At 70.3% G+C, this 57671-nt stretch carries 45 protein-coding genes (1 of these 45 running past the window's edge); 25 read left to right on the forward strand and 20 right to left on the reverse strand.

Annotated features, from left to right (window positions below):
- On the forward strand, positions 1-481 hold a 481-nt coding region (locus tag BM085_RS29390), incomplete at its 5' end, for an IS701 family transposase (protein WP_425443282.1).
- 175 nt (positions 482-656) lie between these two features.
- Here BM085_RS29390 and BM085_RS29395 read toward each other — a convergent pair.
- Positions 657-1079: a MarR family winged helix-turn-helix transcriptional regulator gene (locus BM085_RS29395; protein WP_177245340.1), complete on the reverse strand. Its 423-nt coding sequence runs from the start codon at positions 1077-1079 to the stop codon at positions 657-659.
- Between the two features lie 478 nt (positions 1080-1557).
- On the opposite strand from BM085_RS29395, the gene BM085_RS29400 reads away from it, so the two are divergent.
- Positions 1558-2013 carry a MarR family winged helix-turn-helix transcriptional regulator gene (locus BM085_RS29400; protein ID WP_093890127.1) on the forward strand — a complete coding sequence of 152 codons (456 nt, stop codon included), beginning with the start codon at positions 1558-1560 and terminating at the stop codon, positions 2011-2013.
- A gap of 135 nt (positions 2014-2148) precedes the next feature.
- The gene (locus tag BM085_RS29405) at positions 2149-3135 is read left to right on the forward strand and encodes a helix-turn-helix domain-containing protein (protein ID WP_093890128.1); all 987 of its coding nucleotides are present in this window, start codon (positions 2149-2151) and stop codon (positions 3133-3135) included.
- A 76-nt stretch (positions 3136-3211) separates the two neighbouring features.
- On the opposite strand, the gene BM085_RS29410 is transcribed toward BM085_RS29405, so the two are convergent.
- Complete coding sequence (locus BM085_RS29410; protein WP_093890129.1) at positions 3212-3499, reverse strand: hypothetical protein; 288 nt, start codon at positions 3497-3499, stop codon at positions 3212-3214.
- A gap of 503 nt (positions 3500-4002) precedes the next feature.
- Here BM085_RS29410 and BM085_RS29415 point away from each other — a divergent pair.
- The 4 genes from BM085_RS29415 to BM085_RS29435 all read left to right on the forward strand — a co-directional run bounded on the left by BM085_RS29415 (position 4003) and on the right by BM085_RS29435 (position 9863).
- The gene (locus BM085_RS29415) at positions 4003-5046 is read left to right on the forward strand and encodes an NAD-dependent epimerase/dehydratase family protein (protein ID WP_093890130.1); all 1044 of its coding nucleotides are present in this window, start codon (positions 4003-4005) and stop codon (positions 5044-5046) included.
- A 73-nt stretch (positions 5047-5119) separates the two neighbouring features.
- On the forward strand, positions 5120-6799 hold the full coding sequence (locus BM085_RS29420) for an acyl-CoA carboxylase subunit beta (RefSeq protein WP_093890131.1): 1680 nt from the start codon (positions 5120-5122) through the stop codon (positions 6797-6799).
- 1424 nt (positions 6800-8223) lie between these two features.
- Positions 8224-8985 (forward strand): 4'-phosphopantetheinyl transferase family protein, encoded by a 762-nt coding sequence (locus BM085_RS29430; RefSeq protein ID WP_093890132.1) that lies wholly within the window; start codon positions 8224-8226, stop codon positions 8983-8985.
- A gap of 152 nt (positions 8986-9137) precedes the next feature.
- Positions 9138-9863 carry an alpha/beta fold hydrolase gene (locus BM085_RS29435; RefSeq protein ID WP_143121122.1) on the forward strand — a complete coding sequence of 242 codons (726 nt, stop codon included), beginning with the start codon at positions 9138-9140 and terminating at the stop codon, positions 9861-9863.
- A 54-nt stretch (positions 9864-9917) separates the two neighbouring features.
- Here the strand turns inward: BM085_RS29435 and BM085_RS29440 are convergent, their stop codons facing one another.
- Both BM085_RS29440 and BM085_RS29445 read right to left on the reverse strand, forming a co-directional pair.
- Entirely contained in the window at positions 9918-10955 is a 1038-nt protein-coding gene (locus BM085_RS29440) for an SGNH/GDSL hydrolase family protein (RefSeq protein WP_093890134.1), read from the reverse strand.
- Between the two features lie 260 nt (positions 10956-11215).
- Positions 11216-11677, reverse strand: coding sequence for a hypothetical protein (locus BM085_RS29445; protein ID WP_245789765.1), 462 nt, complete (start codon positions 11675-11677; stop codon positions 11216-11218).
- 454 nt (positions 11678-12131) lie between these two features.
- Between BM085_RS29445 and recQ the strand changes: the two genes are divergently transcribed.
- The gene (gene recQ / locus BM085_RS29450; protein WP_093890136.1) at positions 12132-14018 is read left to right on the forward strand and encodes a DNA helicase RecQ; all 1887 of its coding nucleotides are present in this window, start codon (positions 12132-12134) and stop codon (positions 14016-14018) included.
- Positions 14019-14129: 111 nt separating this feature from the next.
- Here recQ and BM085_RS29455 read toward each other — a convergent pair whose 3' ends face one another.
- The gene (locus BM085_RS29455) at positions 14130-15767 is read right to left on the reverse strand and encodes a glycoside hydrolase family 13 protein (protein WP_093890137.1); all 1638 of its coding nucleotides are present in this window, start codon (positions 15765-15767) and stop codon (positions 14130-14132) included.
- A gap of 501 nt (positions 15768-16268) precedes the next feature.
- Between BM085_RS29455 and BM085_RS29460 the strand changes: the two genes are divergently transcribed.
- Together BM085_RS29460 and BM085_RS29465 are read left to right on the forward strand one after the other, a co-directional pair.
- Positions 16269-17519 (forward strand): hypothetical protein, encoded by a 1251-nt coding sequence (locus tag BM085_RS29460; RefSeq protein WP_093890138.1) that lies wholly within the window; start codon positions 16269-16271, stop codon positions 17517-17519.
- Between the two features lie 209 nt (positions 17520-17728).
- Complete coding sequence (locus tag BM085_RS29465) at positions 17729-18556, forward strand: hypothetical protein (RefSeq protein WP_093890139.1); 828 nt, start codon at positions 17729-17731, stop codon at positions 18554-18556.
- On the opposite strand, the gene BM085_RS29470 is transcribed toward BM085_RS29465, so the two are convergent.
- The 3 genes from BM085_RS29470 to fxsA all read right to left on the reverse strand — a co-directional run bounded on the left by BM085_RS29470 (position 18483) and on the right by fxsA (position 21584).
- A complete protein-coding gene (locus BM085_RS29470) occupies positions 18483-20462 on the reverse strand; it encodes an nSTAND1 domain-containing NTPase (RefSeq protein WP_093890140.1) in 1980 nt (659 codons plus the stop codon). The genes BM085_RS29465 and BM085_RS29470 overlap by 74 nt on opposite strands.
- A complete protein-coding gene (locus BM085_RS29475) occupies positions 20459-21166 on the reverse strand; it encodes an SIR2 family NAD-dependent protein deacylase (RefSeq protein ID WP_093890141.1) in 708 nt (235 codons plus the stop codon). The genes BM085_RS29470 and BM085_RS29475 overlap by 4 nt, the downstream gene beginning before the upstream one ends.
- A gap of 253 nt (positions 21167-21419) precedes the next feature.
- Positions 21420-21584 carry an FxSxx-COOH cyclophane-containing RiPP peptide gene (gene fxsA, locus BM085_RS47515; protein ID WP_177245341.1) on the reverse strand — a complete coding sequence of 55 codons (165 nt, stop codon included), beginning with the start codon at positions 21582-21584 and terminating at the stop codon, positions 21420-21422.
- Positions 21585-21910: 326 nt separating this feature from the next.
- Between fxsA and fxsT the strand changes: the two genes are divergently transcribed.
- Both fxsT and BM085_RS29490 read left to right on the forward strand, forming a co-directional pair.
- On the forward strand, positions 21911-24394 hold the full coding sequence (fxsT, locus tag BM085_RS29485) for an FxSxx-COOH system tetratricopeptide repeat protein (RefSeq protein ID WP_245789766.1): 2484 nt from the start codon (positions 21911-21913) through the stop codon (positions 24392-24394).
- 175 nt (positions 24395-24569) lie between these two features.
- The gene (locus BM085_RS29490) at positions 24570-25172 is read left to right on the forward strand and encodes a TetR/AcrR family transcriptional regulator (protein ID WP_093890144.1); all 603 of its coding nucleotides are present in this window, start codon (positions 24570-24572) and stop codon (positions 25170-25172) included.
- Between the two features lie 132 nt (positions 25173-25304).
- Here the strand turns inward: BM085_RS29490 and BM085_RS29495 are convergent, their stop codons facing one another.
- The 6 genes from BM085_RS29495 to BM085_RS29520 all read right to left on the reverse strand — a co-directional run bounded on the left by BM085_RS29495 (position 25305) and on the right by BM085_RS29520 (position 32609).
- Positions 25305-26621, reverse strand: a complete 1317-nt coding sequence (locus tag BM085_RS29495) for an HEXXH motif domain-containing protein (RefSeq protein WP_093890145.1) — start codon at positions 26619-26621, stop codon at positions 25305-25307.
- Positions 26618-27817, reverse strand: a complete 1200-nt coding sequence (locus tag BM085_RS29500; protein ID WP_093890146.1) for an FxsB family cyclophane-forming radical SAM/SPASM peptide maturase — start codon at positions 27815-27817, stop codon at positions 26618-26620. The genes BM085_RS29495 and BM085_RS29500 overlap by 4 nt, the downstream gene beginning before the upstream one ends.
- Before the next feature lie 274 nt (positions 27818-28091).
- On the reverse strand, positions 28092-30266 hold the full coding sequence (locus BM085_RS29505; RefSeq protein WP_093890147.1) for an MMPL family transporter: 2175 nt from the start codon (positions 30264-30266) through the stop codon (positions 28092-28094).
- Between the two features lie 216 nt (positions 30267-30482).
- Positions 30483-31061, reverse strand: a complete 579-nt coding sequence (locus BM085_RS29510) for a TetR/AcrR family transcriptional regulator (RefSeq protein ID WP_093890148.1) — start codon at positions 31059-31061, stop codon at positions 30483-30485.
- Between the two features lie 169 nt (positions 31062-31230).
- Positions 31231-32094 carry an NAD(+)/NADH kinase gene (locus tag BM085_RS29515; protein ID WP_245789767.1) on the reverse strand — a complete coding sequence of 288 codons (864 nt, stop codon included), beginning with the start codon at positions 32092-32094 and terminating at the stop codon, positions 31231-31233.
- A gap of 116 nt (positions 32095-32210) precedes the next feature.
- Positions 32211-32609, reverse strand: a complete 399-nt coding sequence (locus BM085_RS29520) for a hypothetical protein (RefSeq protein WP_093890149.1) — start codon at positions 32607-32609, stop codon at positions 32211-32213.
- 336 nt (positions 32610-32945) lie between these two features.
- Between BM085_RS29520 and BM085_RS29525 the strand changes: the two genes are divergently transcribed.
- The 5 genes from BM085_RS29525 (at position 32946) to BM085_RS29545 (ending at position 39155) form a co-directional block, all read left to right on the forward strand.
- Positions 32946-33218, forward strand: coding sequence for a GlsB/YeaQ/YmgE family stress response membrane protein (locus BM085_RS29525; RefSeq protein ID WP_031166517.1), 273 nt, complete (start codon positions 32946-32948; stop codon positions 33216-33218).
- Between the two features lie 416 nt (positions 33219-33634).
- A complete protein-coding gene (locus BM085_RS29530) occupies positions 33635-34990 on the forward strand; it encodes a hemolysin family protein (protein ID WP_093890150.1) in 1356 nt (451 codons plus the stop codon).
- Positions 34987-36000, forward strand: a complete 1014-nt coding sequence (locus BM085_RS29535; RefSeq protein ID WP_093890151.1) for a hemolysin family protein — start codon at positions 34987-34989, stop codon at positions 35998-36000. The genes BM085_RS29530 and BM085_RS29535 overlap by 4 nt, the downstream gene beginning before the upstream one ends.
- A gap of 373 nt (positions 36001-36373) precedes the next feature.
- Positions 36374-37759, forward strand: coding sequence for a family 2B encapsulin nanocompartment shell protein (locus BM085_RS29540; RefSeq protein WP_093890152.1), 1386 nt, complete (start codon positions 36374-36376; stop codon positions 37757-37759).
- 355 nt (positions 37760-38114) lie between these two features.
- Positions 38115-39155 carry a family 2 encapsulin nanocompartment cargo protein polyprenyl transferase gene (locus BM085_RS29545; protein ID WP_093890153.1) on the forward strand — a complete coding sequence of 347 codons (1041 nt, stop codon included), beginning with the start codon at positions 38115-38117 and terminating at the stop codon, positions 39153-39155.
- A gap of 229 nt (positions 39156-39384) precedes the next feature.
- On the opposite strand, the gene BM085_RS29550 is transcribed toward BM085_RS29545, so the two are convergent.
- From BM085_RS29550 to BM085_RS29560, 3 genes are all read right to left on the reverse strand, one after another.
- The gene (locus BM085_RS29550; RefSeq protein WP_245789768.1) at positions 39385-40536 is read right to left on the reverse strand and encodes an acyl-CoA dehydrogenase family protein; all 1152 of its coding nucleotides are present in this window, start codon (positions 40534-40536) and stop codon (positions 39385-39387) included.
- Between the two features lie 116 nt (positions 40537-40652).
- A complete protein-coding gene (locus BM085_RS29555; RefSeq protein ID WP_093890155.1) occupies positions 40653-41459 on the reverse strand; it encodes an SAM-dependent methyltransferase in 807 nt (268 codons plus the stop codon).
- Between the two features lie 164 nt (positions 41460-41623).
- A complete protein-coding gene (locus BM085_RS29560; protein WP_093890156.1) occupies positions 41624-42355 on the reverse strand; it encodes a PH domain-containing protein in 732 nt (243 codons plus the stop codon).
- 318 nt (positions 42356-42673) lie between these two features.
- Between BM085_RS29560 and BM085_RS29565 the strand changes: the two genes are divergently transcribed.
- From BM085_RS29565 to hrpA, 7 genes are all read left to right on the forward strand, one after another.
- Positions 42674-44311, forward strand: coding sequence for an ABC-F family ATP-binding cassette domain-containing protein (locus BM085_RS29565; protein ID WP_093890157.1), 1638 nt, complete (start codon positions 42674-42676; stop codon positions 44309-44311).
- 184 nt (positions 44312-44495) lie between these two features.
- Positions 44496-45476 carry a LacI family DNA-binding transcriptional regulator gene (locus BM085_RS29570; protein WP_093890209.1) on the forward strand — a complete coding sequence of 327 codons (981 nt, stop codon included), beginning with the start codon at positions 44496-44498 and terminating at the stop codon, positions 45474-45476.
- A 331-nt stretch (positions 45477-45807) separates the two neighbouring features.
- Entirely contained in the window at positions 45808-46542 is a 735-nt protein-coding gene (gene ppgK, locus BM085_RS29580) for a polyphosphate--glucose phosphotransferase (protein ID WP_093890158.1), read from the forward strand.
- Positions 46543-46710: 168 nt separating this feature from the next.
- Entirely contained in the window at positions 46711-47415 is a 705-nt protein-coding gene (locus BM085_RS44725; protein WP_093890159.1) for a hypothetical protein, read from the forward strand.
- Entirely contained in the window at positions 47408-48097 is a 690-nt protein-coding gene (locus BM085_RS29590) for a class F sortase (protein WP_093890160.1), read from the forward strand. The genes BM085_RS44725 and BM085_RS29590 overlap by 8 nt, the downstream gene beginning before the upstream one ends.
- A gap of 338 nt (positions 48098-48435) precedes the next feature.
- On the forward strand, positions 48436-50697 hold the full coding sequence (locus BM085_RS29595) for a glycoside hydrolase family 6 protein (protein ID WP_425443283.1): 2262 nt from the start codon (positions 48436-48438) through the stop codon (positions 50695-50697).
- 265 nt (positions 50698-50962) lie between these two features.
- Entirely contained in the window at positions 50963-54856 is a 3894-nt protein-coding gene (gene hrpA, locus BM085_RS29600) for an ATP-dependent RNA helicase HrpA (protein WP_093890162.1), read from the forward strand.
- 95 nt (positions 54857-54951) lie between these two features.
- On the opposite strand, the gene BM085_RS29605 is transcribed toward hrpA, so the two are convergent.
- Positions 54952-55554: a Uma2 family endonuclease gene (locus BM085_RS29605; RefSeq protein ID WP_093890163.1), complete on the reverse strand. Its 603-nt coding sequence runs from the start codon at positions 55552-55554 to the stop codon at positions 54952-54954.
- A 198-nt stretch (positions 55555-55752) separates the two neighbouring features.
- Between BM085_RS29605 and BM085_RS29610 the strand changes: the two genes are divergently transcribed.
- Complete coding sequence (locus BM085_RS29610) at positions 55753-56412, forward strand: HAD family hydrolase (protein ID WP_093890164.1); 660 nt, start codon at positions 55753-55755, stop codon at positions 56410-56412.
- Positions 56413-56513: 101 nt separating this feature from the next.
- Here the strand turns inward: BM085_RS29610 and BM085_RS29615 are convergent, their stop codons facing one another.
- Both BM085_RS29615 and BM085_RS29620 read right to left on the reverse strand, forming a co-directional pair.
- On the reverse strand, positions 56514-56819 hold the full coding sequence (locus BM085_RS29615; RefSeq protein WP_245789770.1) for a DUF5709 domain-containing protein: 306 nt from the start codon (positions 56817-56819) through the stop codon (positions 56514-56516).
- A gap of 48 nt (positions 56820-56867) precedes the next feature.
- Positions 56868-57671 carry the 3' portion of a gamma-glutamyltransferase family protein gene (locus tag BM085_RS29620; protein ID WP_093890166.1) on the reverse strand. 735 nt of this gene lie beyond the right edge of the window, so 804 of the gene's 1539 nt are visible here — the last part of the coding sequence; the start codon falls outside the window, past its right edge; it ends in the stop codon at positions 56868-56870.

The raw sequence follows: 57671 nt of genomic DNA on the forward strand, positions 1-57671 counted from the left end.
TGTGGTCGCTGTTCCTCGCACTCAGATGGTGATCTCCATGAGACTGACACAGGAACGCGCCCACCATCTGATCGCCGAGCTCGAGCAGACCGCCTGGCAGAGGCTGAGCTGTGGAGACGGAGCCCACGGTCCGCGGCTGTACGACTGGGCGAGTGTGGATATTCGACCCTTGCGCGAGCCGGGAGCAGGGCATTGGCTACTCGCCCGCAGAAGCATCTCCAACCCGGGTGATCTGGCCTACTACATCTGCTTCGCCGATGAACGAACCCATATGGAGGAGCTGGTACGGGTCGCGGGTAGTAGGTGGGCGGTCGAAGAATGCTTCCAGGCGGCGAAGAACGAGACCGGGCTCGATCACTATCAAGTCCGCGGCTACCGGGCCTGGTATCGGCATATAACACTCTGCATGGCAGCGTCCGTATTCCTGGTCCGCCTCCAGCAGGTGGCTAAAAAAGGGGGCCCTCTCTACATCGGCCACTAGGAATGGCGACACTGAGCATCAACGAGATCCGGCGTTTATGGAATCGCGTTGTATTCCACACCGCTCATGTGAAGGACCATGCCCTGAAGTGGTCTGAATGGAGAAGGCGAACCCAACAACGAGCCCGCGACAGCCACTACCGCAGACGTGAAAGACACAACCTGTCGTTGCAGTACTAGGACGCACCGGCTCCGCTGGATTTCGCCGGTGGGCGTTCGTACACCAGGCGCCAGAGGAGCTTGTTGAACAGTTCGCGCTCGTCCGGGGTGAGCGGAGCGAGGAAGGCGTCCATGGCGTTCACCATGGTCGGGGTGAGCTTGTGGCGCAGGAGGGCCTGCCCCTCGCTGGTGAGGCCGATCGCATACTTACGCCGGTCGTCGGGGTTGCGCGCCCGCTGAACGAGGCCGAGCCGCTCCAGCCCGTCGACGACGCTGACCATGGTGGTCCTGTCGATGCCGTGGGTGCGGGCGAGCTGCTGCTGGGACTGGGGGCCCATGGAGTCGATGGCGGTGAGCACGATGAAATCCTTCGACCGCAGCCCGAAGGGCTCTACCGCCGATTCGAAGATCTCGACGAAAAGATCGTTGGCCTTGCTCACCAATAGGCTGGTGGAGCTGGACATAAAGTCCGCAAGGGGAGGATCCGTATTTGGAGAATCAGCGCTCACATACGTCCCTTCAGCGGTCATGTGTTGCATAATGCGCCAAAGTGCCCATATCAAGCATGCTCATATATGGCAAGAGCGTCACACCCTATAGGCCAAGAGTGTCACACGCTGCCATGCGCAGCGCAACAGCCGAATTCAAATCATCAGTAATGCTGATTGACAGGAATGCTGAGGATCTGTGAAGCTGATTAATGTGGGAGGGCGGTGAGGACTCCGCTCAGGGTTCCGCGACCGCCCGGGTGAGGAGACTCCATGTCTGAAGGCCGAGGCGGCACCGACGCCGGCACCACATGGGATGAGGTCCATGAGATCGTGCTCGGCGTGGACCTGTTCGAGGTGGCCGACGAGCAGGAAGGCTGACTGCTGATCCGCTGGGAAACCGCTGATCCGCTGGGAAAGGGGTGGGGCTATGGGTGGAGACGGGAGCGAGCCCGCGCCGGCTCCGGGACTGCTGGCCGAGTCCACCGGCTGGCTGCTCAACGGTGCGGCGCGTGAGGTCACGTCGGAGCTGGAGGAGGTGCTGAAGGGTGACGACCTCCGCTGGCGCGACTACGGCGTGCTCGGCGTGCTCGAAGCGTCCGGCCCGCTCTCGCAGCAGGAGATCGGTCGGCGGCTCGCCGTCGACCGGTCGACGATGGTGCACATCATCGATGTCCTCGAGCAGCGCGGGCTGGTCGCGCGCAGCCGTGACCGGGCCGACCGGCGGGCCTACTCGATCGAGCTGACCGACGCCGGGCGCGCCCTGCTCGTGGAGGTGCTCCATCCGGTGACCGCCGCGGTCCACGACCGCGTGATCGGCAGGCTGACCCGCGAGGATCGCGCCCATCTCAACCGGATCCTCGCGCAACTGGCGGGCGGGGCCTGAGCCGGTGCTATATGAGTGTTTACGAATGATCTGATGTCTGATAGTTTGTAAATATACATATCCATGGAGTCGGGCAAGGGTGGAGTAGCCCGAAGTCGCCACCCTGCGTGAAAGTACATGGCCGGGAGGTGAGCCATGGACATTTCCGTCATCGGTGTTTCGGCTGAAGCCGAAGAGCTCTACCGGTACTTCCTGCGGCACCGTGGCGAGGGGATCGGCTCGGTACGGCAGGCGCTCAACCTGGATCCCGACACGATCGAGGCCGCGGCCGAGGTGCTGGGCCGGCTGTCCCTACTCGACCTCACCGACCGTCACCGCGTGGTGGCGACGGAGCCCAGGATCGGGATCGAGCGCCTGGTGGAGCAGCGCCTGGACCAGCTCAACATGGAGATCCGCCGCGTTCTGGCGGCGCGCGACGCCATCGCCTCCCTCGTGGAGGACCAGCGGCACGGCGAGAACTCGACGCCGGTGCTCGACATCGAACGTGTGGAGGGCCTCGACCAGGTCCGGCAGCGACTCGACGACCTCGGTTTCTTCTCCTACAAGGAGACGCTGTGCCTGCATCCGGGCGGACCGCTCTCGCGGGGTGCCATCGAGACGGCGCTCCCGCTGGATACGCGCTCTCTGCGCCGTGGACTTGCGGTAAAAGCGGTTTATCACCCTAAAGCGCTGGACGATCCTTTTATGGCGGCATATTTACGTGATGTCGTCAGCCTTGGCGGGCAGATTCACATTACGGAAGATCCCATGGACCGCATGCTGATTTTTGATCGCAGCGTAGCGGTTGTGCCGATAAATCCGAAGGAGAGCTCGCGGGGCGCGCTACTCGTACGGGAACCCGGCCTGGTCTCCCAGTTGGTCACCTATTTCGACGGCGTGTGGCAGGCCGCCACCGATCTCCGTGATTTCACCGAGCCTTCCAGCGGCGCGCCACTGCTGTCCGATCTGGAGAAGCGGGTGCTCGCGGTGATGGCGACGGCCGACAAGGACGAGATCGCCGCACGCGAGATCGATGTCTCCGTCCGGACCTACCGTCGTTATGTCGCGGACCTCATGGCGCGGCTCGGCGCCGTCAACCGCTTCCAGGCCGCCCTGCGCGCCAAGGAGGAGAACTGGATCTGACGGAGCGGCGCCGACCGGCCCGCGGCGCGCTCCCGGCCGGCACCGGGGGAGCGGGCTCCACAAGGGACGGCAGGGGTCAGGGGACGTTCTTTCCCGGTCCGTGACGGCCGGCGGTCAGGACATGACAGTCGGCGAGCTCCCAGTGGCTGATCGCCGGGTCGGTGAGAGCCTCGACCGCTTCGGCGCGTATCTGCGCGCCGGTCACGTCCTCATCGGTGTGGACGCGGATCACGACGTCTCCGGTGGCCTGCCTGAGGTCTTTACGCCATCTCTCCGGCAGAAGCGCCAGGATCCGGATCCCGTCGACCGGTGAATCGCCTGCGGGCTCTCCTGCGGTCCGGCGCATCGTCAACTCGACCAACATGGCTGGATGCCTCCGCCTAGTCCCGGGTGGCGCCGGCCGGGCCGACGCGGAAGGGGCACCGGCGGCGACGGCACATCGGATGATACCGGAGGCCGGCGGCTCGACCACGGCGCGGCCGCCGGAACGGCCGGAACGGCCGGAGGTCCCGTCCGCCGGCCGCGTGCGCGCCCCGGGGCGGCGCACCCGTCCCGGCGGGCGCTCGTCTGCGCGCATCGGCGGGAAGCGGCCGGGTGAAGCCGCGACGGCGGGGCCGATTTCCAAGTTGTTTTCATGGAGTTTCACGTGCGAAGGCAGGGTTGAATATGCCGGCGTGCGATTGATTCCGGCCTTTTTCCGAGCCGGGCCATCGGCTGTGAAACGCCGGTCCGGCACGGCGGGGAAATCGCCTCCGGACGGTCTGCGCGGCTGCCCGCGGTTCCGTGCCGCCAGGTGAAAGCACACTCGGAGATGACAGGAGGGAGGCAGGGGCATTTCACTGGGTGTGGATTAGAGGAGATGATCTGATGCTGGTGAGCGCGACCGGCGGTACTGGATTCGTCGGTGCCCATTCGGTTGCGGCGATTGTGGGGATGGGCCACCGGGTCCGCATGCTCGTCCGCGACGTGTCCAAGGTGAAGCGCGCCCTGGCGCCGTTGAACGTCGATCTCGGTGCCGTCGACGTGGTCATCGGAGATGTCACGGACGCGGACAGCGTGGCCCGCGCCGTACGCGGCGCCGACGCCGTGCTGCACGCGGCGTCGGTGTATTCCTTCGACAGCAGGCTCCACCTGAGGATGCGGCAGGTCAACGAACGGGGCACGGAGATCGTGCTCGACGCCGCGCGGCGGGCGGGCGCGGACCCGATCATCCACGTTTCCAGCATCGTGGCGATGTTCCCGGCGCGGGGACAGGTGATCCGTGAGGACTCGCCTGTCGGCCGGCCTCGCGAGACGTACATGGCGAGCAAGGCCGCGGCCGAGGTCGTCGCACGTCGGCACCAGGCCGAGGGAGCTCCGGTGGTGATCACTTACCCGCCCGCCCTGCTCGGCCCGGACGACCCGAATCTGGGCGACCAGAACGCCCGGCTCCGCAGCGTGCTCCGGGGCCTGACGCCTCTGTGGCCTCTGGGCGGGTTCCCGGTCGGCGACGTGCGGGACACCGCGGCGCTGCACGCCCGGCTGCTCGCCTCACCGGGTGACAGGCCGGGCCGCCACTTCGGACCGGGCCGCTACCTCTCCACACGTCAGTACGTGAAGGCGCTGCGTGAGGTCACCGGACGCGCACTGCCGACGATCTTCCTTCCGGCTCGGGGGATGATCCCGGTCGGGCTGTTCGTCGACCTCGTGCAGCGTGTGTGGCCGTGGCACATCCCGGCCGAGTACGGAGCCATCTACACGTGTGCCTGCGCCACGCGGCCGGCCGAGGGCGTCAGCACTCATGGGATCAGTCCACGGCCCGTCGCCGAGACCATCGGCGACACGGTGCGCTGGCTGCGCGAGAGCGGTCACCTGTCCGCTCGGCAGGCGGGTTCGGGCCTGCCGAGCCTGTCGTCTGTAACAACGCAATGACGGGAGATGCCCCCATGAGCGAGCGGACCGCCCGGAGGGCCGGGGCCTTGGGTAACGAGGGGAAGAAACGCCGATGAGCACCTCGGAGCTCGACTTCATTCTCGTGCCCCTGCCCACGCCGACCGAGGAGGGCGTCAACGGACGTCCGGACGAGCAGGCGAACGGGCGTCTCCCCGCGAAGCCACCGGCCCCGCAACCGCAGGTCCGGTCCATGAGCCTGCTGCGCGAGCAGCGTGAGCGGCTGCGCGAGGGAGTCCTCGCCGGCCGCCGCCCGGCGGTCGACCGGCAGCACGCGCTCGGCAAGCGCACGGCGCGGGAGCGGATAGACCTGCTGCTGGACGAGGGGTCGTTCACCGAGATCGACATGTACCGACGCCACCAGGCGCACGGCCTGAAGATCGAGGAGCAGCGTCCGCACACCGACGGTGTGATCACGGGGTCCGGCACGATCCACGGCCGCCGGGTGTTCCTCTACGCCCAGGACTTCACGCTCTTCGGCGGGTCGCTCGGCGACGCGCACGCATCGAAGATCCATAAGGTGATGGATCTGGCGATCTCCACCGGGTCCCCCTTCATCGGGCTGAACGACAGCGGGGGCGCCCGGATCCAGGAGGGGGCGATGTCCCTCAACGGCTACGGCGGGATCTTCCAGCGCAATGTCCAGGCATCCGGGGTGATACCGCAGATCAGCGTCGTGCTCGGGCCGTGCGCGGGGGGAGCCGCCTACTCCACGGCACTGGCCGACTTCACCTTCATGGTCCGCGACACCGCTCAGATCTACCTGACCGGGCCCGACGTCGTCGAGGCGGTGAGCGGCCAGCGGGTCACCCACGCCGAGCTCGGCGGCGCGGAGGTCCACGGCGGCCGATCGGGTGTGGCCACGTTCGTGCACGACGACGAGGAGAGCTGTCTTGAGGACGTGCGCTATCTCGTCTCGATGCTGCCCGGCAACAATCTGGACCTCCCCCCGAGCGCGCCGTCCCGCGACGCGGCCACGGATGTGAGACCCCGGCTGGCCGAGATAGTCCCGGTCGAGCCGAACAAGTCCTACGACATGCGGCAGGTCGTCGCCGAGCTGGTGGACGACGGGGACTTCCTCGAACTGCATGAGAACTGGGCGCCGAACGTCATCTGCGTGCTGGCCCGGATCGACGGTGACGTGGTCGGCGTGGTCGGCAACCAGCCCATGGTGATGGCCGGGGTGCTGGATGTCGCCGCGGCGCAGAAGGCCGCACGGTTCGTGCGGTTCTGCGACGCCTTCAGCATCCCGCTGGTGACGCTGGTCGATGTGCCCGGTTTCCTGCCGGGCACCGATCAGGAGTACGCGGGGATCATCCGGCATGGCGCCAAGCTGTTGTACGCCTACTGCGAGGCGACCGTGCCGCGGATCCAGGTCATTTTGCGCAAGGCGTACGGCGGGGCCTACATCGTGATGGACTCGCGTTCCATCGGCACCGACCTCTCGCTGGCGTGGCCGACGAACGAGATCGCGGTGATGGGCGCCGAGGGCGCCGTGAACGTCATCTTCCGCAGGGAGCTGGCCGCCGCCGCGGACCCCGCCGAGCTCCGCTCGGAGCTGGTCGCCGAGTACTCCGAACAGCTCGTGCACCCGCACTACGCCGCTGAGCGCGGCCTGGTCGACGACGTGATCGACCCGGTGCAGACGCGATCCGCGGTCGCCCGGGGGCTGGCGATGCTGCGCGACAAGCGCAAGCAGCCGCCGCAGCGCAAACACGGGAACGTGCCCCTGTAGACGGCGGATCACGCCGGCCGGACCACGCCGGCCGGATCACGCCGGCCGGACCACGGCGGGCGGACCACGCCGGCCGGACCACGCCGGGCGGACCACGGCGGCCTGTGCGCGGCCGCCGTTCCGTTCGACCAGTAGGGGCGGCCGGCTGATCGCGCCGGCATGAGAACCGGTACGGCGGCCGGCAGTGCCGGGATCACGACACCCACCACCGCTGAGGCCGCCGGCGGCCTCACGCTCCTTCGGACCTCCCGGGCCGTCTCCGGGCCTCCGTATCGCGCGCCCGCGCCGCCTCCGTGCACCCCGCGCCGCCTCCGTGCACCCCGTGCCGTCTCCGGCCCGGCCCCTCCGCCCCTTGGGCGCCCGTGCCGTCCGGTAAACCTCAGCGGCGTCTTCCGGACCCCCGCCACCGTCCTGGTGGCGGGGGTCCGGGCCTTCCGCGCCGCCTCCGGGCCTTCCCTGGCGCCCACACGCCGGCGCCCGTACGTCCCGGTCGTCTCTTACCGCCCGCGCGGCCTCCGAGCTTTCCTGGCGCCCGCACGCCTTCGGATCGTCCCCGTACCGCCTCGGCCTGTCCGGTCGCCGTCGGGCAGGTGGCTGCCGCGTCCTTTGCCCCGGAAGGCGGACGGCTGCCGCGTCCCTTGTCCCGGAAGGCGGACGGCTGCCGCGTCCCTTGTCCCGGAAGGCGGACGGCTGCCGCGTCCCTTGTCCCGGAAGGCGGACGGCTGCCGCCCAGTCCCGCCACCGGCGGTCATCCCCTTCCCACCCGGTACTTGCGGGCCGTCCGGCGGCCCTATGGCAGGAAGCGGCCAGCGGCAGGCAACTTGCTGCCTTTGATCTGCCTGGTCCACGGGCTGTGGAGAGCGCAGAGTTGGTTGTGCGAGAACAAATAAACAGCCCGAGAAAATGGACCAGGAAATGAAGATCCCAATCTTCTCACCAAGCAGTTTCAATGTCACTACAACATTTCCGGCAACAATTGCCGCCGGCGCCGTCTCGTGTTCCGCCGTCATCGGCGGCCACTCCGCGCCGGCCGCCGCGGGCGACCCCTGGAACGCCGAGTCGCAGGTCGCTGCCGCCGGCATCCCAGGGAACTCCGCGTCCACCGACGGCACTACCCGGGACTAGGAGGAGGTATCCACTCATGTTGGTTGAACTGACGATGCGGCGGACCGGAGGAGAGCCGTCAGGTAATTCGCCGATCGACGGAATCCGGATCCTGGCGCTTATGCCGGAGAAGTGGCGTAAGGACCTCAGGCAGGCCACCGGAGAAATAGTCATCCGGGTCCAGACCGATGAGGACATAACAAGTGAGCAGATCTGCGTCAGGGTGGTTGCGATTCTCACCGACCCGGCGGTCAGCCACTGGAAGCTCGCGACATGCCACGCATTGACCACTGAGAACCACGAATCAAAGGAGGCAACCCATGATTACTCCCGTTTTGCAGACTGGAGAGTGCAGCGTGTGGTGGGCGGACCCGCGGGACCAGCCGACCGACGTCCTGACCAGCGTGCTCAGTGGAACTGAGCTGAAGCGGGCCTCGACCTACCACCGTGACCAGGATCGGCGCCGCTTTCTCACGGCGTGCTGGCTGTTGCGCACCACCGCGGCGGCCCAGCTCGGTGTCTCTCCCGCGGACGTCGCCGTCGAGCGGCGGTGCCCGGACTGCGACAAACCGCACGGCAAGCCGTACGTCCGGAGCGTGGGGATCGAACTGCACGTCTCCGTCTCCCACGCGGGAAACCGGGTCGCGGTGGCCTTGAGCACCGCGGGGGCGCTGGGGGTCGACGTGGAGGAGGTGCCCACCGGCCCGGTCGACGGGCTCGCGCAGTGCGCGCTGTCGCCGGCCGAGCTGGCGATCCTGCAGGCGCTCCCCGAGCACAAGCAGAACGCTGCCTTCGCCCGCATGTGGGTATGTAAAGAAGCAGTCCTCAAGGCGACAGGCCACGGGCTGCGGATCCCTCCGGACCAGGTCGAGGTCAGCAGTCCACAGGAAGACCCCGCACTGCTCGGCTGGCCGCTGGACATCCATCCAAGTACGGTGCAAATCCACCCCCTTGACCCTGGTGGGGGGTACGCCGGCGTCGTCGCGGTCATCGCCGGCGACCTCCCGATCACAGTGGCGGAGTCGGACGCCCTCGACCTTCGGCCGATCCGGCTCTCCGCCGCGGTGAGCATGGCCGCCTGACAACTCTTGACCAGACCGGTAAAAGGCTGCTGAATGAATATGGAAAGTCACGGACGGCAAGGTGGCCGGCCTGCGGACATAATGTGCTTACAGGTCCGATTTCTGCATTATTCAAGGCAGCCTTAGAGTAAAGGAGAGGAAGCTGACCTGCCGTGAAAAACCATTTCGTCTTGATTCCCGGCCCGTGGATGGGCGCCTGGGTCTGGGAGCCGGTGACCTGCGGCCTGCGCACGCTTGGTCATCATGTCCGCCCGATCACGCTGTCGGGCCTGGCCGCCCCTGACACCGATGTCTCCAGTGTGGGCCTGGCCACCCATGTCGATGACGTGCTGTCACTCCTGGAGGCCGACGACCTGAGAGACGTCATTCTCGTGGGACACAGCTATTCGGGCATCGTGGCCGGTCAGGTCGCTGACCGTGCCCCCGGCCGGGTGGCGCGCACCGTGTTCGTCGAAGGGTTCCTGCCCCATGACGGTGTGTCGATGCTCCAGGCCTTCCCGGAACGCCAGCGTGCCGGCGAGCTCCAGTTGATCGACGAGAACCGGGGCCGCTGGCCGGTCCCGGACGCCACGGTCGTGGCCGACGGGCAGGACCTGTCCGTCGAGCAGGCGCGGTGGCTGGTGGAGCGTTTCGTCGGCCACCCCGGGCGCACGCTGTCCGAGCCGGCCGTCCTGACGCGGCCGCTCGCACAGCAGCGGGCAAGTTACGTCATGTGCGAGATGGAACACTTCGACGGCAAGGTCTCCGACGACGTCGCGGCCATGCGCGCCGAGCCGAACTGGGACTTCCACACTCTCAAGACCGGCCACTGGCCGATGGTGTCGGCCCCCGAGCAGCTCGTCGCGCTGCTCGCCGGCATCGCCTCCCAGCAGAACTGACCGGGTGCGGTCGAACCGGTCCGCAGCAGGTCCGGCGTCCGGCCCGCAGGAGGCTCAGCGTCCGCCCTGGCCGCCCGCCAGGGACAGCGCCGGCTGCCCGCCGAGGACGACGGCGACCCGCGTGGCCGGGGTCTCCTGGTGGCCGCGCGCGCCGCTGACCATGAACTCGTAGATATGCCCGCGCTCGGCGGGCAGCTCCAGGCTGTCGGCGAGTATCGGCAGCGGTGATCTCTGGAAGCCCTGCCCGGCGGTGACGTCACGCCAGTAGAGCCAGTATCCGCTCGCGCCGAACACGTGGGGCCACGAGACGCTGATGGACGAGCCGTGCGAGGTGGCGGTGATACCGGCCGGCGGGGAGATCGCAAGCGGGTCGGCCGTACGGGGGACCGGGTCGAGGAAGTCGATCCGGCCGTGACCGAACACCGACGAGAAGCTGTCGGCGAACGCTTTAGCGATCTTGAACTCGCCGACGCTGTTCGGGTGGAGACCGTCGTAGGTGTCGCTGCCGGGGTCGTAGACGCTGTTCAGGTCGACGAGGACGACCGCCGATCGAGCCGTCGACATCGCCGCCAGCGTGGACGGCAACCCCTCGTTGTACGCGGCGATGACGTCCGCCAGGCCGGGGCTGGAGTCCAGCGGTGTGCGATGCACGACGTTGGCGACCAGGAACTGGACATCCTGATTGGCGTCGCGGGCCCGTCGGACGAAAGTCACGAGGTCCGCGGTCAACCGGCCGGGACCGGAGACCCCCCAGGCCAGGTCGTTGAACCCGAGCTCGACCATGAGGTGGCCGGCGCCGTGGGCGGCGACGGCGTCCCGGATGTTCTCCTTGGCCTCGTGGAGCAGGCGGCCCCATCTCGCGTAGTGCCTGCTGTCGCCGAAGTCGATCCCCGGCCGGTAGCGGCCGTTGTGGACGGGGTCCGCCGTGCGGGCGGGACAGTCGCCCGGCCGGCTCGCGGGCAGCACCGAGGTGCCCGTCTCCGGCCCGACGAAGCGGACCGGGAACCCATGCCTGCCGAAGTTCTGCGACAGCCGGTACCGCCAGGTGTAGTCGCCCTCCAGGCCATGGCTGATCGAGTCCCCGACGATCATTATGTTCGGGTCTGTGCCTGGGATGGCATGCCTCCGGAGTCGATGGGGGATGTGAACGGACAGGCCGGCTCCGCCGTCCGTCACCTGCCGGTCGGCTGGTCCCGCCGTCCGTCGTCCGCCGGGCGGGCGCGCCCCGTGTCGCCGGGCGTCACCCGCCGTCTGCCGGGCGGGTGCGCCATGTCACCGGATGCGTCACCCGCCGGCTGTCGTCCGCCGGGCGGGCGCGCCGTGTCATGGGCGTCACCCGCCGTCTCCTCACCTCACGCATGCGCGAGGGCGCAACCGCACTGCATCGCGGCGCGCTCGGACGCGCGGGGGCGCCGGTGGAGGACCATCGCCACGACCATGGGCAGGAAGACGATCGCGTTGTAGAACAGGTGAAGTTCCACCCGGGGCACGATGAGCTGGATGATGCTGGTCGGCGCGGGACGGCCCAGCAGGTTGGAGCCGGTGAGCGCCTGCAGGAGCAGGAGCAGGTGCTCGAAGTGGTGCCACACCTGGATTCCGAGTGACAGGTTCCACCACGTCCGCGACCTGCCGGTGAAGCCCTTCCTCAGCAGGATCAGGCCGATCAGCATCAGCAGGGCGTAGCCGTAGTGCATCCACTCGGACTTCACGAGCCAGGGGAACGGCACACCCAGCACGCCGCGCGCCTCGGGGAGCGGCCAGCCCAGGACGTACAACTGGATCGCCTGGACGACGTGCTCCGCCCAGTGGGCCACGACTATCGCCAGGTAAAGACCCAGCGCTGCCTTGTGATATCGGCTGTTGAGAGCTGATACCCGAATGTGGGAATGACGAGCCGGAGCCGTCTCGGTTGCCATGGCGGACCTCGATCCCAAGAATCACGACCGTCTGTTCGCCGTGCGTTTCACGGCGTGGTGGGCTCTGCCCTCGCCCCGCGTTTCCCGCGGCGGCACTGTAAAGCTGAATGCCTATTCTTGTCGGCAGGTCAGGACGGTGTCTTCTTGGAGTTTGCTGTCTTTCCCGATGCCGTTTCACCGGGTGGCGGGGGACCGGAAGGCGTCCCCGGCGCCCGCGGGATCCGGGATCACCGACGGAGGCGCACACCGTGAAGTTCCGGCGGCCCGCGCCTCCGGCGGGAGGTGAGCCCGCGCCGCGTCCTCCCGTGGCGAAAACGCCGGTGGGGCGCGTGGGGCCTCGTAGAATGACCCGATGGTTTCCCCCGAGAGCGGTCCCGAGGTGAGCGACGCGCTGCGAGTGCTGCACCGCGTCTTCGGCTACGACTCGTTCCGGGAAGGGCAGCAGGAGATCATCGACCACGTCGTCGGCGGCGGTGACGCGCTGGTGCTCATGCCGACCGGTGGCGGCAAGTCGCTGTGCTACCAGATCCCCGCCCTCGTGCGCAACGGCGTCGGCGTCGTCGTCTCACCGCTCATCGCCCTCATGCAGGACCAGGTCGACGCCCTGACGGCTCTCGGTGTGCGGGCGGGGTTCCTCAACTCCACGCAGGACCACGACGAGCGCCGGCAGGTCGAGGCAGCCTTCCTGGCAGGTGAGCTGGACCTGCTCTACCTGGCGCCGGAGCGCCTGAGGGTCGACTCGACGCTCCGGCTGCTCGAACGCGGCACGATCTCGCTGTTCGCCATCGACGAGGCGCACTGCGTGGCCCAGTGGGGGCATGACTTCCGGCCCGACTACCTCGCGCTGTCCACGCTGCACGAGCGCTGGCCCGCCGTGCCCCGCATCGCCCTGACGGCGACCGCCACCGAGGCCACCCACGCCGAGATCGCCTCCCGGCTGAACCTGGAGGAAGCCCGCCACTTCGTGTCGAGCTTCGACCGCCCGAACATCCAGTACCGCATCGCGCCGAAGAACGAGCCCAAGCGGCAACTGCTCAAGCTGCTGCGCACCGAGCACCCCGGGGACGCCGGCATCGTCTACTGCCTGTCGCGGTCCTCGGTCGAGAAGACCGCCGAGTTTCTGGTGCAGAACGGCATCCCGGCGCTGCCCTACCACGCGGGGCTCGACGCGCGCACCCGGGCCGCCAACCAGGCGCGGTTCCTGCGGGAGGACGGCCTCGTCATGGTCGCCACCATCGCGTTCGGCATGGGCATCGACAAACCCGACGTGCGATTCGTCGCCCATCTCGATCTGCCCAAGTCCGTCGAGGGCTACTACCAGGAGACCGGCCGGGCCGGACGTGACGGCCTCCCCTCCGTCGCCTGGCTGGCCTACGGGCTCCAGGACGTCGTGCAGCAGCGCAAGATGATCGACACCTCCGAGGGCGACGAGGCCCACCGGCGCCGCCTGGGCACCCACCTCGACGCCATGCTCGCCCTCTGCGAGGCGGTCGAGTGCCGCCGCGTGCGCCTGCTCGCCTACTTCGGCCAGGACAGTACGGCGTGCGGCAACTGCGACACGTGCCTGACGCCACCGGAGTCGTGGGACGGCACGATCGCCGCCCAGAAACTCCTGTCGACCGTGCTCAGGCTCCTGCGCGAGCGGCGCCAGAAGTTCGGCGCGGGCCAGATCATCGACATCCTGCTCGGCAGGAAGACGCCGAAGGTCACCCAGTTCGACCACCACTGCCTGACGGTGTTCGGCATCGGCACGGAGCTGGGCGAGGCGGAGTGGCGCGGCGTGGTGCGCCAGCTGCTGGCCCAGGGCCTGCTGACCGTCGAGGGCGACTACGGCACGCTGCTGCTCACCGAGGCGAGCGCCGAGGTGCTGAGCCGGCAGCGCCAGGTCCTGCTGCGACGTGAGCCCGAGCGGGCGGCCCGCAGCAGATCCGAGCCGTCGGCACGGGCCGGTGGGGCCCGCCGTGCCGCCCCCGCCGATCTGCCCGAGGAGGCCGTGCCGGTGTTCGAGCGGCTCCGCGCCTGGCGCTCGGCCACCGCGAAGGAACAGGGCGTGCCCGCCTACGTGATCTTCCATGACGCGACCCTGCGCGAGATCGCGACCGGGGCCCCGTCCTCCCTGGCCGAGCTGGGCGAGGTGAGCGGTGTCGGCGAGAACAAGCTGGCGAAGTACGGCCGGCAGATCCTGGACACCCTCGCGCGAGATGACGTCGAGCCCGATCAGGCTCTCACCCTCCCCTGACATGGCCGGCCGGTTCCCGTAAGGATGTGGCCCTCCTTACGGGAACCGGCCGGGGCTGTCTCGCGCGGCCCCCCGACCGGCGCGTTCAGAAGGTGGCGCGGGGCCACCGGTTCAGGAGGTGGCGGAGGACCACCAGGCAGCGGTGTCGGGCTCCAGGATCGCCTGGAGCCCGTCGCAGTGCGTGTCGCCGCTGGACAGCAGCAGCGTGCCGGGCGACTCCAGGACGACGGGTTCGGCGCCCAGGTTGACCGTGCACAGCAGTCCCGGCTCGCGGGTGAAGAAGAGGGTGTCCGGCGGCGAGTCCAGCCACCGCATCGTCCCCCTGCCCAGGGCCGGGTGCGTACGGCGCAGCCGCACGGCGCTCCGGTACAGGTTGAGGAAGGACCCGGGGTCGCCGAGCTGCGGGATCACCGCCTGCCCGCCCCACTCGCGGGGGATCGGCAGCCAGCTCGGGTCGGCTCCCGGCGGGGAGAATCCGGACGACGACTCGCCGTACGCCCACGGGATCGGCACGCGGCTGCCGTCCCGGCCGCGGTCCGCGCCGGCCGTACGGAAGAAGATCGGATCCTGCAGCACCTCGTCGGGAAGGTCGAGGACCTCCGGCAGGCCGAGTTCCTCGCCCTGGTAGAGGTAGACCGAGCCGGGCAGCGCCATGGTGAGCAGGGTGGCCGCACGCGCCCGCCTCGCCCCCCGCTCCCCGCCGCCGTAGCGGGTGACGTGGCGCACCTGGTCGTGGTTGGACAGCACCCAGGTGGTGGGCGCGCCGACCAGGTCGGTGGCGGAGATCGAGGCGTCGATCACCTGGCGCAGCGGGCCGGCTCCCCAGTCGGCGGCGAGGTAGTGGAAGTTGAAGGCCTGGTGGAGCTCGTCGTCCCGGACGTAGTTGGCCAGCCGGACGGGGGAGGGCGGCCACACCTCCGCCACCCCGATGCGCTCACCCGGGTAGGAGTCGAGCAGCTGCCGCCAGGAGCGCAGGATCTCGTGCACGCCGTCCTGGTCGAAGAAGGGCAGCGGGGCGCGGCCGAGCAGCTTCAGCTGGCCGGTGAAACCGGCGTCGGGCAGCCCCTCAGCCTTGACCATGCCGTGGGCCACGTCGACGCGGAACCCGTCCACGCCGATGTCCAGCCAGAACCGCATCACGTCCTCGAACTCGGCGCGCACCTCGGGGTTGTCCCAGTTGAGGTCGGGCTGCTCGGGAGCGAAGAGGTGGAGGTACCACGAGCCGTCGGGCAGCCTGGTCCAGGCGGGCCCGCCGAAGCTCGACTCCCAGTCGTTGGGGGGCTGGGCCCCGTCCTGCCCGCGCCCCGGCCGGAAGACGTAGCGGTCCCGGGCGCCGGGCTCGTCCCGGAGGGCCTCGGCGAACCAGGGATGCTCCGAGGAGGTGTGGTTGGGCACGATGTCGATGAGCACGCGCATGCCCAGGCCGTGGGCCTCGCGGACGAGGGCGCGGGCGTCGTCGAGGGTGCCGAGCCGGGGGTCGACGGCGCGGTAGTCCGCCACGTCGTATCCGCCGTCGTGCATCGGGGAGGGGTAGAACGGGGTGAGCCAGAGGGCGTCCACACCGAGGTCGGCAAGATAGCGCAGGCGGCTGCGCACACCCAGCAGATCCCCGATGCCGTCCCCGTTGCCGTCGGCGAAACTGCGCACGTAGATTTCGTAGATCACGGCGTCGCGCCACCATTCGGAGGCCGGGGGCGCGGACGGGACGGGTGACGGGGCGGCACACGGGGCGACGATCGGTTGCGTCACTTGTGCTCCTTGCAGGTGGGGACATCAAGCCCGGCTGTGTGGGGACTCCGGCGGGCCGTACCCGCTGCCGTGGAGGATCGGTGATCTCCGCGATCACGTACATGCATGTTATGCATTCACGTTACATAGTCGTCAAGGGGGTGTAACCGTGGATTCGCCGTACTCATGCGGAGTTCCGCGTCCGCGCGGGGCCCGCGCCTGCCCGGGAGCCGCGTCCGCACGGGGGCCCGTGCCTGCCCGGGAGCCGTGTCCGGCCGGTGCCGCGGCCTGCCCGGAGGCCGGCCGTCCGCGCCGGACCGGGAGCCGATCTCCGCGCCGGACCGGGAGTGGATCCCCGTGCCGGACGGGCGGCCGATCTTCGCGCCGGCTCAGGAGCCGATCCCCGCCCCCGGTTTCACTCATGTCGCAGGCGTGACTACTCGTTTCACGAACAAGCTGCCGACATTCTGGAATGATCGCGTCCATATCCTGTCGGACATCGAGACTGACGGACAGTGACTGATGCCCCCCATCGATCAAATCACCGCCTTCACGTCGGACCACCCGGTCGGAACGGTCATCATCTGCGTGGTCGCGCTGGTCCTGCTGGGCCTGGCCTATCTCGCGCTCCGCGCCGTCTACCGTGCCGGTAACCGCTTCTTCCACCGTTTCGTCGCCCCCCGCCCGGCCGAAGACATCCTCACCATCGTGGCCGCGAGCATCGCCACGGGCGTGTCCGCCCAGGGCATGTGGCGCTTCTCCGGCGACGTGCTCGGCTTCGACGGCCCCCTGAGGCTCCTGCTCTTCGCGTTCATCGAAGTCGCCGTGATCACCAGCGCCGTACGGGCCCGCCGCAACATGAGGGAGAACTACTCCGCCGGCATCGACGGCATCGCGGTCTGGACGCTCACCGGGCTGTCGGCGGTGCTGTCGAGCATGGACGCCCGCAGCCTCGCCGAGGCCGTGTTCCGGCTCGCCGCCCCGCTGGTGGCCGCGTGGCTGTGGGAGCGGGGCATGGCGATCGAACGGCACCGCATCACCGGGCGCGCCCGCATCAACTGGCGGATCACCCCCGAGCGCATGCTGGTACGGGTCGGGCTGGCCGAGGCCAGCGACCGTACCGCGAGTGAGGTGGACGCCCATCGGAGGCTGACCCGTGTCGCGCTGGCGGCCAAGCGCGCCCGCGCCCTCCGCGAGGCGGGCGCGTCCGACCGGAGGATGCGCGCGGCGCTCACCAAGCTGGACCGCGCGATGGACCAGGCGGTGGAGCACACCGGCCTGGCGGTCGACGCGAGCCGCCAGGAGGCGCTGCTGTCCCAGATCGGAGCGCTCTACAACACCTCCGCTCTGATCGACCTGAGCCCGCCCGTCCCATGGGCCCCCGAGCCCGAGGGGCCGCGCGTCTCCCCGGCCCTGCCCGCCGCCGGGTCCTACGACGAGGACGAGGACGAGGAGGAGGCCGAGGTGGTGGAGACGGCCCTGCCGGTCGTCGACACGGCGCAGCGCGCGGCCCTGATGCGCGCGGCCCGGGAGTACTGGGACAAGCAGATCGAGCGGAAGTTCGTTCCCCGCGCCTCCGACATCGCCCACGAGACCGGCATCACGCTGGCCACCGCCCGCGAGTACCGTGCCCTGTGGAAGCTGGAGCCGCGGGCGCACGCCCTGATAGAGGCCGCCTACAACGAGCACGGGATCGTCGACACCGGCACCTTCCCCGCCATCGAGACGCCGGAGCGCGTCCTGACGGTGAACGGCTCGTCGCCCGCCCCCTGAGCCTGCCTGGTCCCCGCGGGCCGTCCGGCCCACCGAGGTCGCTGAGGCCGGGCACCCGTGACTCCGGTCCCCGGCCCCCGGCCCCCGGAGCCGGGAGCCGGAAAAACGAAGGGCCGTATCCGGTCGGATTCTCTCGATGACGCGCATTCCGAATTACCGTGGTCGAGAATGTATCCATGGGCCGCGGACGAGGGCCCGGAGGAGGTGCGGTGATCTGGCTGCGGCGGCTTATCCAGGACCTGAGAATCCGCCAGAACGTCGATGCCCATGTCGTGACCATCGTCGTGTTCGCTTTCGCCGTTGTCTCGATCTTCGGAGATGTGGTTCCCGATCAGTTGAAATGGGCGGCGCTGCTTTCCGGAGTGGGAATTCTGGTCTACCGGCTCACATTGCCGGAAGAGCGACCGGAGGTCTCCGCGAGCATTCTGGGGGACAGGTCGGCGTTCGACTCCGTGCCGCTGTCGTCAGCCCTGGCCAACGCGCGTGACGTGCGGATCTTCGCGCCGTCCGCGGTGAACCTGCTCTCCGCCCACACCTGTGAGACCCTGCGCAGGACCGTGCTCGCCCGTGCGGGCGGATCGGTCCGTGTCGTGATTCTCGACCCGGCGGAGAAGGCCGCGGTGCGGATGGCGTCCAAGCAGCTGGACGATTCCGTTGATTTCCCGATCCAGAGACTTCCCGCCGCACTGGACAGCGCGGTCGAACGGCTGGATCTCATGAGTGAGTGGGAGGTCGAGGGGAGTTTCCGGTATCGGCTCCTGCCGTACAGCCCCGGATTCAGTATCGTGCTCATCGACCCGGAGAGCTCGAAGGGCCGGGCGATCGTCGAAATCCACGGTTTTCACAATCCGTCGACCTCGTCGCGAATGCACCTGGAGCTGAATCGCGCGCAGAACGAGCGCTGGTACTCCTACTGGGTCCGGCAGTTCGACTACATCTGGCGGGAGGCCACGCAGGTGGACATCAGTCCGGCTGCGGAAGCAGACGACGGGCCTGCTCCCGCAGATGCTCGGGAAGGGCGGGGTCGTCCGCTCTGATCGCGCGGGCCGCCAGGTCCGCACCCGCCACGGCGTTGCCGAGGATGACGCGGATGCGGGCGGCCCGGAGCAGCACGGGGCCGTTGCTCCCGGCGTTCGCGATCGCGTCGGCCGCCTCCTGCTCCGCGGCGTCGAAGCGGCCGGCCAGGGCCAGCGCCAGCGCGCGGGCCGCCAGGGTCGCGGGCTGCTGGTGCTGGCGGACGAGGTCGAGATCGCGGAGCGCGGCCACGGGCTGGTCCAGGTCGGCGAGGATCACCCCGCGAAGGGCCAGGGCGTCCAGCAGGGCGTCGCCCCCGACGGCGAGAGCGCCGTTCAGGACGATCAGGGCCGAGCGCGGCTGCCCGACGTGCCACAGCGCCTGTGCGAGGGCGGTCTGCGCGGACATGTCGCTCGGCACTCTCGCCACGGCGGCGCTGAGCGCGCTCACCGCCGTGGAGTAGTCGCCCAGGCTCAGTGACAGGCGGCCCTTCGCGGCGAGGACCCGGCCCACGCCGTCGGCCCGCTGCAGCACGGCGAACATCTCCGCCGCCGCGTCGTAGCGTCTCCACGCGGTCTCCGGATCCCCGGTGCCGACCGAGACGTCACCGAAGATCGCCTCAGCCTCGGCGCGTACGCCCAGGTCGTCGAACTCCGCCCTGCGCACCGCTTCCTCGGTCAGCTCCCGCGCATGGGTCCACTGGGCCCCGGAGAGGGCGGTCCGCGCGGCCTGGAGGAACGTCTCGGGATCGGTGTGCTGGATGGCGGCGATGAGGCGATCGTGCTGCAGTTCGTACCAGCGCGCGCCCGCCCGGTACTCGGCCTTGAGGATGTGGCAGTCCTCCAGGGACCTGACCACGGCGTTGGGCATGCCGGAGGTCTGGTGCAGCCCCTCGTAGGCGGTGCCCCGGGTGCCGTGCTCGGTGATGAAGGTGCGCCTGAGCCAGGATCGGATGCTGCCCTCGGGCACGTCGTGCCGTTCCGCGACCTCCTTCAGCATCCGCTGGCAGAAGCCCGCCAGGAAACGGTCGACGTTGGCGTGCAGCCGTACGTGCTCGGCGGTGATCTCGTGGACGTCCGGCGGCAGCGACTCCCACAGCGCGGAGCAGACCACCTGGAGCTGGACCGGTTCGACACCGCTGACCCTCAGCACGGTCTTCTCGCCCTGCTCGCTGTGGATCGTCACGGTCTGCAGGTCGTCCACGAGCAGCTCGGCCGCGTTCTCGCCGAACCTGCGGTCGGTGCCCTCCAGCGGCCGCCGGGTGGCCTCCAGCGCGGCCTCCCGCCGGAAGGGCAGCAGGTGGAACCAGGAGCGGGACCCCTGGCCCAGCACGCGTTCGAAGGGCACGATGGAGGCGAGGTACTCCTGGCGCATCGACAGCAGCAGGCGCAGCCCCGTGTGCGCCTGGAGGGCGTCGGCCAACTGGGCGACGAACTCCTCCAGGTCGGACTCCCGGTACGGGGCGCCGGTGAACATCTCCTCGGCCTGGTCGATGGAGATGAGCGTCGGGACGGGGTCGTCGTAGCGGTCGACGCGCGCGGGGCGCCGGTCGAGGTAGTCGCGGACCGTCAGGTCGGCGAGTTCGGCGGGCGGCGCGGCGGACCAGGAGGACAGCAGGCTCAGGACGTAGACGCTGCGTACCGGCGAGGTGGTGACGAGGAGAGCCGGATCCGGCGCGATCCGGCCCACCGGCAGGACCTCGACGCGGTCGGAGCCGAGGAACGGCAGCACCCCCGCGTGCAGGAGAGAGGTCTTGCCGACGCCGGAGGCGCCGTAGAGCACGGTCAGCCTGTCGGCCTGCCAGAGGGTGGCGATCTCGCGCGCCTCCCGCTCGCGGCCGAAGAACAGGCCCCTGTCCTGCTGCCGGAAGGCGCGCAGCCCGACGTACGGCTGGCCCGTCTCGTTCTGCACGTGGCCCGTGGAGGTCATGCGTCCGGTCCCAACCGGCGCCGCAGCTCCTCGCAGAACTGGGCCGCGGTGCCCCAGAAGATCGAGATACGCCATCCCGTGTCCAGGTAGCGGACGAGGTACTGTTTCGCCCGCTCCTCGGCCTCGGCGATCGGCGTGTTCACCGGCGGCAGCAGCTGCACGCTCACGTGGCGCCGCAGCTGGACGGCCGGTATGGCGCGGAGCAGACCGTGGAAGAGCACGCGGAACGTCCAGTCCTGCAGGCTGTAGCCGATGAACAGCAGGGAGCGGGTGGTCATCGCGCGCAGGACGGAGATGGGGATCAGCGTCCGGTTGCCGGACGCCTGGGCCGCCGCCACGTTGGCCAGATATTCGAGGTAGTCGTCTTCGATGAGAACCAGGGACGAGGGTTCCGCCCAGCTCCCGTGGAGGTGGTAGACGAGCGGCTCCTCGACCGAGGGCTCCGGCAGCTCCGGCGTCTCCATGGGGTTGCGGTCGGCCCAGGAACATATCGCCCTGTGGGCCGTCTTGCCCGCGCCCCCCAGCGCCTCCACCAGGAAATTGTCGTAGTTCGTGGTGAGGAAGACCCTCAGCTTGAACTTGGCCAGGAGCGCGTGAGGCTCGCCGTCGTGGCTGAAGTCCGGCAGTCCGTGCGACTGGAGGTATTCGCAGATCTGCTCTTTGAGGTAGACCGGGTCGCCTTCCAGCACCGCCGCGTACTGCATCACCCGGGCGAGATCGTGGTCATCAGGAAAAGGATATTTGTAGCTATTTGCCCATTTTCTGCTGAGTTCGGATCCGGTCGGAAGGGTGCCATAACAGGCCCCCGCGCCGAGAAAGGGCGTGCAGTCTCCGCCGCGGAGTTGGTCGATCAGTCGCCGCCAGTCCGCGTCGTCCACGACACCGCCCTGGTTATTGGTGGAAGGTCCCTTTGTGACACCTTGTCTCGCACATCCAGGGCGGTGCCGTCAAGTCTCGCTAGATTGACGATGTGAATCCGGCGACCGGGCCGGTGTCCTCCTCGCTAAGCAACCGGCGCAGTGCGAGCGCGAGGCTGGACTCTCCTACTACGTCGAGGTCACTCAGTCTTATGTCGGTCACATCGATGAGGTCTGTGCCGAAATCTGTAGCTTGCTCACCCACCTGGGCTCCCTGGCTCCTCAAACATCTTGACGCCTACATCCTTCCATGTTATGAAGACACCTTCGACCGTGGGGTAGACGGGGACGTTTGTAGCTATTGGGGAGATTTGCGACTTGCGGCTGCGGGGACGGAAGCTCCTTTTCGCCGCCCGTTGTCACGGAAGTGTTTCAAGTTGAACGATCCGAATAGAAGGTTCTGTCTAACCGGTTTATAAACACTTAGTTAAACCGGGTCTAGGATGAGCGCAGAATCAGGTCAGTGGAGGCGATCGCGTGTCTGTTTCGCACTCTTCCGGAGCGTCGCGGACGCCGGGACGGTCACCGGACGTGTGGGGCAAGGTTCCGCAGCGGAACAAGAACTTCACCGGCAGGGACGACCTGCTCGAACAGCTGCGCAAGGGAGTGACCGCCGAGGTGACCGCGGTCGTCCCGCACGCCCTCCACGGGCTGGGCGGTGTCGGCAAGACCCAGGTCGCCATCGAGTACGCCTACCGCTACAGGTCCGCCTACGACCTCGTCTGGTGGGTCCCCGCCGACCAGCCCATGCTGGTCCGCTCAGCCCTGGCCGGGCTCGCCCCCTATCTCGGCCTGCCGTCGGCGGCGACCACCGGCATCGAGGACGCGGCCACGGCGGTGCTCGACGCCCTGCGCAGGGGCGAGCCGTACGACAAGTGGCTGCTGATCTTCGACAACGCCGACCAGCCCGAAGACCTCAACGAGATCGTGCCGCGGGGGCCGGGACACGTCTTGATCACCTCCCGCAACCACCGCTGGCAGGGCGTCGTCGACACCGTCGCCATCGACGTGTTCGGCCGCGAGGAGAGCATCGAGTTCCTGAGCAAGCGGGTGTCCAAGGCGGTGAGCCGCGAGGAGGCGGACCGCCTGGCCGAGGAGCTCGGAGACCTGCCGCTGGCGCTGGAGCAGGCCGGCGCGCTCCAGGCCGAGACCGGCATGTCCGTCGACGAATACCTGCGGCTGCTCCACGAGCAGACGGCGCTGCTGCTGGCCGAGAGCAAGCCGTCCGACTATCCGGTGTCGATGACCGCCGCCTGGTCCCTGTCGGTGTCGCAGCTCGTCTCCAAGATGCCCGAGGCGGTCGAGCTCCTCCGCTGCTGCGCCTTCTTCGGCCCCGAGCCCATACCGCGGGACGTGTTCGCGCCGCTGCCGGAGCAGGCCGAGGCGGAATCGCGCCTCGGCTCGCTGCTCGGCAACCCCATCCTCGTCAGCCGGGCCATCCGCGAGCTCGGCCGGTACGCCCTGGTCCGTCTCGACTCCGTCAGCCGGACCATCCAGGTCCACCGGCTGGTCCAGGCCCTTCTCCGGGACGAGCTCAGCGCGGACGACAGCACGGGCTTCCGGCACGAGGTCCATCTCCTGCTCGCCGCCGCGGCCCCCGACGAGCCCGACGACAACGCGGCGTGGCCCCGCTACTCCGAGCTGCTCGGCCACGTGACCCCCGCGCGCGTCGCCCAGAGCCGCGAGCCGCAGGTCCGCCGCTTCGTCCTCGACGTGGTCCGCTACCTCTACTCCTCCGGCGACTTCAGGTCGGCGCGCGTGCTGGTCGAGAGCCTTCTCGCCCAGTGGCGGGACGACTCCAGCGACGACGACCAGTACGTCCTGTCCGCCCAGCGGCACCTCGGCATCGTCGTGCGCGAGCTCGGCGAGTACCAGGCCGCCTACGACCTCAACCGGGTGACGCTGGCCCGGATGGTGGAGGTGCTCGGCCCGGAACACGCCGAGACGCTGCTGCTCACCAACAGCTACGGCGCCGACATCCGGGCGCGCGGCGAGTTCTCCGCGGCGCTGGAGCACGACAAGGAGTCGCTGCGCCAGCACGAGACGGTGTTCGGGCCGGACCACCGGCGGACGCTGCGCGCGATGAACAACCTGAGCATCGACTATCTCCTGCTCGGCGACTACGCCGAGACCCGCCGGCTGCTCGAGAGAACCTACATGGTGCAGAGCAGGGTCGGCTCCGGCTCCAGCAAGCAGAACATCCTCGCCTTCCGCAACGGCCTCGCCCGCGTGGTACGGCTGAGCGGAGAATACTTCGAGGCCTGCGACCTGGGCGAGGACGCCCTGGAGTACGGCCTGCAGGAGCTCGGCGCCGACCACCCCTGGACGCTGCGCACCGCCAAGGACCTGTCCATCGCCAAACGCCGGGCCGGCGCGATCGAGGAGGCGCTGGAGCTCGCCGAGAGCACGTTCGAGCGGCAGGAGCGCATCTTCGGCCGGGACCATCCCGACACCCTCGCGGCTGCCCTGTGCCTGGCCAACGCGCTGCGCGCCGGCGGGCGCACCGGGGAGGCGCTCGAACTCCTCAGGGACACCTCCACCCGCTATCCGACGATGTACGGCGAGGACCATCCCTTCAACTACGGGTGCGCCACCAACCTCGCGCTGCTGCTACGGGTCCACGGAGACGCCGAGCAGGCCCGGCAGCTCGACCGGATATCGCTGGAGGGGCTCAACCGCACGCTCGGCGTGGACCACCACTACTCCCTGACGTGCGCGATCAACCTCGCCAGCGACCTCGCGGTTCTCGGCGAGCTCGACGAAGCGCTCGCCATGAGCCAGGACACCCTGGTGAGGCTGCGCGACGTCCTCGGCGTGGACCACCCGCTGACCCTGGCCTGCGCGACCAACCTGGTCCAGGACCTGCGGGCGGAGGGCCGTGACGACGAGGCCGACGTCCTGCGGACCGACACCTTCGAGCGCTATCACCGGGTGCTGGGACAGAACCATCCCGACGTCATCGTGGCGGCCCGCAACGACCGCCTCGACTTCGACTTCGACCCGCCGGCGATCTAGTCGCACCGCCCCGTCCGGTGGTGCACCACACTTCGGCGGTCGTCACGGGACCCCGCCCCCCTCTTCGGTGCGGAACGGCCTGTTGCGTATTGTCGTGGTGTGTCGCCGGTCGGCAGGGTGTCCTCCACCTTTCGAGCCGATACGTTCCGTCTCGTTTGAGTGTTATCCTGGCCGCATGCCCGAAGTGAAGAAGCCGAATCCCGCCCGCCGCAACGAGCGGTCGCGGCATGCGATCCTCGACGCCGCCCGCGAGCTGATCCGCGAAGTGGGGTACGCGAAGGTCTCGATCGAGGCGATCGCCGCCCGCGCGGGAGTGGGAAAGCAGACGATCTACCGATGGTGGCCGTCCAAGGGAGCCGTGGTGTTCGACTCCTTCCTCGCGCTCAGCGGTGACCCCGAGGAGGGGGAGGGGATGGCGTTGCCCGACACGGGCGACATCGAGGCCGATCTCAAGCTCGTCATGCGCGCGACGGTGGCCGAGTTCGCCGACCCGCACTTCGAGGCTCCGATCCGGGCGCTCAACTTGGAGATCATCAGCGATTCCGACCTCGCCGCCCAGTATCGGGAGAAGCTGGCCCGTCCGGTGGAGGACGTCAAGAAAGCCCGGCTGCGCGCCGCGCAGCAGGCGGGCCAGCTCGCCGCGGACGCCGACCTCGACCTGGTGCTCGAAGTGCTCTACGCCCCCCTTTACCAGCGGTGGCTGCACCGATCGGGGCCGCTCACCGCCGAGTACGCCGACGCCCTCGTCGACGTCACGCTCAAGGCCTTCCGCCCCTGACGGAGAATCCGCCACGGCTGCCGGCCACGGCCATCGCGTGATCCTCAGATGTCCTCACGAACTCCGAACGATCACGCGGTGGCCGTCTCCATGGGACCTCGACCAGGCGGATCGCGACGGGTCACCGGGGTGTTAGGCGTTCCGGCGGTTGCGCTCGACCCAGCGGTCGCGGTGGCGCCGGCCCGCCTCGTGGGCCAGGGTCAGGGCCTCGCCGGGGACGGGCTCGGCCACGCACCCGTCCAGCCGCGCGATCATGCCGGCCACGAAGATCTCCCCCGCCGAGGTCAGCCGCCCGCTGCCCGCCAGCGTCCCGCAGACCATGCGTGCCGCCTCGCGCCACTGGGCGAACTCGGCGCTCGCCAGGACGGCGGCCTTGCCCTCCTCGTGCGCGCGCTGGCGCCGCCAGAACTCGGTGACGCCCAGATAGGCGTAGGCCCCCTGGAGCAGCCCGCCCAGCGGGCGGGGGTCGTCGCGCCAGGGCGCGTAGTGCCGGGAGCCGTCGTCGGGCGCGAGCAGCGTGACGGCGTCGAGCAGCGCGGAGAGCTTGGCGTGCTGCAGCTCGTGGGCGAGCGTCACCGCCAGCGAGCATCCGTCCAGCGGTTCCGAGAGCGCCACGCAGCCGAAGGTCTCGCGGGACGACGCGCTCGACTGCCCCCCGTTCTCCGGAGCCATCGGGGCGAAGACGGAGACCACCGTGGCGGTCTCGTCGGCCACCGCCGTGTGGTGCCGGACGAGGAGGTCCCAGGCGGAGTCGAGTGTGGACTGCCAGTACGCCAGCCGCGTCGCGTCGAGCCGGCCGCTCAGGGCCGCCGAGCCCGGCATTCGATAGGGGTCGAGGTCGTCGACCAGGACCCGCAGGCGCCTGCCGCCGGCTTCCGCCGCCAGCGCCCGCAGGGGCCGCCATCCGGGCGTATCGGGGCCGGAGGAGGCGGAGAGCTCGATCCGGAAGCCGTCTCCCGCCACCTCCGCCCCTTCCGGGGAGCAGCGGATCGTCGCGACGGCGGCGCCGCCGGGGACGAGGACCTGCCCCACGGAGGGCAGCGTGATCACGCCGTCGGTCACGGGCACCTCGACCGTGCAGGCCGTACCCGACCGCAGCGCCGCGGCGGCGGCCAGCGCGCCGAGCTGCGCCGGCACGGCGGGGGCGCCGGGTTCGGAGAGCCTCCTGACGGTGTGCCGGGCCCACGCTCCGACCGACGGGTAGCGCAGCACCGCGTCGACGGCCTCCGGCTGCCCGGCCTGGAGGGCGGTGAGGACGTCGTAGCCGCGGCGCGCGTCGCCCGCCTGGGGATGCCCGGTCGCCCGCGCGGTGTCCACGACGCCGCGCACAAGAAGCACGTGCTTGCTGTACTGCGTGGCCGCGAGCAGGCGCGCCGCTGTCACGCCACCCCCGCCCGTGGCCAGATCGGAGAACGTATCCGCCGGAATCCGGTGCTCACGGAGGTTCATCGAGATCCTTTCAGCGTGGACACATCGGCGGCGACGGCTCGCCTGATGTGGGTGATGAGGCGGAGAAGGTCGGGGCTGTAGACCGAGGGGTTGGCGAAGCCGGTCCCGTCGCGGTAGCGATGGGCGTAGAGGCCGCCGCCGCACACCCGGACCACCGGGCACGACCTGCACTGCGGTGCCAGGGCCAGCACGCCGATCTGGCGTGCGGCGATGGACGGGAGCGTCAGCGCCGCGTCGAAGGGGTCACGCGCGACGTGCAGGCCGGTGGCGGCCGCGCCGTCGTAGGCGGACTTGAGGATGTCGGACTGCTCGATCCCTCCGTCGGTCTCGACGACCACCATCCCCGCCGGGGACAGGCCCACCTGCTCGTTGCTGGAGGATCCGCCGAGGAGCAGGTGCATGATCTCGCCGAAGAGCCGGATACGGGTCGGCTGACGAGGAGATCCGTACCACCGGTCGAAGACGGTGATCAGCCAGTCCGCGTACGGCGTGGCGTCCGAGCCCGGCACGAGGCCCGGCGGGGGAGCCGACCAGTTGCCGTGGGGGAGGAGGAAGTCCACGGCCGGCGGCTCGAACCCGACAAGCGCCTCGTAGGTCGCGATCGGGTCGTTGCGCAGGTCGACGGCGCACAGCAGGCCGGCGAACAGGTGCCGGAAGGAGGGCGACGAGAGCCGGCCCAGGGCGGCGGCGACCGCCGCGTAACTGCCCTCGCCGTTGGGACGCCGTCTGTTCCTGTCGTGCATCTGCGCGTCGCCGTCGAGGCTGACACCGATCCGCACATCCAGCTCGTCGAAGAGGCGCAGGTAGGCGGTGTCGAGCAGGGTCGCGTTGGTCTGGAGGCTGACGTCGACGCGGGTGCCGGGGCCGACCGCGGAGCGGATCGAGGAGACCGCCTCCCGGATCGGCTGCCGGCCGGCGAGCAGCGGCTCGCCGCCGTGCAGGATCACCTCGATCGAGGGCAGAGCGTGCGCGCGGACATGCTCGGCGATCCGGCCGGCGACGGCGGACACGATCTCCGGGGGCATCCGGCGGGGGCGGGAGCGCCAGCTCTGGTCCGCCATCTCGTACATGTAGCAGTAGTCGCACGCGAGATCGCAGCGGCTGTGGATCTTGAGGATGAACTGCCGGAACGGGGTCGGGCGCCAGCCGCCGGCCATCAGCTCCGTCACGTCGAGGGTGGAGGGCCATTCGGGCACAGAGAAGCCTCCACGCTGAGACCAGATGTGTAGCCCGCCGTGACGGGAGAGATCAGCATAGCGAAACCCCTCCGGCGCACCGGGTATTTCGCCCACGTCGCGGGCGAGCCCCGGCGGGGACCGGCCCCCCGGGCGGGAGGCCGTACGGGACGGTGTGACCGGGCCTCAGGGCGGAGGCCGGGGGCGGGTGCGCACGGGTCTCGGCTGCGGCGGGACACCCCGGGGGCCGCGGTGAGGCCGTCGCCTCACCGCGGCCCCCGGGGTCCGGTGCGGGTCAGACCCGCGCGGGGACCTCCGTGGCGTCGTGGTCGAGGTGGGCGCGGAGCTGCTCGCCCTCGATGTCGACGTTGGGCAGGACACGGGCGAGCGGGCGGGGCAGCCACCACGCGCTGTCGCCCAGCAGGGACATGACGGCGGGCACGATGGTCATGCGCACCACGAAGGCGTCGATGGCGACCCCGACGGCGAGGGCGAACCCCATGGATTTGATGATCGGGTCGTCGAGGAGCACGAAGCCGCCGAAAACCGAGATCATGATGAGCGCGGCGGCGGTGACGACGCGGGCGCCGTGGCCCGTCCCGGAGATGGTGGCCTGCTGGGCGGTGTCGCCGTGGACGAAGTCCTCGCGCATCCGGGAGACGAGGAAGACCTGGTAGTCCATGGCCAGGCCGAACAGGATGCCGATGAGCAGGATCGGCAGGAAGCTGACCAGCGGTCCGGGCGTGTCCACCCCGAGGAGGCCGGAGAGCCATCCCTGCTGGAAGACGGTGACGGTGATGCCGAAGGTCGCGCCGACGGTGAGCAGGAAACCGAGTGCCGCCTTGACGGGGACGAGCACGGAGCGGAAGACCAGCATCAGCAGCAGGACGGACAGCCCGACGACGAGCAGCAGGTAGACGGGCAGGGCGTCGGAGAGTTTCTCGGAGACGTCGATGCCGATCGCGGTCATGCCGGTCAGGGAGACCTGGGCGCCGTCGATGCCGCGGACCTTGTCCCGGATGTCGTGGACGAGGGTCTCGGTGGCGGCGTCGGTGGGGCCGGTGGCCGGGATGACGGCCAGCAGGACCGTCGTCCCCGAGGCGTTCGGCTGCGGCGGGGTCACCGCGATGACTCCCTTGGTGGCCTGGATCAGCGCGGCGGCCTCCTTGGCGGCCCGCCCGGTGGCCTCGGCGGAGCCGGAGGAGACGACGGCGGCGAGACGACCGTTGAAACCAGGTCCGAAACCCGCGCTGATGAGGTCGTGGGCCTCGCGCGCCGGCGATCCGGCCTGCGCGGTCCCGGCGTCGGGCAGCGCCAGCCGCATCTCCGAGGCGGGCACGGTGAGGCCGGCCAGGCCCAGCACTCCGGCGAGGATGAACAGGACGCGCCAGCGGGTGACGATGTAGGCCCAGCGGAACCCGAAGCCGCCGCGTGCGGCGGGCCCGGTCGGCCGCGCGGTGCGGTGCCTGCGGGGCAGGATCCGGTGACCGGCGAAGCCGAGCAGCGCGGGCTGGAGCGTGATCGCCACGAGGACGGCGACGGCGACGGTGCCGGAGGCGGCCAGGCCCATCACGGTCAGGAACGGAATGTTGACCACGGCCAGGCCCGCGAGCGCGATGACCACGGTGGCGCCGGCGAACACGACGGCCGATCCGGCGGTGCCGACCGCGCGTGCGGCGGCCTCCTCCGGCTCCAGCCCGTCGAGCAGGTTCTGGCGGTGCCGGGAGGTGATGAACAGCGAGTAGTCGATGCCGACGGCGAGGCCGAGCATGAGGGCGAGCACCGGGGCGGTGCTGGTCAGCTCGACGAGGCTGCTGAGGGCGAACAGCCCGGCCATCCCGACGCCGACGCCGATGAGCGCGTTGAGCATGGTCATGCCGGCGGCCACGAGCGATCCGAAGGTGACGATGAGGACGGCGGCCGCGACGGCGACGCCGAGCGCCTCGGTCGATCCGATCTCCGGCTCGCTCGTCATCACCTCACCGCCGTGCTCGACCCGGAGCCCGGCGGCTTCGGCGCCGGCGCCGACCTTCGCGTACGCCGCGCGCTGGTCGTCGGTCACGCGGTCGTTGACGGCGGCGAACTGCACCTGCACCAGGGCGTGACGGCCGTCCGGGGAGACGGCCCCGATCTGGAACGGGTCGACGGCGGCCACCACGCCGGGCAGCCCGGCGGCCTCCTTGGTGAGCGCCCCGATCGCCTGACGGGCCTGCGGCGACGTCAGCTGCTTCCCTTCGGGGGCGGCGACGACGATGGTGCCGGTCGCCCCGCCGGCTTCGGGGAAGTGCTTGGCCAGGGCGTCGAGCGCGCGCTGCGACTCGGTCCCGGGCATGGTGAAGTTGCTGGCCGTCGGGCCGATGAAGGCGAGGGTGGCCACGCCGAGGGCCGCCAGTACGGCGAGCCACAGGGCGAGGACCAGCCGCCGGCGGCGGAACGAGGCTCGGCCGAGCCGGTACAGCAAGGTGGCCATGGAGCATCCTTGTCGGGGTCTGAGGGGTCTGAGGGGTCTGAGGGGTCTGAGGGGTCTGAGGGGTTTAAGAGGGCGGTTCACCGGTGGAGGCGGGCATGGAAGGAGGCCCGCATCGGGGGAGTCCGGGTGAGGAGCGGTGCGGAGCGCCCGGTGGAAGCGGGAGAGCGGTGGGGGAGAGACGGGGGCGGGAAAGGCGCGGTGGGGCGGTGCCCGCTGTCACGCTCCGCGGAGGTCCAGGGTCCGGGCCGCGCTCCGCGTCAGGATGGAGCGCAGCTCGTCGTCGCCGATCATGATGGGTGCCGTGCGGACGCCGATCTCGATGCGTTCCATGCAGATGACGGGGACGGCGCTGAGCACCATCAGCGCGGCGATGCGGGCCGCCGGAGCCGGGGAGCGGGCGGCCAGCGCGTCGAGGAGCCGGTCCGACATCCCGTGGACGCCGGCGAAGGCGGGGCGCTGGAGCAGCGCGGGAATGTCGTCGTACAGGACGGTGACCTCGCGCCGGAAACGCATCACGAGATCCACGTATCCCTCGACGGCCGCGAGCTGGACATCCTCGTCACCGAGGCCGGCCAGCCGGGCGTCGAGCGTCGTGAACGCCTCCACGGCCGGTGCCAGCAGTTCGGCGAGGATCGCGTCCTTGCCGTCGAAGTGGTACAGCAGCGCGGCCTTCGAGCAGCCCACCTCACCGGCGATGTCCTGCAGTGACGTCCCTTTGAAACCGGTCGCGGCGAAGAGACGGGCCGCCGCGTCGAGGATCTCGCCGCGGGTACCCGAGCGTGTGCTGCGTGACATGAAATCACCCCCTTCACCAGCATGCCTGACCGATCGGTCAGAAGCTGACCGATCGGACAGTTCGGAGGTATGACGTGTGCCACATCGGGAGCACGGGAGGCGGGCGCGCACCGGGCGGCCCCCCGCGCTCCGGCGTCTGTCCGCCGAGGAGCGCGCAGGCCGCCGGACCCTAGTCGACCTCGGCGCTGCCGTTCACGCGGAGCTTGCGGCGGGCGCGCTCGTAGAAGCTCGTGGTGCCGAGCCGGACGACCCAGGCGGCGGCGCGCACCGCGGTGACGGTGAGCCGGTCCCCGGGCGACAGATGGGCGCCGATCGCCCCGTCCACCTCCATGGCCAGCCGCCCGCTCGTCGGCAGCACCTCAAGGTCGACCTTCTCGTCGGCGGAGAGCACCAGGGCCCGGTTGAACGCCGAGTGGGCCGCCGCCGGCACGACGAGGAACCCCTCGACCGTCGGCGACACGATCGGGCCACCCGCGGAGAAGCTGTAGGCGGTCGACCCCGTGGAGGTCGCCACGATGACGGCGTCGGCCGCGTAGCGGACGAAGGGGTGGCCCTCCACCGAGATCGCCACCGCGGACAGCCCGTCACCGGGGGTGCGGACCAGGGCGACGTCGTTGAAGGCGGTCACCGTCCTCCCCCCGCCGAAGGCCGCCCGCACCGCCATGCGGGGCTCGACCGTGTACTGGTGGCTGTCGATGGCCGACAGCGCGAAGGGCAGGTCCTCGACGTCGATCTCGGCGAGGAAGCCCAGCTTGCCGAGGTTCACGCCGAGGATGGGGGTGGGCCGTCCGGCGATGAGCCGCATGGTGCGCAGCATGGTGCCGTCACCGCCAAGGCTGACGAGCAGGTCGGCCCGGTCCACCAGGGTGTCGGTGTCGACTGACACCGCGCTGCAGTCGATGCGCCCGACCTCGTCGGGCAGGCCGAGGACGGTCACGCCGTGGGCGCGAGCCCACTCCACGATCGTGTCGATGGCGACCTTCGAGTCGCGTTGCGGGTGCAGCACCAGGCCCACCGTTTCGACCATGCCCATGCCGTCACTGTACGGCGCGCCGGACCCCCGGCGATCCGGCGCCGGCCGGCGGGAACCCCGCGGGCCGGCGCCGTGACGTCCGCCGGGCGGGGAGCGCCCGTCCCGGAGCCGCGGCCTCAGCTCTGACGTTCCCGCTTCATCCGGGCCTCGTAGAGATGGCGGCGGCCACCGGCCAGCTGATCCCTGATCCGTTTCTCGAGGCCGGTGAAAAAGCGGTAGTAGCCGTCGTCGTACTCCTCCATGATCTGGAAGGTCCACCGGTCGGGCAGCACGTCGCGGCCGATCAGCTCGTCGGCCACGACGTCGGCCAGGTCGGGGTGGCCCGCGGCGCGCAGCAGTTCCACGACCCGGTCGAGCTGCAGGTCGGCATGGCCGGTGAGCTGGTGGAAGGAGTAGAGATGGCCACGGGCCCGTTCGGTCGTCTCCAGGGCCTCGGAGAGCCTGCCCAGCGCTTCGACGGTCGTGTCGTCGATGTCGGGAGGCGGGGAACCGGCCGGCCGTTCGTCGATGGTCACGAGGTCTCCTCTCAACGGTCCCCGCCGGTCTGGGGCAGGGCAGGGTGACGGGCCCGACGGTCGGGGGCGGGCGGCCTCCGTCCCGTCCCGACGGGCCCTGGCTCGCCGCCGCGGCCCTTACGTCCTGAGCTGCGGGAACATTTCCCTACCCGCGCGGTGGGAGGTGAATCGCCGGGGCCCGCGCCGGAACCGGGGCGTGGCCAGGGTGATCCGGCGGTCGGGCGGGCCCGGCGCGGCGGGCGGGGGGACGGCCCCCGGCGTCACGCTCGGTCCCGCATGTGTCACGCCCTTCTCCACGGGCATACGTTCGACAGCCGAGTATTGGGAGCGTGGAGCATGACAGTTACCGGCATCATCACCGCCATCGTCATCGGAGCGATCATCGGCGCCCTGGGGCGTCTGGTCGTGCCGGGGCGGCAGAGCATCCCGATCTGGCTCACCATCGTGATCGGTATCGTCGCGGCCCTCATCGGCACGGCGATCGCCGGCGCGCTGGGAGTGGCCAACACCGGAGGGATCGACTGGATCGAGCTGATCATCCAGGTCGTCCTGGCCGCCGTGGGCGTCATCCTGGCGGTCAGCATGTACAGCAGGCGCGGAGTCCGCTAGCCGATCGGAGGCCTCCGGCGGACATCCGGTCCGCCGGCACGGGCGTCGACCCTCTCGCGGTGGCCTCGGCCCGGGACCTCCCGGCCGGGGCCACCGCCGTACGGTCCGGCCCCGGCGAGGCGCCGGGAAGGCGGCCGGTCCGTACGGCGGCGAGGTCGCCGCGGTCCGCCCCGGCGGTGCGCCGGTGGCGAGGGGCCCGCGGGACCGGCGCGCAGGACGCGCCCGACGGAGGGCACACGACCGACGACGTCCTCCACGACGGGTCCCCGCCCGTGCGCGGGCTGTGACCGGCGGGTTAGCGTGGGGGACACGGCTGTGCGCGCGGGCCGGAGCGGCTCCGGGCGCCGGGGGAAGGGCGAGGTGACGTCCGTGTCATCACATCGCGGCGTGGGCGGGGCCACCGACGGGAGCCCCCGGTGAGCGTCGCCGTGGGCCTTCTGGCCGTCCTGCTGCTGACCCTGGCCACCGGCTACTTCGTCGCCCAGGAGTTCGCCTACGTCACCGCCGACCGGCTGGCCCTGTCCCAGCAGGCGGCGGCGGGGGACAGGAAGGCCGCACGCGCGGTCAAGGTGATGGGGCGGCTGTCGTTCATGCTCTCGGGCGCCCAGCTCGGCATCACCGTCACCGCGCTGGTCGTCGGCTTCATCGCCAAGCCCGCGCTGGCCGAGCTGATCGCTCCCGCGCTGCGGGCGGCCGCCGTGCCCGAGGTGGCGGTCGGCGGCATCGCCCTGGCGCTGGGCCTCGTCGTCGCCACCGTGGTGCAGATGGTGCTGGGCGAGCTGGCCCCGAAGAACCTGGCGCTGGCCAGGCCCGAACCGCTGGCCCGGGCGCTGTCCTCCTCCACGCTGGTCTACCTGACGGTCGCCGGGCCGATCATCCGGCTGTTCGACTCCGCGGCCAACCGGCTGGTGCGCGCGGTGGGCATCGAGCCGGTGGAGGAGCTGCGCCACGGCGCGACGCTGGAGGAGCTCGGGCACATCATCGGCGAGTCCGAGGCCTACGGGCACCTGCCCGGCGACCAGGCCGACCTGCTGGAGCGGGCGCTGGCCTTCTCCGACCACACCGCCGAGGAGGTCATGGTCCCCCGCGTGGACGTCGTCACCGTCAGCGGCTCCGCCTGGATCCCGGACCTGGACGAGCTGATCGCCCGGCACGGCCACACCCACTATCCGGTCCTGGGCGACAGCCTGGACGACGTGATCGGGATCGCGGGCCTGCGCGAGCTCGTCCCGATCCCGGTGGACAAGGCGTCGCGGACCCGGGTGGCGGACATCGCGAGGGAGGTCCTGGTCGTGCCCTTCTCGGCGTCGCTGCCGGATCTCGTGGCCCAGATGCGCGCCCGCCACGAGGAGGTCGCCTGCGTGGTCGACGAGTACGGCGGGCTGGCCGGGCTGGTCACCTGGGAGGACGTCGCCGAGGAGCTCGTCGGCGAGATCGCCGACGAGAACGACCTCGACGTGCCCGCGGTCGAGCGGCGCGGCGACGGATGGGAGGCCGACGCCGGTCTCCGCATCGACGAGCTGGCCCTGGCCACCGGCGTCGAGCTCCCCGACGAGGACGACTACGACACCCTCGGCGGCCTGGTCCTGCAGCGGCTGGGACGCTTCGCCGTACCCGGTGACGTGGTCACCGTCGAGCCGGTCCCGTCCATGGACGCCGACGCGCCCACCCACGTCGAGATCGAGGTGCTCACCATCGACCGGCACGTTCCCGGACGGGTCGGGCTCCGCCCGGTCCGCCGTGCCGGGGAGAGCGGGCAGGGGGCGTCGTGAACCTGCCCACCGGTCTGGTCCTGACCGTCGCGCTGCTGGCCGGCAACGGGTTCTTCGTCGCCGCGGAGTTCGCGCTGGTCGCGGCCAGACGCCACCGGCTGGAGAAGGCCGCCGCGCACGGTGACCGTGCCGCCGCCGCGGCCCTGAAGGGCATCAGGGAGCTGTCGCTGATGCTCGCCGGCGCGCAACTCGGCATCACCCTGTGCTCGCTCGGCCTGGGGGTGGTCTCCGAACCGCTCATCGCCGGCAGCCTCGCCCCCCTCTTCGACGACCTCGGCCTGCCTGGCGCCGCCGCGCACGCGGTCGCCTTCGTCATCGCGCTGGGCATCGTGACGTTCCTGCACATGGTGTTCGGCGAGATGGCCCCCAAGTCCTGGGCCATCACCCACCCGGAGCGCTCGGCCACGATCCTGGCGCTGCCGTTCCGCGCCTTCACCATGGCCGTCCGGCCGGTCCTGAAGACGCTCAACGGGGTCAGCGACCTGCTGCTGCGCATGGTCGGCGTGCGGCCCCGCGGGGAGACGGCCACCCCGCGCACCCCCGAGCAGCTCCAGCATCTGGTGGAGGAGTCGCGGCGGCTGGGCCTCATCGACACCGATGACCACGTCGTGCTCACCCAGGCGCTGAACGCCCCCAGCGCCCCGATCACCCGGCTGGTCACCCCGAGGGAGGCCATCGTCGGGGTGTCCGCCGGGGCGGAGCCCCAGGACGTGATCGACACCTCCGCCCGGGCAGGCCGCACCCGCCTGGTCGTGTGGGACGGTGATCGCCCGGCCGGCGTCGTCCACGTCCGTGACGCCTACCTGGCCCGCAGACGTGGCCTGCGGGCCCACGCGGGTGATCTCCTCCACCTGATGCCGGAGCTCGCGGCGACGAGCTCGATCGCGGACGCGGTCGCCCGGCTGCGCGCCGCCCACAGCCAGCTCGCGCTCGTGCGCGCCGCGGACGGCACCCTGGCCGGGCTGGTCAGCCTGGACGACCTGCTGACCACCCTGCTCGCCCCGGCCTAATGGCGGACCCGTCCGGTGGCGGTCCTCCATGGGCCGATCGGCTCCGTGGATCCGTGGAGAAGACGGATCGCCAAGCGAGGCGGCAGACCAGTCGAGACCTGCGATCACCGACAAAAAGCGACATTTAATTCTAATCTGACATTTCGCAATAATGGCGATACCGGCTTTTGACCTGATTATATTTAATGCTTGACAGGCTATTTAATTGAACTCCAAAATTAGTCCTGTTCGCGATGGCGGTCTGCATCCGAATTTTCATGCCGGAATTGGGGAAGTACGGCGATCTGACGACGGTCAACCCGATGACTTCCCATTTCCTGGTTCAAACCCTCAGTTTCTCCCTTTCGACACGAGTGCGAACAGGTGGTGTGTTGTGACGGAGTTCGACGCCGGCAGGACGCAGTTGAGTCTCGGTACGGCCGCGGCGCGCAATCTCGCGACGACGACCAAGACAGTGCCGCAGATGCAGGAGATCTCCTCGCGGTGGCTGCTGCGGATGCTGCCGTGGGTGCAGGTGTCGGGTGGCACCTACCGGGTGAACCGGCGGCTGAGCTACACCATCGGCGACGGGCGGGTGAGCTTCACCACCGTGGGATCAGAGGTAAAGGTGGTCCCGGCAGAGCTGTGCGAGCTGCCCACGCTGCGCCACTTCGACGACTCCGAGGTTCTGGAGGCGCTCGGTGAGCGGTTCGCGCAGCGGGAGTTCTCGCCCGGAGAGGTGCTGGTGGAGGCGGGCCGGCCGGCCGACGAGGTCGTGCTCATCGCGCACGGCAAGCTCAACAAGGTCGGCACCGGGCCCTACGGCGACCAGGTCGTCCTGGGAGTGCTGGCCGGTGGCGACCACTTCGGCGACGAGGCGCTGGCGGGGCCGCAGGGCGACTGGGAGTTCACGGTCAAGGCGGTCACCGCGGGGACGGCGATGATCCTGCCCCGGCAGGCGTTCCAGGAGCTGACCGACCAGTCCGAGTCGCTCCAGGCCCACCTGCGCCGGGTGCAGGCCGGTCCGAAGGGCCCGCAGAACAAGTACGGCGAGGCGGCCATCGAGACGGCGGCCGGGCACGCGGGCGAGCCGGACCTCCCGGGGACGTTCGTCGACTACGAGCTCGCTCCCCGCGAGTACGAACTGAGCGTGGCGCAGACCGTGCTGCGCGTGCACAGCCGGGTGGCCGATCTCTACAACGACCCGATGGACCAGATCGAGCAGCAGCTCCGGCTGACGATCGAGGCGCTGCGCGAGCGGCAGGAGCACGAGCTGGTCAACAACCGCGAGTTCGGGCTGTTGCACAACGCCGACCTCAAGCAGCGGATCCACACCCGGACCGGGCCGCCCACCCCCGACGACCTCGACGAGCTGCTCAGCCGCCGGCGGAACACGCAGTTCATCCTCGCCCACCCGCACGCCATCGCCGCCTTCGGCCGGGAGTGCAACCGCCGCGGGCTCTACCCCATCGGCATCGACGTCGGCGGGAACACGGTCCCCGCCTGGCGCGGTGTCCCGATCTTCTCCTGCAACAAGATCCCCATCACCGACACCCGCACCACGTCGATCCTCGCCATGCGGACCGGGGAGGACAACCAGGGAGTCGTCGGCCTGCACCAGACGGGCATCCCAGACGAATACCAGCCCAGCCTGTCCGTCCGTTTCATGGGCATCAGCGAGAAGGCGATCATCTCCTACCTGGTCAGCGCCTACTTCTCCGCCGCCGTGCTGGTCCCCGACGCGCTCGGCATCCTCGAAGACGTCGAACTCGGTCACTGAGGGCGCGGGCACATGCGGCCCCGCGCACTCACCGGCTTCCGCATGCCGTACCCGGCACGGCTGAATCCCCGGCTGGACGGCACGCGCGCGCCCGTCAAGGGATGGCCGCACGGGAGGGGAACTCCCGGATCCGGGGCCCGCCGCCGGGCGCCCTGCCGATGAGTACGGGTCCCGCCATCGAAACCGGCTGGGATCGGGATGTGCCGTGACGGGACCCGAGACCGTCAGGGCACGCCCGGATCCGGGTACGGCCGCCGCACACGATCTTGCGCTGGGGCCGGGACGGCGGCCCGGCCCCAGCGCGCCCGGCGTCATCGGAGACGCCGGGCCCGGCCACAGAGCGAGGAGACGGAACATGACCGCGGTTGAGGTGACGGCCGAGGGACGATCGGTGCGGGAGGTGCTGGCCTGGAGCCGCGACCTGGTCGAGTCCGCACTGCGTCCGGCGGCCGACACGCTGCCCCCGTCGATGCGGCGCATCGCCGGCTACCACTTCGGCTGGTGGGACGAGCACGGCCGGCCGGCCGGGGCGGACGGCGGCAAGGCGATCCGTCCCGCCCTGGTCCTGCTGGCGGCCGAGGCCGTGGGGGGAGGCGCCGCCGCGGCGTTGCCCGCGGCGGTCGCCGTCGAGCTGGCGCACAACTTCTCTCTTCTGCACGACGACGTGATGGACGGTGACAGGACCCGGCGCCACCGTCCCACGGCCTGGACCGTCTTCGGCGTCAGCCCCGCGATCCTGGCCGGCGACGCCCTGCTGACACTGGCCTTCGACGTGCTCGCCGCGGGCGGGCACCCGGCCACCCCGCGGGCGACGCGGATCTTCAGCGCCGCGATCCAGGAACTGCTGGAGGGCCAGCACACGGACGTCGCCTTCGAGCGGCGCCAGGACGTCGAGCTCGCCGAGTGCCTGAGCATGGCGGCGGGCAAGACGGGCGCCCTGCTGGGGTGCGCCTGCGCGCTCGGCGCGCTGTTCGGCGGCGGCAGCCTGGCACAGGTCGAGCATCTGCACGCCTTCGGCAGGGATCTGGGACTGGCGTTCCAGTTCGTCGACGATCTCCTGGGCATCTGGGGAGACCCGGAGGTGACCGGCAAGCCGGTCTACTCGGATCTGCGCAGCCGTAAGAAGTCCCTTCCGGTCGTGGCCGCGCTCACCTCCGCGACGGCGGCCGGGCGGGAGCTGGCCGGGCTGTACCACGGCGAACACCCCCTGTCCGACGCCGATCTGGTCCACGCCGCCGGGCTCGTCGACGCCGTGGGCGGGCGCGCCTGGAGTCAGGCGCAGGCCGACGAGCTGCTGACGCGGGCGCTGGGCCACCTGCGGTCGGCCGGGACGATCCCGGGCTCGGTCGCCGAGCTGGGCGCGCTCGCCCGCCTCGTCACCCGCCGCGACCACTGAACGGCGTGGAGCCCGGCCGGTCGCCCGTCACCGCCCGGCCGGCTCCGGGGAGCAGAGATCCGGTAGGCGCGGATCACCGTCCGCCCGGCCGTCACGGCTTCCGGAAGGCGGCGGTCTTCGGGGAGCGGGCAGGCCGGTCCCCGGGAGAGGGGAGCGGTGCCAGGCGAAGACTCTTCGGGAGAGGGAGAACGGTGCCAGGCGGAGGTCCTTCGGGAGAGGGAGCGCGGCGTCAGATGAAGGCGCCCACGCCGGTGATCGCGCGGCCCACGATCAGGCTGTTGATCTCGCGGGTGCCCTCGTAGGAGTAGATGGCCTCGGAGTCGGCCACGAACCGGCCCATGCCGTAGTCGAGCACGATCCCGTTGCCGCCCATGATCTCCCGGCCCCAGCCCACCGCCTCGCGCATCCGCACGGTGCAGAAGGCCTTGGCCATGGCCGAGTGCTCGTCCTTGTAGACGCCCGCGTCCTGGAGCTGGGCCAGCCGCACCACCATGCCCAGGGAGCAGGTCACGTTCCCCAGCATCCGCACCAGCAGGTCCTGCACGAGCTGGAAGCCCGCGATCGGCCGCCCGAACTGCTCACGGTCCTTGGCGTACTTCAGCGCCAGCTCGTAGGCGCCCATCATGCAGCCCACCGCCTGCCAGGCCACCCCGCCCCGCGTCTGCCGCAGGATCGCCGCGGTGTCGCGGAAGCCGCCGGCGTTCGGCAGCCGGTTCTCCTCCCGCACCAGGCAGTTCGTCAGCGTGATGTCGGCGTTCTGGACCGTCCGCAGTGCGATCTTGTTCTCGATCTTCGTGGCGGAGAACCCGGGAGTGCCCTTCTCCACCACGAACCCCTTGACCTGGCCGTCGGCCTCGTCCTTGGCCCACACCACGACCAGGTCGGCGAAGGTGGCGTTGCCGATCCACCTCTTGGCCCCGTTGAGCACCCACACGTCGCCCTCGCGCCGGGCCGTGGTGCGCAGCCCCGCCGCGACGTCGGACCCGCCTTCGGGCTCGGTCAGGGCGAACGCCCCGATCTTCTCCATCGCGGCCATCGGCGGCAGCCACCGCTCCCGCTGCTCGTCGGAGCCCAGCCGGTCGATGCTCCCCATCGCCAGCCCGTTGTGCACGCCGAAGAACGTTCCCATCGAGGGATCCACCCGGTTCATCTCCAGCACCAGGAACCCGGTCAGCAGGCTCCGCGCCCCCCGGTACGGCAGGCCGGCGATGTCCAGTTTCGCGAACTCGGGGATGAGGTGGTGGGGGAAACGGGCGTTGGTCCACTCCTCGTCCGCGATGGGGGCGACCTCCCGGGCCATGAACTCCCGCACCCGCAGCACGATCTCCTTCTCGTCCTTCTCCAGAAGCTCGAAGTAGTCGTAGAAATCGCCCGTCATCATCGTCTCAGTCCCCCTCAGGTCCGTGTGCCCGCTCACCTGCCCAGGGATCGGGGGATCAAGCAGTGACCCCCCTCACAGGCCGGCCGTGCCACGCCGGCGCCGGTCCGGGGCGGACATCAGGCCTTCCTGCCCACGCCGCCCATGATGAGCGCCCGCGAGGGGTCGTCGTAGCGCGGGTGTCCCTCCGGCCGCCACTCGGGCAGCCAGACGAGCCCCGGATCCACCAGCTCGAACCCGTCGAACAGTTCGAGGATCTCCCGCCGTGAGCGGAGGACGAGCGGCGAGTTGGCCCGCTCGTAGACCTTGGTGCCCCTGGCCACGGCATCGGCCCGGGAGTCGCGGGTCCCGTGGGAGAGGACCAGGTAGCTGCCGGACGGCACGGCGTCCCGCAGCGTGGCGATGACGCGCCGGGGGTCGTCGGACTCGGTGATGAAGTGCATGACCGCCACGAGCAGCACGGCGATGGGCTTGGAGAAGTCGAGATGGTCATGTATCTCGGGGGATTTGAGGATCTCCTCCGGCTGCCGCAGGTCGCCTGAGGTGACCATGACCTCGTCCCTGCTTCCGCGCAGGAGCGCTCTGGCGTGCACGAGGACGATCGGGTCGTTGTCGACGTAGGCGACGCGCGCGTCCGGTGCGATCCGGTGAGCCACCTCGTGGACGTTGTCCCGGGTGGGCAGCCCGGTGCCGATGTCCAGGAACTGCTCGATCCCCGTCTCCGCCATGAACCTGACGGCCCGGCCGAGGAAGGCGCGGTTCTCCCGGGCGGCCATGCGCAGCTCGGGGGCGACCGAGAGGATCTCCTCGGCCGCGGCGCGGTCGGCGGCGAAGTTGTCCTTGCCGCCGAGATAGTAGTCGTACAGCCTGGCGACGCTCGGAGTGTTGACGTCGACCCCCCGCCGTAACCACTCTTCTTCCGCCATGTTCCTCCTCGCCTGAACAATCGCGAAGATCCTTCTATCGAGAGTAATGCCCTATCTGTCGGCGTAGGCGGAGTTTTTTGCGGAAGAACGCCGGAAGCCCAGGTCGCCCTGGGCTTCCGCGTCATCGAGATGTGCCTGCCGGGGCAGGCGTCGTCCGTGGGGGACTACCGGCGCCAGACCCGGATCCGGTCGGACCGGCTGGTGCTGTCTTCGAGCCTGTCGTCGCCGTCGAAGACCGCGCGGTACTCACCGCTCTTGGAGGCGCGGGCCTTGGCCCGGAACGAACCCTTCCACCCGGTGTCGGCGGAGGTCACCCACTTCCAGGCGCTGGAGCCGCGGGGACGGAAGTAGATCTCGACCTCCTCGCCCTTCACGCCTCGCCACTCGTGACCCCTGCTGACCTGGAGGCGGCCGGTGAAGTAGACCCAGCGGCCCTTGCGGACCGACTCCGGGTTCGCGTAGAACCCGGTCAGCCGGGTGTCGGCCTTCTCCTGCTCCTCGTGCTTGACGGAGAAGTTGACCTGGTCGGTCACCTTCTTGCCGTCCTTGTCATAGGCCTCGGCGATCGCCAGCCAGCGGCCCTCGAAGTCGTCCTCGTCGAAGCTCGTGCTGAAGCGCCACAGGTCGCCCTCGTGGATGATCCTGGGCTCGCGCACGTCCAGCGCCCGGAACTCGTCGGAGACCGGCTTGAGGCGGAGCTCGACGCGGGTCGCCTCGGTGGTGCGGACCTCGATCGTGACCCTCGTGTCCTCGCCCTCCTGGACGACGACCGGGTTCGGGTTCACGCTGTCGATGCGCACGCTGAGAGCGGTGCGCTCGGCGGAAGCCGTACCGGCGGACAGGAGGAGCGAGCCGCCTACAGCTGCGGACAGTAGGCCGACGGCGATTCGTTTCATCAAGACGTTTTCCTTCTCCCCGTTGTGAGAAGCGGTCGGGGGTGATCGCTTCTGTCTCTATAAGACGGGTCCGGTGGAAGAAATGTTGTCTGAAGTCTCAGAAAAAGGCTGGATAAAATTTCTGTAAAGTAACGCTTTGCTGTGAGTCCGCAGGTCGCGCCGGTGCCGGGGCGGTGTTCCGCCGTTTGATCTTGACATGGAAGCTGTCCGTTTTGTCGGGAATACGGGTGGCGCTGGAGTCCGGCTTCCGGACTTCGGAAGCCGGACGGCCGGGTCCGGTGGGAGGGAGGGGGCCCCGCCGCCGGATACCGTTTCCCCATGAGTGCCACCATCGTCGCCAAAGATCTCGCCGCAGGACACGGCGACCGCGCGCTGTTCTCCGGCCTGGACCTGGTCGTCGCCCCCGGCGATGTGATCGGCCTGGTCGGGATGAACGGGGCGGGCAAGTCCACCCTGATGCGGATCATGGCCGGACTGCTGCCCCCGGAGCACGGTGCCGTACGGCTCAGCCCGCCCTCGGCGGCGGTCGGCTATCTGCCGCAGGAGCGGGAGCGCCGGGCGGACGAGACGGTCGCGGCCTTCCTGGCCAGGCGGACCGGGGTGGCCGACGCCCAGCGCGAGCTGGACGCCGCGACCGAGGGCCTGGTCGAGGGCCGCCCCGGCGCCGACGACGCCTACGCCGCCGGTCTGGAGAAGTGGCTGGCCCTGGGCGGAGCCGACCTGGAGGACCGCGCCGAGGAGGTCGTCGCCGAGCTCGGCCTGGCGGTGGACCTGGACCGGCCGATGACGGCGCTCTCCGGCGGCCAGGCGGCGCGGGCGGGAATGGCCTCCCTGCTGCTCAGCCGCTACGACGTCTTCCTGCTGGACGAGCCCACCAACGACCTCGACCTGGAGGGCCTGGAGCGGCTGGAGCGCTTCGTCGTCGGCCTGCGCGCCGGGACGGTCCTGGTCAGCCATGACCGCGAGTTCCTCGCCAGGACGGCCAACCGGGTCGTCGAGCTGGACCTCGTCCAGCAGCGGATCGGGATCTACGGCGGCGGCTACGAGGCCTACCTCGCCGAGCGCGAGGTGGCCCGGCAGCACGCCCGCGACGAGTACGAGGAGTACGCCGGCACCGTCGCCTCGCTCAAGCAGCGGGCCGGGATGCAGCGGGCCTGGATGGAGAAGGGCGTCAAGAACGCGCGGCGCAAGGCGGGCGACAACGACAAGATCGGCCGGAACTTCCGCACCGAGGCGACCGAGAAGCAGGCCGCCAAGGCCCGCCAGACCGAGCGGATGATCGAGCGGCTGGAGGAGGTCGAGGAGCCACGCAAGGAGTGGGAGCTCCGGATGGAGATCGCCGTCGCCCCGCGGGCGGGGGCGGTCGTCGCCACCCTGCGCGGAGCGGTCGTCCGGCGCGGCGGCTTCACCCTCGGCCCGGCGGACCTGCAGATCGGCTGGGCCGAACGGGTGGCGATCACCGGGGCCAACGGCTCGGGCAAGTCCACGCTCCTGGCCGCGCTCCTGGGTCGGCTCCCGCTGGATGAGGGGAACGCCTCGCTCGGCTCCGGGGTGGTCGTCGGCGAGGTGGACCAGGCCCGCGGGCTGTTCCTCGGCGGCGAACCGCTGCTGGACGCCTTTGGCGCTGCCGCGCCGGACATGACCCCCGCCGACGTGCGCACGCTGCTCGCCAAGTTCGGGCTGCGCGCGGCGCACGTGCTGCGCCCGGCCGCGACCCTGTCACCGGGGGAGCGGACCCGGGCCGCGCTCGCACTGCTCCAGGCCCGGGGGGTGAACCTCCTCGTCCTCGACGAGCCGACCAACCACCTGGACCTGACGGCCATCGAGCAGCTGGAGTCCGCGCTCGTCTCCTATCCCGGCACGCTCCTGCTGGTCACCCACGACCGGCGGATGCTGGACGCCGTGCACACCACCAGGCACATCCACGTCGACGCCGGGCGGATCGCGGAGATCTAGAGGCGGCCTCCACGACCCCGGCACCCCGCGACCTCCCCGGACGGCGGAGGCCGCGGCGGCCGGCCGGAGGCGGTGTGGCGCGGAGTGTTCCCGCGGTGCCGGGAGGGCAGGAGTCGCAGGGAAATATGCGAGAACTTTCGCAAAGATCCGCAAATATTTGCGTCTAATGTCGTATGGTTTCGTCATGACGCGACGGCTTGCAGAGGTGGCCAAGAAGGTCGGCATGAGCGAGGCGACGGTGAGTCGCGTGCTCAACGGCAAACCCGGGGTGTCCGAGGCGACGCGGGAGGCCGTGCTCACGGCCCTCGACGTGCTCGGCTACGAGCGGCCGACGCAGCTGCGCGGTGACCGGGCGAGGCTGGTGGGGCTCGTCCTGCCGGAGCTGCAGAATCCGATCTTCCCGGCGTTCGCCGAGGTGGTCGGGGGAGCGCTGGCCCAGCAGGGGTTCACCTCGGTGCTGTGCACCAGGACGCTGGGCGGGGTCTCCGAGGCCGAGTACGTCGACCTGCTCCTGCAGCAGCAGGTGTCGGGCGTGGTGTTCGCCGGAGGTCTGTTCGCCCAGGCCGACGCCTCCCACAGCCACTATGAGCTGCTGCTGGAGCGCCGGCTGCCGACCGTGCTGGTCAACGCCGCGGTGGAGCATCTCGCCTTCCCCCAGGTCTCCTGCGACGACGTGGTGGCCGCCGAGATGGCACTGGGGCACCTGCGCTCGCTGGGGCACGAGCGGATCGGCATGGTGCTCGGCCCGCCGGACCACGTGCCCTCGCGGCGCAAGCTGCAGGCGGCCGGCCTGGCCCCGGAGTTCGTCGAGCACACCATGTTCTCCCTTGAGGGCGGGCACGCGGCGGCGACCCGGTTGATACGGCGGGGCGTGACCGGCGTCATCTGCGCCAGCGACGTCATGGCGCTGGGCGCGATCCGGGCGGCGCGCCGGGCGGGGCTGTCGGTGCCCGACGACATCTCGGTGATCGGCTACGACGACTCCGCCCTGATGAACTGCACCGACCCGCCGCTGACCACCCTGCGCCAGCCGATCGACGCGATGGGCCGCGCGGTCGTCGACCTGCTGGCGGCCCAGATCGACAAGGCCCTGGTCCCGGCCGACGAGCTGCTCTTCGAGCCCGAACTGGTGGTCAGGGCCTCGACGGGACCGGTCAAACGCTGAGGACCCCCGGCGGGACCGGGTCAAGCGCCGAGGACCCCCGGCGGGGTGAGGTACCGCAGGTGGGCGTCGTGGTCCAACCCGGCGCCCTTGGCGAATCGCCGAAGTGGAGATGGGCGAGTCCCGGAAACCGCTCCGTCCTCGCGTGGCGCGCGGGGCCGTCGACGCCGTCGACGCCGTCATGGGTTTTCAGAGCCGTACGGCTCCGCCGCGCGAGGTCCGTGCCGTCGCCGGCCGGCATCGCGAACCCGGCCTGCCAGGTGGCGGCCCTGGCCGGCGCGGAGGCATCAGTGCCCTGCCACGGGGAAGGAGCCCGGAGCAGGAGGTGGATGTCATGGAAGCGCTGGGAATCGACATCGGCGGATCCGGGATCAAGGGTGCGCCGGTGGACGTCGTCAAAGGTGAGCTGACCCGGGAGCGCCTGCGGATCCCGACGCCCGTCCCCGCCACCCCCAAGGCGGTGGCCGCGGTGGTCGCGCAGATCGTCGAGCACTTCGGCTGGACCGGCCCGGTCGGCGTGACCTTCCCCGGGGTCGTGACCGCCGGGATCACGAGGTCGGCCGCCAACGTGGACGAGGCGTGGATCGGCGAGGACGCGCGGGCGCTGTTCGCCAAGGCGACGGGCCTGCCCGTGGTGGTGCTCAACGACGCCGACGCGGCCGGCACGGCCGAGATGGCGATCGGCGCGGGCCGGGGAAAGGACGGCGTGGTGCTGGTGCTGACCTTCGGCACCGGGATCGGCAGCGCCCTGTTCGTCGACGGCCGCCTGGTGCCCAACACCGAGCTCGGGCACCTGGAGATCAGGGGCAAGGACGCCGAGAAGCGGGCCTCCGACCACGCGCGTGAGGATCACGAGCTGAGCTGGGACAAATGGGCGGGGCGGGTCGAGGAGTATCTGCAGCACGTCGAGGCGCTGTTCTCCCCCTCGCTGATCATCATCGGCGGCGGGGTCAGTAAGAAGTCGGAGAAGTTCCTGCCCAAGGTGCGGGTGCGCACCCCGGTCGTGCCGGCCACCCTGCAGAACGAGGCCGGCATCGTGGGAGCGGCCATGGCCGCCGTGAAGTCCTGAGGAGTCCGTACGGCAGTCGCGGCCATGGCCACGGCGAGGCCCGGGGATTCTGCGGCATATGTCGGAAAGGCCACTCTGATTTTGATCTTCTTTTGACGGACACGCTCTCTGACCTGGGTAGGTAGCGATCGATAGCAAGATCGTATCTGCGGGAGACGGAGAGACGTGATGCAGTCGACGGGAGTCCTGACCCGCTGGGTCGTGACGGCCGGGGTGGCGGCCGTCGTGGTCGCGGGGGCGGCGTGGCCGGCTGTGGCGTGGGGAGACGACCAGGAGGTGAGGCTCTCGCCGTACCGGGTGCGGCCGGGGCAGGACGTCGAGATCGCGGCGCTGGAGTGCGACGGGCCCGCCTTCGCCCAGTCGGCGGCCTTCCGGAACGAGGTGGAGCTCGGCGGCCCGGGGTTCGAGGACGGCGCGGGGTTCGGAGAGGACGGTTCCGGCGGTTTCGGCGACGGCTTCGGTGACGAGCCCGGGGACGGCTTCGGCGACGGACCCGGACGCGGGTTCGCGGACGGGCCCGGTGACGGCTTCGGGGACGGTTTCACGGACGAGGCCGGTGACGGCTTGGGGGGAGGGCCTCCTGTCGCGGTCGGCTGGGCGCAGGTGGACTACGACGCGCCGTGGGGTGCCTACGCCGTGGAGGTGGACTGCCAGGGCGACACCCACTACGGGGAGCTCTACGTGGTCGGCGGTTCCGGCCCCAACACCGGTGGCGGCGGCCTCGCGCTGGCCGGGCGCGCGCACGGGGCGGCGGACGAACAGGGGGAGAGGCCGGCCGCTGTGCTCGGCTGGGGGATCGGCGCGGTCGCCGTCCTCGCCGGTGCCGGTGGGCTGACGCTGATGAGGAGACGCCGGGTGGCGGGGCGTGGCTGAGCTCCGGACCGTGACGGCCCTGGGGCTGGGGGCCGTCCTCGTGCTCACCGGTTGCAGGGCCGTGGGGGGCAAGAAGGCGGATCCCGCCCTGGTCCGCGCCCTGCCGGTCGCGGCCCCCGCCGTGCCGCGGCCGGGTGCGGCCACCGCGCCCGCCGCCCCGGGGAAGGGCGGCTGGCCCCGGGCGCTGCCCCGGTTCCCGGGCGCGTCCGGTCCGGTGGCGCTGGTGGTGCCGCGTGCGGAGGTGAACGCCCCCGTCACCCCGATCGAGTCCGGTGTGGACGGCGCGCTGGAGCCCCCGTCCCTCGATCAGGCCGACCTCGTCGGCTGGGACCGCCTGGGGCCGGCGCCCGGCGAGCCGGGTTCCGCGGTCGTCGTCGGTCACCTCGACACCAGGACCGGGCCCGCCGTGTTCGCCGGGCTGTCACGGGTGCGCAAGGGGGACGCGGTGGTGGTGACCCGTGAGGACGGGACCGCCGTGGTCTTCCGGGTCTCCGCGACCGAACGGGTCCGCAAGTCCGCCTTCCCGGTGAAGAAGGTCTACAGGTCGTTGCCGCATCCGACGATCAGGCTTGTGACCTGTGGCGGCGCCTATGACGTCGAGCGCCACTCCTACGACGACAACCTGATCGTCTACGGCGATCTCGCGGGCTGGTACCGCCTGTCGGACTTCTCCCGCGCCTGACCCTCCGGCGGCCCCGGCGGGGACCGGCCGCCTGACCCTCCGCCGACCTCGGCGGGGACCGGCCGCCTGCCCGTCAGGCGGCTTCGGCGGGACCGGCCGCCTGCCCCGCCGGCATGGCGCGCACGACCCGGCGCCGGGGGACCTTTGAAACTTTCATCGGGTTCGAAAAGCGTTCGGTGAGGTCAGGGGCGGCGACGGTCCCGGCACGGGCCCCCCGGCGGGCAACACGCTGTACACACGCCTGAAACATCCGGACTATGGGAGCGCTCCCACCCTCGTCCTGGAGATGATCACGAATGAGAGTTCATCCGCGCCGTCAAGCCTGGCGCAATCGGGCGGTGACCACGGCGGCCCTGCTCGTGGCCGCGGCCGGTCTCGCCACCGGGCAGGCCGCCACGGCACACGCCGCAGTCTCGTGCGACGTCGCCTACAGCACCAACGAATGGCAGGGCGGTTTCACCGCCAGCGTCACGGTCAAGAACCTCGGTGACGCGCTCACCGGCTGGACCCTCGGCTTCGCCTTCCCCGGCACCCAGCAGGTCCAGCAGGGCTGGTCGGCGACCTGGAGCCAGACCGGCAACCAGGTCACCGCGAAGAACCTCGACTGGAACGGCAACCTCGCCACCGGCGCGTCGACCAGCATCGGCTTCAACGGGTCGTGGAGCGGGAGCAACCCCAAGCCCACCGCCTTCACGGTCAACGGCGTCACCTGCGGCGGGCAGCCGCCCGTGAACCAGGCTCCGACGGTCAGCCTGACCAGCCCGGCGAGCGGCGCCTCCATCCCCGCGGGCTCCGCCGTACCGCTCGCGGCGACGGCCGGTGACGACGGCGCGGTCAGCAAGGTCGAGTTCTATGTCGACGGCACGCTCGTCAACACCGACACCTCCGCCCCGTACGGCTACTCCGCGACGGGCGTGGCGGCGGGCAGCCACACCGCCAAGGCGAAGGCCTACGACAACGGGACCCCGGTGCTGTCCACCGAGACCGCCGCGGTCCCCTTCACCGTCGGCTCCGACGGGGGCACCGCGGCGATCGTCGCCTCCGCGACCTCGGTCAGCGTCCCCGAAGGCGGCTCCAAGACGGTCGGCTTCAGGCTCAGCAAGGCGCCCACCGGCAACGTCACGGTCAACCTGACCAAGACCGGCGACGCCGACCTCACCATCGCGCCCTCCACGCTCACCTTCACCTCCGCCAACTGGAACACGGCGCAGAACGTGACCGTCTCGGCCGCCCAGGACGCCGACCAGACCGACGGCACCGCCACCATCGCGGCCGCCGCCACCGGGCACACCGGTGTCTCCGTCACCGCGACCGAGTCCGACGACGACGTCGTCACGCAGCCCGGCGAGCACGTCGAGAACCCGTACGCCGGGGCCACCGGCTACGTGAACCCCGACTGGGCGGCGAAGGCCGCGGCCGAGCCGGGCGGCGACGCGGTGGCCGACATCTCGACCGGCGTGTGGCTCGACCGCATCGCCGCCATCGAGGGCACCGCCTCCGCCAGGGGACTCCGCGCTCATCTGGAGGAGGCCCTCAGGCAGGACGTGACCAACGGCAGCAAGCCCCTGACGATCCAGTTCGTCATCTACAACCTGCCCAACCGCGACTGCTCGGCGCTGGCCTCCAACGGTGAGCTGCTCATCGCTCAGAACGGCCTGAACCGCTACAAGACCGAGTACATCGACCCGATCGCCGCGATCATGGCCGAGCCGAGGTACGCCGCGCTCCGGATCTCGACGGTCATCGAGATCGACTCGCTGCCCAACCTGATCACCAACCTCAACGTGCCCAAGTGCCAGGAGGCCAAGACGAGCGGCGCCTACGTCGACGGCGTCCGCTACGCCCTGAACAAGCTGCACGCGATCAAGAACGTCTACACCTACATCGACGCCGGGCACCACGGCTGGCTGGGCTGGGACACCAACTTCGGCCCCTCCGCCGACCTGTTCGCGAGCACCGTCTCCGGCACCACGGCCGGTTTCGACAGCGTCGACGGCTTCATCACCAACACCGCCAACTACTCGGCTCTGAAGGAGCCGCACTTCACCATCAACACCTCCGTCAACGGCACCACGGTGCGCCAGTCGCGGTGGGTCGACTGGAACTTCTACGTCGACGAGCTGTCCTACGCCCAGGCCTTCCGGACCCTGCTCATCCAGAAGGGCTTCAAGCCGGGCCTCGGCATGCTGATCGACACCTCCCGCAACGGGTGGGGCGGTACGGCCCGCCCGGCCGCACCCAGCACCTCCACCGACGTGAACACCTTCGTCAACCAGTCGCGGGTGGACCGCCGCATCCACGCCGGCAACTGGTGCAACCAGAGCGGCGCCGGCCTCGGCGAGCGCCCGCAGGCCAGCCCCGCCGCCGGCCTCGACGCCTACGTCTGGATCAAGCCCCCGGGCGAGTCCGACGGCGCCAGCAAGCTCATCCCCAACGACGAGGGCAAGGGCTTCGACCGGATGTGCGACCCGACCTACACCGGCAACGAGCGCAACGGCAACAACATGACCGGCTCCCTGGCGGACGCCCCGCTCTCCGGCCAGTGGTTCTCGGCGCAGTTCCGTGAGCTGCTCAGGAACGCCTACCCCGCCCTGCCGTAACCCCTGATCCCGGGCCCCCGCTCCGGCGGGGGCACCCGGAGGTCCGGCGGCCGGACGAGTACGGCCCCGCCACTCCCCGCGAGGGAGCGGCGGGGCCGTACGCTTCGCGCGGGACCGTACGCTTCGCCGGGAGGCGGCCTCCAGCGGGCGCGGCCGTCTGTCCTCCACGGGCCGCGGTCGTTTATTGGGATGCGGTCGCGCGGCGGCTCAGGCACGATGGGCGGTTGGCTCCTGACTTGCGGGCTGAAAGTATCCTGAAAGCAGTATGGGAACGCCTCCGTTGACATCTCCACTCGCCGAACTCCACGCACGCCTGCCCGAGCTCACGCTGCGCGATCAGCGGCGGCTGCGGCGCCGGCTCGACGGCGCGCGCAAGGTCAGAAACCGCGCCGCACAGCAGAAGATCGCCGCGGAGATCACCGCCGACATCGAGAAGGCCGAGCGCCGGGTGGCCGCCCGCAGGGCCGGGGTGCCGGTGGTCACCTACCCGGAGGCGCTGCCGGTCAGCCAGCGCAAGGACGACATCCTGGAGGCGATCCGCGACCATCAGGTCGTGATCGTCGCCGGCGAGACCGGTTCCGGCAAGACGACCCAGCTCCCGAAGATCTGCCTGGAGCTGGGCCGGGGCGTCCGGGGCCTGATCGGCCATACCCAGCCCCGCAGGATCGCCGCCAGGACCGTGGCCGAGCGGGTCGCGGAGGAGCTCGACACCCAGCTCGGCGACGCCGTGGGCTACAAGGTGCGCTTCACCGACCAGGTGAGCGACGGCACGCTCGTCAAGGTGATGACCGACGGCATCCTCCTGGCCGAGCTGCAGACCGACCGCGACCTCGACCAGTACGACACGCTGATCATCGACGAGGCGCACGAGCGCAGCCTCAACATCGACTTCATCCTCGGCTACCTCAAGCAGCTCCTCCCGAAGCGGCCGGACCTCAAGATCATCATCACCTCGGCCACCATCGACCCGGAGCGCTTCTCCCAGCACTTCGGCGACGCCCCGATCGTCGAGGTCTCCGGCCGGACCTATCCGGTCGAGGTCCGCTACCGCCCGGTCGCCGAGGACGACGACCAGATCCAGGCGATCAGCAACGCCGTGGACGAGCTGTGCGCCGAGGGGCCGGGCGACATCCTGGTCTTCCTCAGCGGCGAGCGCGAGATCCGCGACACCGCCGACGCGCTGTCCAAGCGCAAGGACGCCGAGATCCTCCCGCTGTACGCCCGGCTGTCGGCGGCCGAGCAGCACAAGGTCTTCCAGCGGCACTCCGGCCGCCGGGTCGTGCTGGCCACCAACGTGGCCGAGACCTCGCTGACCGTGCCCGGCATCAAATACGTGGTCGACCCCGGGTTCGCCCGCGTCTCCCGCTACAGCCACCGCACCAAGGTCCAGCGCCTGCCGATCGAGGCGATCTCCCAGGCCTCGGCCAACCAGCGCAAGGGCCGCTGCGGCCGTGTCTCCGAAGGCGTCTGCATCCGGCTGTACGAGGAGGACGACTTCCTCACCCGGCAGGAGTTCACCGACCCGGAGATCCTGCGCACCAACCTCGCCTCGGTCATCCTGCAGATGACCTCGATCGGCCTGGGCGACATCGGGGCCTTCCCCTTCGTCGAGCCGCCGGACCAGCGCCAGGTCAAGGACGGCTACGACCTGCTCCAGGAGCTGGGCGCCTTCGACCAGGCCAGGCAGATGACCCCGCTCGGCCGCAAGCTGGCCGGCCTGCCGGTGGACCCCCGGCTGGCCCGCATGGTGCTGGAGGCCGACCACAACGGCTGCGTCCGCGAGGTCATGGTCATCGCCGCGGCGCTGTCCATCCAGGACCCGCGTGAGCGCCCGGCCGAGAAGCAGCAGGCCGCCGACGACAAGCACCGCCGCTTCGCCGACAAGGAGTCGGACTTCGTCTCCTACCTGAACCTGTGGGAATACCTCCAGGAGCAGCAGAAGGAGATGTCCTCCAGCGCGTTCCGGCGCCTGTGCAAGTCCGAGTTCCTCAACTACCTGCGCGTACGCGAGTGGCAGGACGTCTACAGCCAGCTCCGCCAGATGTCGAAGTCCCTCGGCGTGACGCTGAACAGCACCCCCGGCGACGAGCAGAAGATCCACATCTCCCTGCTGTCCGGTCTGCTGTCCCACGTCGGCGTCAAGGACGTCGACAAGAAGACGGCCAACGACGGCCCCCGCCGTCCCGTCGCCGAACCGCGCAAGCCGTTCACCGAGTACATCGGCGCCCGCAACGCCCGCTTCGCCATCTTCCCCGGCTCCGCGCTGGCCAGGAAGCAGCCACTGTGGGTCATGTCCGCCGAGCTGGTGGAGACCTCCCGCCTCTGGGCCCGGGTCAACGCCAAGATCGAGCCCGAGTGGGTCGAGCCGCTCGCCCAGCACCTGATCAAACGCACCTACTCCGAGCCGCACTGGGAGAAGAACCAGGGCGCGGTGATGGCCTACGAGAAGGTCACGCTGTACGGCGTGCCGATCGTGGTCCAGCGGAAGATCAACTACGGCCGCATCGACCCCGAGCTGAGCCGCGAGCTGTTCATCCGGCACGCTCTGGTCGAGGGCGACTGGGAGACCCACCACGCGTTCTTCAAGGAGAACCGGAGGCTTCTCGAGGAGGTCGAGGAGCTGGAGGAGCGGGCCCGCCGCCGCGACATCCTCGTCGACGACGAGACGCTGTTCGACTTCTACGACCAGCGCGTCCCCGCCGACGTCGTCTCCGGGCGCCACTTCGACTCCTGGTGGAAGAAGACCAGGACCGACCAGCCCGACCTGCTCAGCTTCGAGAAGTCGATGCTGATCAGCGAGTCGGCGGGCGACGTCAGCCAGCGCGACTACCCTGACGTGTGGCGCCAGGGCGGCCTGCGCTTCCCGCTGACCTACCAGTTCGAGCCGGGCACCGACGCCGACGGCGTCACCGCGCACATCCCGCTCGCCCTGCTCAACCAGGTGAACGTCGAAGGCTTCGACTGGCAGATCCCCGGCCTGCGCGAGGAGCTCCTCACCGCGCTCATCCGGGCCCTGCCCAAGAACATCCGGCGCAACTTCGTGCCCGCCCCCAACTACGCCAAGCAGGTGCTCCAGCGGGCGGAGCCCACCCAGGAGCCGCTGCTCGCGGTGCTGGAGCGGGAGCTGCTCAACCTCACCGGCATCCAGGTGCCGCGCGAGGCGTGGCAGTCCGACCTCGTCCCCGACCACCTGAAGATCACCTTCCGGGTGATCGACGGCCGTAAGCACAAGCTGGCCGAGAGCAAGGATCTGGCCGACCTTAAACGGCGGCTCGCGCCCAAGCTCCGCCAGACCCTCTCAAGGGCCGCCGACGGGCTGGAGAAGTCGGGCCTGACCACGTGGAACGTGGGGGAGCTGCCCAAGACCTTCGAGCAGCGCCGGATGAAGGCCTATCCGGCGCTGGCCGACGAGGGCGCCACGGTGGCCGTGCGGATGTTCGAGACCGAGGCCGAGCAGCGCCGCGCCATGTGGGAGGGCACCCGCCGGCTGCTGCTGCTCAACACCCCGTCCCCGGCCAAGTGGGTGCTGGGCCGTCTGAACAACCAGGCGAAACTCGCCCTCAGCCGCAGCCCGCACGCCGGTGCCACCGCCCTGTTCGATGACTGCATCGCCTGCGCCGCCGACGAGCTGATGAGCCAGTACGGCGGGCCGGTCTGGGACGAGTCCGCTTTCACCGCCCTGCACGACAAGGTCCGCGCCGAGCTCTTCGACACCACCGCCGAGGTGGTCGCGAGAGTGGAGGGCATCCTCCGGGTCTGGCACTCGGTCGCCACCCTCCTGCCCGACGCCCGGTCCACCCCCGCGATCGAGGACATCCGCGACCAGGTCGCCGACCTGGTCTACCCCGGCTTCGTCACCGACACCGGCTGCAAACGCCTGCCGGACCTGCTCCGCTACCTCAAGGCGGCCGAGCGGCGGCTGGAGAAGCTGCCCGACGACCGGCTCCGCGACGAGGAGCGGATGCACCAGATCCACGACCTCGAGGACGACTACCACGACCTGGTCGAGAAGCTTCCCCCCGCCCGCCGTTCCGACGACGACGTCCGCCAGATCCGCTGGATGATCCAGGAGCTCAGGGTCAGCTACTTCGCCCAGACCCTCGGCACCCCGTATTCGATCTCCGACAAGCGCGTCCGCAAGGCCATGGACAACCTGTAGGGCAGACACCGGCCCTGACCGCGGCCGGCCCCGCGTACAAGGAATCCGCCACGGCTGTGGAAGAACGCTGTCGCGGGCCGCCGGAGGTGGGGGGACTACAGGAAGATCGAAGTGTCCAGCTCGAAGTCGACGGGGGAGGGGATCCGGACGGGTTTGCCGATCTGGGTCTGAGTGATGGTCTGGTAGGCGCCGTCCTCAGGGTCGCTGAGGACGGTGATCATTGGGGGCGAGGCCACTGGATCGATGATCAGCATGATCGGAATGCCGCAACCCGCATAGATCCGGGGCTTCGTGGCGCGGTCCGTCTCCATGCTCCCTGGCGAGACGATCTCGGCCACCATGATCAGTCCTGAGGAGAGGATCTCCCGGTCCCCCCAGAGCGGAGCGTCCCTGAGGGCCAGGCAGTAGTCGGGGATCACGGTGTCGCGTGGCCCCTCGATGCAGACGTCGACGTTTCCCGCAAAGCTCTCCCAGTCGTTTTCGTCCAAGATGGGGAGCAGTGCGAAGGCCAGGTGCATGGCGATGCGGCCATGCCGGGGGATGCCAGAAGGACTCAAGATGAGATTCCCGTCGATGATCTCAGCGCGGAGGCGGAGAGTGGGGGGAAGAGACTCGAAGAACTCCCTCGGTGTGGGGGGTAGTGGGTGGTCTTCCGCGGGGGTATGCCGAGGGAGTCGTCCCTGCGCTGTCATCACCATGGGTTCATGCCCCTTCGTGTTCGAACAAACACCCTAAGTGTTCCATGGGGTTCCCCGGGGAACGCGAGATATGCGCAACGGTTATCGGCGCGCGACCGGGTGCAGACACATCTCGACAGGTCGTACTCCGGTAGGACCTGTCCGGCGTGCCCCGCCGTACTCCCATAGGATCGGGGAACCGGACGGAGGGGGAGCATCGTGGTGCGGGCGCTGGTGTTCGATGTCGGGGAGACGCTGATCGACGAGACGCGGATCTGGTCACGCTGGGCCGACCGGGTCGGTGTCACCCGGTTCACGATGCTCGGCGTGCTGGGCGGCATGGCCGCGCTCGACAGGTCCTTCGAGGAGGCCTTCCAGCTCGTCAGGCCCGGCTTCGATGTCGAGGCCGAGCAGGAGGCCTGGAAGCGGGACGACCCCGACGGGCTCCGGGTGAACTTCGACGCCGACGACCTCTATCCGGACGTGCGGGCCGGCCTGGCCGCGCTGCGCGACCTGGGGTTCGAGGTGATCATCGCGGGCAACCAGCCGCCGCAGGCCTACGACGCGTTGGCCGCGATGGACCTGCCCGTCGACGCGATCCACACCTCCGACGGCTGGGGCGTCTCCAAGCCCGATCCGGGGTTCTTCGCCAAGGTCGTCGCGGTGTCGGGCCGGGAGCCCGGGGAGATCCTCTACGTGGGCGACCGGCTCGACAACGACGTCCGTCCCGCCCGTGCGGCCGGTATGTGGACGGCGCTGATCCGCCGGGGTCCCTGGGGTCATCTCCACGCCGCGCGCCCCGAGGCGGCTGAGGCCGACTTCGTCGTCGACGACTTCCCCGCCCTCGTCGCGGCGCTGACCCACAAGACGGCCGGGTGACCACTGCCGGCCACCGGCGGGCGGTCACCGGTGGCGGGCCGCCGGTGGTGTCCCCTGCCGGGGGACCCGCCGGTGACCAGGCCGGGGTCCGAGGTCCCGCGTCAGGCGTCGGGGTCGATGTGGATGGCGCGCTCCTCGGCTGACAGGTCGCCGTCGTCGGCGCCGACATCCCGGGCGTACTCCTCGGACGTCTCGTCCGGGCCGATGCCCTCGTCCGGTGCCACGAGGCGGTTCCCCTCGCGCGGCGCCCGCTCGTGGTCCGGGGCCTCGCGCCAGAGGCGTTCGTCGAGGGTGTCCCGGTGCTCGGGGTCGTCCGCACGGATCTCGTGGTTGAGGCCGAGGTCGTCGGTCCACTCCTCGACCTCGACCGCCTGCTCGTCGCTCAGACCCTTACGGTCTGGGGGCATTTCACTCATATCGCCGCCCTACCCGTTCTGTCGCGGAAAACCCCCCGGTCAGAGTCCGGTGGCGGCCCCGATGACCGATCGCGGATCGGCCGCCCCGGCCAGGACGCCCGAGGGCAGCAGGTCGATCAGGTGGGCGTGGCCGAAGGCGGAGCCGTACGGCGCGGCGCCGACGGGGTGGCCCCGGTCGCGCAGGCCGTCGCTCCACGGGCCGCCGGCCTCGACCTCGACCATGGCCTGGTCGGGGGCGTCCCAGGTGTCGAAGCCGGTGCCGCCGGAGGCCAGCCGCCAGCGGGCGGCGCCGATGGCCTCACCGGGTGTCTGGCCGTGGGCGAGCAGCCGGGTCAGGATCTGGAGCAGGATCTGCGGCTGGGCGTCGCCGCCCATCGTGCCCACGACCGAGCGGAGCGACCCGTCGGGGCGGGTGACGAGGGCGGGCACGAGGGTGTGCGGCGGGCGCCGGCCGGGGCCGTACTCGGCGGGGTGGCCCGGGACCAGCGAGAACCCGATGCCGCGGTTGTGCAGGTTGATGCCGGTGCGAGGCTCGAAGACCATTCCGCCGAATCCGGCGGCGTTGGACTGGATCAGCGAGACGCCCATGCCGTCGCCGTCCACCGCGCACAGGTAGGTGGTGTCGCCCGGCGAGGTGAGGTCGCGGACCACGACCCGGCGGTCCGGGTGGATCAGGGCGCGGCGCGCGGCGGCCGAGCCCAGCGCCTCCTCGACGGAGGCGCCGTCGAACAGCACCTCCGGCCGGTCGTGCCCGGCCATCCGCGCGGCCTCCACCAGCAGATGCGCCCAGAGCGGGTCGGCCGGGTCGGAGGGCAGGTCGAGTCCCTCGGCGATGTCGAGGGC

It is taken from the genome of Streptosporangium canum, assembly GCF_900113865.1.
GTDB classification, from domain to species: Bacteria; Actinomycetota; Actinomycetes; order Streptosporangiales; family Streptosporangiaceae; genus Streptosporangium; species Streptosporangium canum.

Bases quoted from the DNA above. Each gene is read 5' to 3' on its own strand.
- BM085_RS29515 (WP_245789767.1), bottom strand. From the start codon at position 32,094: ATGGGCATGGTCGAAACGGTGGGCCTGGTGCTGCACCCGCAACGCGAC.
- BM085_RS29470 (WP_093890140.1), bottom strand. From the start codon at position 20,462: ATGACCTCCACGGGCCACGTGCAGAACGAGACGGGCCAGCCGTACGTC.
- BM085_RS29510 (WP_093890148.1), bottom strand. From the start codon at position 31,061: ATGTCACGCAGCACACGCTCGGGTACCCGCGGCGAGATCCTCGACGCG.
- hrpA (WP_093890162.1), top strand. From the start codon at position 50,963: ATGGGAACGCCTCCGTTGACATCTCCACTCGCCGAACTCCACGCACGC.
- BM085_RS29460 (WP_093890138.1), top strand. From the start codon at position 16,269: ATGCCCCCCATCGATCAAATCACCGCCTTCACGTCGGACCACCCGGTC.
- BM085_RS29525 (WP_031166517.1), top strand. From the start codon at position 32,946: ATGACAGTTACCGGCATCATCACCGCCATCGTCATCGGAGCGATCATC.
- BM085_RS29495 (WP_093890145.1), bottom strand. From the start codon at position 26,621: ATGAACCTCCGTGAGCACCGGATTCCGGCGGATACGTTCTCCGATCTG.
- BM085_RS29555 (WP_093890155.1), bottom strand. From the start codon at position 41,459: ATGGCGGAAGAAGAGTGGTTACGGCGGGGGGTCGACGTCAACACTCCG.
- BM085_RS29545 (WP_093890153.1), top strand. From the start codon at position 38,115: ATGACCGCGGTTGAGGTGACGGCCGAGGGACGATCGGTGCGGGAGGTG.
- BM085_RS29570 (WP_093890209.1), top strand. From the start codon at position 44,496: ATGACGCGACGGCTTGCAGAGGTGGCCAAGAAGGTCGGCATGAGCGAG.
- BM085_RS29415 (WP_093890130.1), top strand. From the start codon at position 4,003: ATGCTGGTGAGCGCGACCGGCGGTACTGGATTCGTCGGTGCCCATTCG.
- BM085_RS29475 (WP_093890141.1), bottom strand. From the start codon at position 21,166: ATGCAGTACGCGGCGGTGCTGGAAGGCGACCCGGTCTACCTCAAAGAG.
- BM085_RS29490 (WP_093890144.1), top strand. From the start codon at position 24,570: ATGCCCGAAGTGAAGAAGCCGAATCCCGCCCGCCGCAACGAGCGGTCG.
- BM085_RS29505 (WP_093890147.1), bottom strand. From the start codon at position 30,266: ATGGCCACCTTGCTGTACCGGCTCGGCCGAGCCTCGTTCCGCCGCCGG.
- BM085_RS44725 (WP_093890159.1), top strand. From the start codon at position 46,711: ATGCAGTCGACGGGAGTCCTGACCCGCTGGGTCGTGACGGCCGGGGTG.
- BM085_RS29430 (WP_093890132.1), top strand. From the start codon at position 8,224: ATGATTACTCCCGTTTTGCAGACTGGAGAGTGCAGCGTGTGGTGGGCG.
- BM085_RS29410 (WP_093890129.1), bottom strand. From the start codon at position 3,499: ATGTTGGTCGAGTTGACGATGCGCCGGACCGCAGGAGAGCCCGCAGGC.
- recQ (WP_093890136.1), top strand. From the start codon at position 12,132: ATGGTTTCCCCCGAGAGCGGTCCCGAGGTGAGCGACGCGCTGCGAGTG.
- BM085_RS29565 (WP_093890157.1), top strand. From the start codon at position 42,674: ATGAGTGCCACCATCGTCGCCAAAGATCTCGCCGCAGGACACGGCGAC.
- BM085_RS29550 (WP_245789768.1), bottom strand. From the start codon at position 40,536: ATGATGACGGGCGATTTCTACGACTACTTCGAGCTTCTGGAGAAGGAC.
- BM085_RS29420 (WP_093890131.1), top strand. From the start codon at position 5,120: ATGAGCACCTCGGAGCTCGACTTCATTCTCGTGCCCCTGCCCACGCCG.
- BM085_RS29615 (WP_245789770.1), bottom strand. From the start codon at position 56,819: ATGCCCCCAGACCGTAAGGGTCTGAGCGACGAGCAGGCGGTCGAGGTC.
- BM085_RS29560 (WP_093890156.1), bottom strand. From the start codon at position 42,355: ATGAAACGAATCGCCGTCGGCCTACTGTCCGCAGCTGTAGGCGGCTCG.
- BM085_RS29440 (WP_093890134.1), bottom strand. From the start codon at position 10,955: ATGATCGTCGGGGACTCGATCAGCCATGGCCTGGAGGGCGACTACACC.
- BM085_RS29405 (WP_093890128.1), top strand. From the start codon at position 2,149: ATGGACATTTCCGTCATCGGTGTTTCGGCTGAAGCCGAAGAGCTCTAC.
- BM085_RS29400 (WP_093890127.1), top strand. From the start codon at position 1,558: ATGGGTGGAGACGGGAGCGAGCCCGCGCCGGCTCCGGGACTGCTGGCC.
- BM085_RS29605 (WP_093890163.1), bottom strand. From the start codon at position 55,554: ATGGTGATGACAGCGCAGGGACGACTCCCTCGGCATACCCCCGCGGAA.
- ppgK (WP_093890158.1), top strand. From the start codon at position 45,808: ATGGAAGCGCTGGGAATCGACATCGGCGGATCCGGGATCAAGGGTGCG.